Origin of the sequence: Edaphobacter dinghuensis (assembly GCF_014640335.1) — a bacterium.
Taxonomy (GTDB): Bacteria; Acidobacteriota; Terriglobia; order Terriglobales; family Acidobacteriaceae; genus Edaphobacter; species Edaphobacter dinghuensis.
On record NZ_BMGT01000002.1, the window covers coordinates 576,715 to 634,385 of the forward strand.

43 protein-coding genes and 1 pseudogene (1 of these 44 running past the window's edge) are annotated in these 57,671 nt (G+C 59.2%); 16 read left to right on the top strand and 28 right to left on the bottom strand.

Annotated elements, in window-relative coordinates; genetic code table 11:
- Nucleotides 1-2,349, top strand: the 3' portion of a protein-coding gene (locus IEW09_RS08055; RefSeq protein ID WP_188553656.1) for a hypothetical protein. The gene continues 399 nt to the left of window position 1, outside the view; the window shows 2,349 of its 2,748 coding nt (coding positions 400-2,748); the start codon falls outside the window, past its left edge; its stop codon occupies nucleotides 2,347-2,349.
- A 31-nt stretch (nucleotides 2,350-2,380) separates the two neighbouring features.
- On the opposite strand, the pseudogene IEW09_RS18865 reads toward IEW09_RS08055, so the two are convergent.
- The 7 genes and pseudogenes from IEW09_RS18865 to IEW09_RS08085 all read right to left on the bottom strand — a co-directional run.
- Nucleotides 2,381-3,079 (bottom strand): annotated as a pseudogene (locus IEW09_RS18865) (class I SAM-dependent methyltransferase); the annotation flags it as partial.
- Nucleotides 3,080-3,302: 223 nt separating this feature from the next.
- The gene (locus tag IEW09_RS08060; RefSeq protein WP_188553657.1) at nucleotides 3,303-4,913 is read right to left on the bottom strand and encodes an amino acid permease; all 1,611 of its coding nucleotides are present in this window, start codon (nucleotides 4,911-4,913) and stop codon (nucleotides 3,303-3,305) included.
- Nucleotides 4,914-4,936: 23 nt separating this feature from the next.
- A complete protein-coding gene (locus IEW09_RS08065; protein WP_188554368.1) occupies nucleotides 4,937-6,436 on the bottom strand; it encodes an APC family permease in 1,500 nt (499 codons plus the stop codon).
- 72 nt (nucleotides 6,437-6,508) lie between these two features.
- Nucleotides 6,509-7,135: a thiamine phosphate synthase gene (gene thiE, locus IEW09_RS08070; protein WP_229739184.1), complete on the bottom strand. Its 627-nt coding sequence runs from the start codon at nucleotides 7,133-7,135 to the stop codon at nucleotides 6,509-6,511.
- 2 nt (nucleotides 7,136-7,137) lie between these two features.
- On the bottom strand, nucleotides 7,138-8,502 hold the full coding sequence (accC, locus tag IEW09_RS08075) for an acetyl-CoA carboxylase biotin carboxylase subunit (protein WP_188553659.1): 1,365 nt from the start codon (nucleotides 8,500-8,502) through the stop codon (nucleotides 7,138-7,140).
- 89 nt (nucleotides 8,503-8,591) lie between these two features.
- On the bottom strand, nucleotides 8,592-9,095 hold the full coding sequence (gene accB, locus IEW09_RS08080) for an acetyl-CoA carboxylase biotin carboxyl carrier protein (protein WP_188554369.1): 504 nt from the start codon (nucleotides 9,093-9,095) through the stop codon (nucleotides 8,592-8,594).
- A 35-nt stretch (nucleotides 9,096-9,130) separates the two neighbouring features.
- Nucleotides 9,131-10,204 (bottom strand): M24 family metallopeptidase, encoded by a 1,074-nt coding sequence (locus IEW09_RS08085; protein ID WP_308420540.1) that lies wholly within the window; start codon nucleotides 10,202-10,204, stop codon nucleotides 9,131-9,133.
- A gap of 80 nt (nucleotides 10,205-10,284) precedes the next feature.
- Here IEW09_RS08085 and IEW09_RS08090 point away from each other — a divergent pair, with 80 nt between their 5' ends.
- Nucleotides 10,285-11,166 carry a metallophosphoesterase gene (locus IEW09_RS08090; RefSeq protein ID WP_188553661.1) on the top strand — a complete coding sequence of 294 codons (882 nt, stop codon included), beginning with the start codon at nucleotides 10,285-10,287 and terminating at the stop codon, nucleotides 11,164-11,166.
- A 1-nt stretch (nucleotide 11,167) separates the two neighbouring features.
- Here the strand turns inward: IEW09_RS08090 and IEW09_RS08095 are convergent, their stop codons facing one another.
- From IEW09_RS08095 to IEW09_RS18790, 9 genes are all read right to left on the bottom strand, one after another.
- Nucleotides 11,168-11,545, bottom strand: coding sequence for a DUF779 domain-containing protein (locus IEW09_RS08095; protein WP_188553662.1), 378 nt, complete (start codon nucleotides 11,543-11,545; stop codon nucleotides 11,168-11,170).
- Between the two features lie 6 nt (nucleotides 11,546-11,551).
- Complete coding sequence (adh, locus tag IEW09_RS08100) at nucleotides 11,552-13,093, bottom strand: aldehyde dehydrogenase (RefSeq protein WP_188553663.1); 1,542 nt, start codon at nucleotides 13,091-13,093, stop codon at nucleotides 11,552-11,554.
- 152 nt (nucleotides 13,094-13,245) lie between these two features.
- Nucleotides 13,246-13,839, bottom strand: a complete 594-nt coding sequence (locus tag IEW09_RS08105; protein ID WP_188553664.1) for a YceI family protein — start codon at nucleotides 13,837-13,839, stop codon at nucleotides 13,246-13,248.
- 56 nt (nucleotides 13,840-13,895) lie between these two features.
- Nucleotides 13,896-14,150 (bottom strand): helix-turn-helix domain-containing protein, encoded by a 255-nt coding sequence (locus IEW09_RS08110; RefSeq protein WP_229739185.1) that lies wholly within the window; start codon nucleotides 14,148-14,150, stop codon nucleotides 13,896-13,898.
- A gap of 200 nt (nucleotides 14,151-14,350) precedes the next feature.
- Nucleotides 14,351-15,394, bottom strand: coding sequence for a 6-phosphofructokinase (locus IEW09_RS08115; RefSeq protein ID WP_188553665.1), 1,044 nt, complete (start codon nucleotides 15,392-15,394; stop codon nucleotides 14,351-14,353).
- Between the two features lie 63 nt (nucleotides 15,395-15,457).
- Nucleotides 15,458-18,739 carry a carbamoyl-phosphate synthase large subunit gene (gene carB, locus IEW09_RS08120; protein WP_188553666.1) on the bottom strand — a complete coding sequence of 1,094 codons (3,282 nt, stop codon included), beginning with the start codon at nucleotides 18,737-18,739 and terminating at the stop codon, nucleotides 15,458-15,460.
- Between the two features lie 69 nt (nucleotides 18,740-18,808).
- Entirely contained in the window at nucleotides 18,809-19,948 is a 1,140-nt protein-coding gene (carA, locus tag IEW09_RS08125) for a glutamine-hydrolyzing carbamoyl-phosphate synthase small subunit (protein WP_188553667.1), read from the bottom strand.
- A 201-nt stretch (nucleotides 19,949-20,149) separates the two neighbouring features.
- The gene (locus IEW09_RS08130; protein WP_188553668.1) at nucleotides 20,150-20,587 is read right to left on the bottom strand and encodes a VOC family protein; all 438 of its coding nucleotides are present in this window, start codon (nucleotides 20,585-20,587) and stop codon (nucleotides 20,150-20,152) included.
- Nucleotides 20,588-20,655: 68 nt separating this feature from the next.
- Nucleotides 20,656-20,778, bottom strand: coding sequence for a hypothetical protein (locus tag IEW09_RS18790; protein ID WP_263369102.1), 123 nt, complete (start codon nucleotides 20,776-20,778; stop codon nucleotides 20,656-20,658).
- 192 nt (nucleotides 20,779-20,970) lie between these two features.
- On the opposite strand from IEW09_RS18790, the gene larE reads away from it, so the two are divergent.
- Genes larE through IEW09_RS08150 form a run of 4 tightly spaced genes read left to right on the top strand, consistent with a single transcriptional unit; the run spans nucleotide 20,971 to nucleotide 24,994 of the window.
- Nucleotides 20,971-21,804, top strand: a complete 834-nt coding sequence (gene larE / locus IEW09_RS08135; protein ID WP_188553669.1) for an ATP-dependent sacrificial sulfur transferase LarE — start codon at nucleotides 20,971-20,973, stop codon at nucleotides 21,802-21,804.
- A gap of 31 nt (nucleotides 21,805-21,835) precedes the next feature.
- Nucleotides 21,836-23,161 (top strand): nickel pincer cofactor biosynthesis protein LarC, encoded by a 1,326-nt coding sequence (larC, locus tag IEW09_RS08140; protein ID WP_188553670.1) that lies wholly within the window; start codon nucleotides 21,836-21,838, stop codon nucleotides 23,159-23,161.
- Complete coding sequence (gene larB, locus IEW09_RS08145; RefSeq protein WP_188553671.1) at nucleotides 23,158-23,913, top strand: nickel pincer cofactor biosynthesis protein LarB; 756 nt, start codon at nucleotides 23,158-23,160, stop codon at nucleotides 23,911-23,913. Before larC ends, larB begins: the two co-directional genes overlap by 4 nt.
- Nucleotides 23,914-23,968: 55 nt before the next feature.
- On the top strand, nucleotides 23,969-24,994 hold the full coding sequence (locus IEW09_RS08150) for an aldo/keto reductase (protein ID WP_188553672.1): 1,026 nt from the start codon (nucleotides 23,969-23,971) through the stop codon (nucleotides 24,992-24,994).
- Between the two features lie 58 nt (nucleotides 24,995-25,052).
- Here the strand turns inward: IEW09_RS08150 and IEW09_RS08155 are convergent, their stop codons facing one another.
- The 4 genes from IEW09_RS08155 to IEW09_RS08170 all read right to left on the bottom strand — a co-directional run bounded on the left by IEW09_RS08155 (nucleotide 25,053) and on the right by IEW09_RS08170 (nucleotide 29,779).
- The gene (locus tag IEW09_RS08155; RefSeq protein WP_188553673.1) at nucleotides 25,053-25,829 is read right to left on the bottom strand and encodes an SDR family NAD(P)-dependent oxidoreductase; all 777 of its coding nucleotides are present in this window, start codon (nucleotides 25,827-25,829) and stop codon (nucleotides 25,053-25,055) included.
- Nucleotides 25,830-25,958: 129 nt separating this feature from the next.
- A complete protein-coding gene (locus tag IEW09_RS08160; RefSeq protein ID WP_188553674.1) occupies nucleotides 25,959-27,041 on the bottom strand; it encodes a sugar kinase in 1,083 nt (360 codons plus the stop codon).
- A gap of 111 nt (nucleotides 27,042-27,152) precedes the next feature.
- The gene (locus IEW09_RS08165) at nucleotides 27,153-28,415 is read right to left on the bottom strand and encodes a tagaturonate epimerase family protein (RefSeq protein ID WP_188553675.1); all 1,263 of its coding nucleotides are present in this window, start codon (nucleotides 28,413-28,415) and stop codon (nucleotides 27,153-27,155) included.
- An 89-nt stretch (nucleotides 28,416-28,504) separates the two neighbouring features.
- The gene (locus tag IEW09_RS08170) at nucleotides 28,505-29,779 is read right to left on the bottom strand and encodes a nickel-dependent putative hexonate epimerase (protein ID WP_188553676.1); all 1,275 of its coding nucleotides are present in this window, start codon (nucleotides 29,777-29,779) and stop codon (nucleotides 28,505-28,507) included.
- Nucleotides 29,780-29,836: 57 nt separating this feature from the next.
- Here IEW09_RS08170 and IEW09_RS08175 point away from each other — a divergent pair, with 57 nt between their 5' ends.
- A complete protein-coding gene (locus IEW09_RS08175) occupies nucleotides 29,837-30,580 on the top strand; it encodes a dienelactone hydrolase family protein (RefSeq protein ID WP_188553677.1) in 744 nt (247 codons plus the stop codon).
- Between the two features lie 99 nt (nucleotides 30,581-30,679).
- Here the strand turns inward: IEW09_RS08175 and uxaC are convergent, their stop codons facing one another.
- Nucleotides 30,680-32,077, bottom strand: a complete 1,398-nt coding sequence (gene uxaC / locus IEW09_RS08180) for a glucuronate isomerase (protein WP_188553678.1) — start codon at nucleotides 32,075-32,077, stop codon at nucleotides 30,680-30,682.
- 244 nt (nucleotides 32,078-32,321) lie between these two features.
- Complete coding sequence (locus IEW09_RS08185) at nucleotides 32,322-34,127, bottom strand: hypothetical protein (RefSeq protein WP_229739186.1); 1,806 nt, start codon at nucleotides 34,125-34,127, stop codon at nucleotides 32,322-32,324.
- A gap of 235 nt (nucleotides 34,128-34,362) precedes the next feature.
- Between IEW09_RS08185 and IEW09_RS08190 the strand changes: the two genes are divergently transcribed.
- The 3 genes from IEW09_RS08190 to IEW09_RS08200 all read left to right on the top strand — a co-directional run bounded on the left by IEW09_RS08190 (nucleotide 34,363) and on the right by IEW09_RS08200 (nucleotide 39,074).
- Nucleotides 34,363-36,522: a glycoside hydrolase family 20 zincin-like fold domain-containing protein gene (locus IEW09_RS08190; protein ID WP_188553679.1), complete on the top strand. Its 2,160-nt coding sequence runs from the start codon at nucleotides 34,363-34,365 to the stop codon at nucleotides 36,520-36,522.
- A 22-nt stretch (nucleotides 36,523-36,544) separates the two neighbouring features.
- The gene (gene nagA, locus IEW09_RS08195; RefSeq protein ID WP_188553680.1) at nucleotides 36,545-37,678 is read left to right on the top strand and encodes an N-acetylglucosamine-6-phosphate deacetylase; all 1,134 of its coding nucleotides are present in this window, start codon (nucleotides 36,545-36,547) and stop codon (nucleotides 37,676-37,678) included.
- 82 nt (nucleotides 37,679-37,760) lie between these two features.
- A complete protein-coding gene (locus tag IEW09_RS08200; protein ID WP_188553681.1) occupies nucleotides 37,761-39,074 on the top strand; it encodes an Hsp70 family protein in 1,314 nt (437 codons plus the stop codon).
- 9 nt (nucleotides 39,075-39,083) lie between these two features.
- Here IEW09_RS08200 and IEW09_RS08205 read toward each other — a convergent pair whose 3' ends face one another.
- A complete protein-coding gene (locus IEW09_RS08205; RefSeq protein WP_188553682.1) occupies nucleotides 39,084-40,001 on the bottom strand; it encodes an N-acetylglucosamine kinase in 918 nt (305 codons plus the stop codon).
- Nucleotides 40,002-40,104: 103 nt separating this feature from the next.
- Between IEW09_RS08205 and IEW09_RS08210 the strand changes: the two genes are divergently transcribed.
- Together IEW09_RS08210 and phoU are read left to right on the top strand one after the other, a co-directional pair.
- A complete protein-coding gene (locus tag IEW09_RS08210) occupies nucleotides 40,105-44,301 on the top strand; it encodes a sodium:solute symporter family transporter (RefSeq protein ID WP_229739187.1) in 4,197 nt (1,398 codons plus the stop codon).
- A gap of 109 nt (nucleotides 44,302-44,410) precedes the next feature.
- Nucleotides 44,411-45,085, top strand: a complete 675-nt coding sequence (phoU, locus tag IEW09_RS08215; protein ID WP_188553684.1) for a phosphate signaling complex protein PhoU — start codon at nucleotides 44,411-44,413, stop codon at nucleotides 45,083-45,085.
- Nucleotides 45,086-45,088: 3 nt separating this feature from the next.
- Here phoU and IEW09_RS08220 read toward each other — a convergent pair whose 3' ends face one another.
- The 3 genes from IEW09_RS08220 to IEW09_RS08230 are packed head-to-tail and all read right to left on the bottom strand — an operon-like array spanning nucleotide 45,089 to nucleotide 49,192.
- Nucleotides 45,089-46,681, bottom strand: a complete 1,593-nt coding sequence (locus IEW09_RS08220) for an aldehyde dehydrogenase (NADP(+)) (protein WP_229739188.1) — start codon at nucleotides 46,679-46,681, stop codon at nucleotides 45,089-45,091.
- A gap of 51 nt (nucleotides 46,682-46,732) precedes the next feature.
- Nucleotides 46,733-47,728, bottom strand: a complete 996-nt coding sequence (locus tag IEW09_RS08225; protein WP_229739189.1) for a formylglycine-generating enzyme family protein — start codon at nucleotides 47,726-47,728, stop codon at nucleotides 46,733-46,735.
- Between the two features lie 15 nt (nucleotides 47,729-47,743).
- Nucleotides 47,744-49,192, bottom strand: a complete 1,449-nt coding sequence (locus IEW09_RS08230; RefSeq protein ID WP_188553685.1) for a sulfatase family protein — start codon at nucleotides 49,190-49,192, stop codon at nucleotides 47,744-47,746.
- A gap of 383 nt (nucleotides 49,193-49,575) precedes the next feature.
- Here IEW09_RS08230 and IEW09_RS08235 point away from each other — a divergent pair, with 383 nt between their 5' ends.
- Nucleotides 49,576-50,940, top strand: coding sequence for a glycoside hydrolase family 28 protein (locus IEW09_RS08235; RefSeq protein WP_229739190.1), 1,365 nt, complete (start codon nucleotides 49,576-49,578; stop codon nucleotides 50,938-50,940).
- Nucleotides 50,941-50,946: 6 nt separating this feature from the next.
- Here IEW09_RS08235 and IEW09_RS08240 read toward each other — a convergent pair whose 3' ends face one another.
- Both IEW09_RS08240 and IEW09_RS08245 read right to left on the bottom strand, forming a co-directional pair.
- Nucleotides 50,947-53,076, bottom strand: a complete 2,130-nt coding sequence (locus IEW09_RS08240) for an alpha/beta hydrolase family protein (protein WP_188553687.1) — start codon at nucleotides 53,074-53,076, stop codon at nucleotides 50,947-50,949.
- A gap of 71 nt (nucleotides 53,077-53,147) precedes the next feature.
- Nucleotides 53,148-54,575 carry a glycoside hydrolase family 28 protein gene (locus tag IEW09_RS08245; protein ID WP_188553688.1) on the bottom strand — a complete coding sequence of 476 codons (1,428 nt, stop codon included), beginning with the start codon at nucleotides 54,573-54,575 and terminating at the stop codon, nucleotides 53,148-53,150.
- Between the two features lie 146 nt (nucleotides 54,576-54,721).
- Here IEW09_RS08245 and mtnA point away from each other — a divergent pair, with 146 nt between their 5' ends.
- The 3 genes from mtnA (at nucleotide 54,722) to IEW09_RS08260 (ending at nucleotide 57,671) form a co-directional block, all read left to right on the top strand.
- Nucleotides 54,722-55,789, top strand: a complete 1,068-nt coding sequence (gene mtnA, locus IEW09_RS08250) for an S-methyl-5-thioribose-1-phosphate isomerase (protein WP_188553689.1) — start codon at nucleotides 54,722-54,724, stop codon at nucleotides 55,787-55,789.
- Between the two features lie 184 nt (nucleotides 55,790-55,973).
- Nucleotides 55,974-56,282, top strand: coding sequence for a permease (locus tag IEW09_RS08255; RefSeq protein ID WP_188553690.1), 309 nt, complete (start codon nucleotides 55,974-55,976; stop codon nucleotides 56,280-56,282).
- 78 nt (nucleotides 56,283-56,360) lie between these two features.
- Complete coding sequence (locus IEW09_RS08260; RefSeq protein WP_188553691.1) at nucleotides 56,361-57,671, top strand: rhamnogalacturonan acetylesterase; 1,311 nt, start codon at nucleotides 56,361-56,363, stop codon at nucleotides 57,669-57,671.

The following is a 57,671-nucleotide window of genomic DNA, read 5'->3' on the forward strand; positions in this document are numbered from 1 at the left end:
ACCACGCTTCGCTCCGCGGTCCGTGGCCGTCCGGGCATCTTTGTGCGCGCCTCGCAGGACCTTGCAGAGGCCGGATTCGAGCAGGCGCGTATCGAAAAGTACCTCGCTGATATGCGGCTGGTCCCTCCCTCCGATCCCAAGGCGCTGCTCGAACACTCGAACCTCATCGCCCGCACCCTGAACCTGAAGCCCAATGAGGACTGCTTCAATCGCCCGGTCGACCAGCAGTACACCTGCCTGACTCAAAGCGGAAACCAGACGCTGCTTAACGATGGCCATGGAGAGACGGTCGTCTCCAGCCTGACCAACGGCGATGCCTCGAACTTGATCAACCAGGCCAGCTATACCGGATTGGGCGGTGGCGGCGCCTATAGCGCCTATGTCGGCGCCGTCGTCGATCTCGTGCATATTATGGGCAACCTTCACACTGCCCAGTACCAGTACATTCCCGCGATTGCGTTTCCCGAGGGAGAGAGCCTCAATCTTCGGCTGAATACGCCCCCTTCGTTTCATAATCCGAAGTCAGTGATCGTCATCGGCCTGCCCGCAGTTCAGGCCTCGGTTCCTCCTCCGTTGCGTCCTGCAGACCCAAAGCATGTGACCTGCCTGGTGCAACCATCGGTCGCGCTCCCCGTCGAAGGTGCTCCGCTCGTCTTCTCGACCTCCTTCGCGCATAATCTTGTCCTTCACGTCAACGACGGGGGAGCAACGAAAGATATTCCCCTGGTGCCGGACGCGTACCGCGGCGGTCTTACCCTCGCTCCGGACACCGGCGAGCGCAAGTTGCTGACCACCGCCACCACCGATGCGCCTCAACCTGCTCCTGTGTCTCCGACCAAGGTCTCGGCCAAACCGGACGCCTCAGGCAAGGTCACGGGCACCATCACCGGCTATTGGGGATTCGATCCCTTCACCGGCCCCACCATGCAGTTGCAAACCGTTCCCGGCAAAGGCTGGAAGCTGGCGGCCGATGATGTCCTGATCGCAGGACGGGAGAACAATCTATCGCTCTCCTCGAGCGGAACGGCGTGCGTCCAGTCCATCACGCTCGATACCTCGGCGGGCAAGCAGGACAAGACTGACTGGAAGGAAGCTGACAAACCGAACCTGATTGACGTCAAGGTCTCCCTCAAGTCGGTCGACCCCGGCGCTCTGCATCTCACTGTCCATCAGTATGGCGAGCCCAAGCCCGATATCGTCTCCACCGAGACGTTCTCCGAACCGGCAACGCTCTCTTCGCTGAAGTTCTACGCGGGTGATACTTCGGCGGTGCTGAACGGCACCAACCTAAACCAAGTCGCGCATCTCGATATGAAGGGGCTGATCTTCACTCCGGCTCCTTTGCCGTCGAGCAATACAGATGGCTTCACGGAGCCGCAGACATCGGGCACAACCTCGCTTCGGCTGGCGCTCCCAGCCAACACCGGCACTCCCAAGCTGAAAGAGGGTGAGAAGCTCACAGCGCACGTCACGTTGAAAGACGGTCGCACGCTTACGCTTCCGGTCGAGGTTGCTCCGGGACGTCCCTCGGTTACGCTCATCAACAAGCGCATCGCGCAATCCGCTGACAATTCCATCCATCTGGCAGACACGGACGACCTGCCTGTCACCCAGCAGCTTACGTTTTCGCTTAAGTCGGAGGGCTCGTTCCCACGTACCGGCGAGATTGAGATCGCCAACGCCGACAACTCGCTGCACACCACGCTCAGCGTCGCAGCCGGCACGCTGATCATGCAGAATCACCACACGCTGGTGGGCATGCTCGATCCACTGAAGGCATTCGGCACCTCGGCCTTCGGTCCATTGCGTCTGCGCGCCGTCGATCCCAACGGCACCGCCGGTGATTGGATTCCGCTGATTACGCTGGTCCGCCTGCCTGCGCTCGACGATGTGCACTGCCCGTCGGATTCTGCACAGCCATGCACCGTTACCGGGTCAAGCCTCTATCTCGTTGACTCTATCGCCACCGATGCAGGCTTCACCAACCCTACGGACGTTCCCGAAGGCTTTATCGGCACCACGCTCTCGCTGCCACGGCCCAGCAAGAGCGGCTTTTATCTGAAGTTGCGCGACGATCCCACGGCCGCCAATATCGTTACCATTCCCGTCTCAATCCAGAGGCCACCGCAGAGCCAGCGGGCCCAGAAGGTCGCTCCTCCGGTTAAGCCTGAGACAACGACCCCTGCTGCCACGCCGGATGAGACGCCTGCAGAGACTCCCCCAACCAAGGACGCATCGCCTGCTGCACCTGCGGATCCCGGACATCCAGTCGCATGCACGCAAGGGACGTGTCCTCCACCCGAACAACCGGCAGCCCAGCCTGGATCATCTCCACCAGCCAAGTCGTAACTCCGAGGTGATAGCAGTCGCAGTCATGCCACAAGAAGGTACACTCGCCCTGGGCCTCCTGGGCGAGGACGAAACAGTGCAACGTATCGCTGCGGGCATAGTCGTACGTATGAGATCCATCGACCAAAAACACCGTCACCGGATCATGAATCACGCTGTAGTCATACGTCGCGGTATCTCCCTGGTGCTGCACAATCCTTTGTTCGATTGCCGTCCCGCGGAATGACCTTCCCAGCTTTCTCCCGGATATCAGGTGCAGGTCATCGACTGGTTGCCCCTCGATCAAAGCGGCGGCCTCCGCATTATCTTCCGGCAGATCGATGGTGTGTATGATCGCGGACGGAAGATTGAGCGCCAGGTTTGCCGTCGTCGATCCTAAATAGGTTCCAAGCTCCAGAGCGGCGCTGGGCTTTTGATTCTTTGCCAGGGACAAGATTGCAATCAGATCGCGAAATGGTGTGGCCCCATCAACATCGACGTACCGCATGTCTAGAGTGACCTGTTCCGGCATTGCTCCAAGCGATTCGAGCGAGACCTCCGGGATGAGGGCGAGCATCTTACGCCCTGCGCCTTCTTTTAGCGGAGAGAAAGGGGAGACAGCCCTGTAGGTGTCATGAAGGCTCTCGCGTCCTTCCTTGAGCCCTCCGAGCGACGCACGGATCAAACTTGCGAGACTGAGCGATAGGATGTCTTTCCCCACCCTGCTTACGTAACTTTCCGAAACTGCCATGCTTCCTCCATCGCCAACCGGCACAGTCTTTGCTCCACGACCAGGAGACAGGCGAGAAAAACATACACAGAGAACAACAATCTGACAGAACGCGCTCAAACTCTTTTATGCGGTAGTAAGAATATCCTTTTGGGTAGCGCGGTTGCTTGAATCAAGGTCAATTTCTCGACAAAGTTCAACCTTCCTATTTTCAGCAGTATGGGTCTGCCGCGTTGTTACAGTATTAGGTCTCGATCCGCTCAGGAAGACCCTGTTCCCTCAGCCTGACCCGGCTGTGCTTCACACTGTAGGAGAAGTAGACGATCAAGCCGATTACAAGCCAGATAATGAGTCGCGCCCAATTCAGCCAGCCTAGCTTGATCATCATGTATCCGTTGAACACAATGCCGAGAATGGGAACCAGCGGGACCCAGGGAGTACGAAAAGGACGCTGCCTGTCGGGATCAGTTCTACGCAGGACCATGACCGCGATACAGACGATCACGAACGCCAGCAGCGTTCCGATATTCACCATCTTGCCAATGTCATCGATTGGGGTCAACGCGCCCACGACACCAGCCAGCGTTCCCACAAGGAACGTGTTTTTGAAGGGCGTGCGGAAGCGTGGATGTACTTCGGCGAAGAACTTCTTCGGCAACAGACCATCGCTTGCCATCGCATAAAGAACACGAGTCTGCCCCAGCAGCATCACCAGCATCACCGAAGTCAGCCCAGCCAATGCGCCCAGCGTGATGATATCGCTCGCCCAATTGAGATTTCGGTCGGCAAAGGCCCGCGCGATCGGTGCCTCGATGTTCACCGCCTGCCATGGCACCATGCCTGTCAGCACACCGGACACCGCAATGTAGAGCAGCGTGCATACGGCCAGCGAAGCGATGATTCCGATCGGCAAATCGCGCTGCGGGTTCTTCGCTTCCTGCGCCGTCGTCGATACTGCGTCGAAGCCGATATAGGCGAAGAAGACATAGGCAGCAGCCGCGCCGATTCCGCCAAAGCCAAACGGTGCAAACGTGTGCCAATCCTGCCCCCAGTTGCCGGGATGGACATACTTGGCGCCGAGAAAGATAACGAACAGAACGATAGCGACTTTGACCGCTACGATTCCGGTGTTGAACTTCGCTGACTCCTTGATACCGATCGCCAACACTGTCGTCACAATCAGCGCGATGAGGAATGCAGGCAGGTTGAATCCAATCTCATGCCCAAATAGAATCGGCGCTCCCAGTACCTGATGCGCGCGCACCATCATGTCAGCAGTGGGATGCATCTTCAAAACTTCAAGCTGCTCGAGATAAAGCTGTGAACCCGGTAGAAGCGAAGGATAATTTACTGCCATTACCTGGCGGCTGACTGTCTCGACAGCTTTTCCCAACGCCGTCCAATGGTCATAGGCGAGCCACAACGGAAACTTCAAATGAACGATGTCCAGTACCTGGACGAAGTAATTCGACCAGCCCGAACTGACTGTGCTGGCGCCCATCGCATACTCCAGCGTCAGGTCCCATCCGATGATCCAAGCGATCAGCTCGCCCAGCGTCGCATAAGCATAGGTGTAGGCCGATCCGGCCAGTGGGATCAGTGCGGCGAACTCCGCGTAGCAGAGCCCCGCAAACGCGCATCCCAGCCCGCTCAATACAAAGGAGAGCATCAGGCCAGGTCCGGCATAGTGCGCTCCAAGGCCCGCCATGACAAAGATGCCTGCGCCGATCACCGCGCCCACGCCCAGCGCGGTCAACTGAAATGGACCAAGGCAGCGTTCGAGCGTCTGATCGCCTTCTGCCCGGCTCTCTTCCAGCAGCACTTCCATCGATTTTTTTGCAAACAACATCGACATCTTTTATCAACTCTCCTTTACATCTACGTCCGGGCTGTCTCAACAGCCGTTCCCCGCCTCTTCCAAATCAAATAAACCGGTACTCCCAAAAGCACGATCACCAGTCCCGGCCAAGTATATTGCGGCTTGTAGCGCAACAGCACGATGCAGATCCATGCCGCCATCACGATGTACAGCGCCGGCAACACAGGATATCCGAAGGCACGATAGGGCCGCACCGCATCGGGCCGCGTCTGGCGCAGGACGAACAATCCTGCAATGGTCAGAATATAGAAGATGAGCACAGCGAAGATCACGTAGTCCAACAACTGGCCGTAACTGCCGGAGAGGCAGAGCAGGCAGGTCCAAGCCCACTGCACCCAGAGCGAATTCACCGGCGTCTTCGAGCGTTCGCTTAGCTTGCCGACGGATTTGAAGAACAAGCCGTCGCGACTCATCGCATAGTAGACGCGTGCGCCGGCGAGGAGCATTCCGTTAACGCAGCCGAAGGTCGAGATAAGGATCGCTGCGGCCATCAGCTTTGCACCGTACCCGGCGAAGGCGCTTTGCATGACTGCTGTCGCTACCCGGTCTTCAGAGGCAAATTGAATTCCCCGCCCCATCAGTGTGCTTGCGGCAGGATCGCCCATCATCGGCAGCACGCTTAGGTAAACGAAGTTGCAGAGCACATACAGCAGCAGCACAACGCCGGTGCCAATCGCTAGGGACAGCGGCAGGTTGCGCTTCGGGTTCCTGATCTCTCCTGCGGTAAAGGTCACGTTGTTCCAGGCGTCGGCGCTGAAGAGCGAGCCTACTTGCACAACCGCAACGATGGTCAGCAGTCCGACATAAGCCGTTGGGCCACCCACGCCGACAACGACCGCATGACTCGTATGCCAGCCTGCGCCTGCCCAGAAGTGGTGCCAGCCTGCGCCGAAGTTAGCTGCCAGCGCAATTGCGTCCTTGGCGAAAATACCGACGAGAACTACTGCGGCCAGCGCCAGCACCTTCGCCGAGGTAAAGATGTTCTGTACCGCCGCGCCCATCTTTACGCCCAGCGTGTTGAGCAGGGTCAGCAGCGTGATGACCACGATGGCGGAAAGGTTGACGGTGTTCAGCCCGATCTCCATGTTGCCCAGCACCATGGGCCCCACGTGCCAGGCGGGAACATGACCGATGTGCCAGAGCCAGTGCTGTGCGCTCACCGACGGAAAGAAGACACCGAGAAACTTTCCGAAGGCTACGCCTACCGCTGCAATTGTTCCGGTTTGAATGACGAGGAACAACGTCCAGCCGTAAAGAAATCCCCATAACGGCCCGAGGGCTTCGCGCAGATAGACATACTGGCCGCCTGCCTTGGGCATCATCGCAGCCAGCTCGCCGTAGCTCAGCGCGCCGATTACGGTCATTACTGCTGTCACCAGCCATGCCGCGATTAGAAGCGCGGGCGAGCCGAGAGCACGAGACATATCGGCTGAGACGATAAAGATGCCCGAACCGATCATCGAGCCCATTACGATTGCGGTCGCCGAAAACAGCCCCATCCCCTGCACAAACTGAGGAGAGGAGACGGCTTCGTTTTGGATTTTTACCGAACTATTCACGTTGCGTCAGTTCTACCCCAAAATCTCGAGAAAGTCCCGCGCCACTTTCTCAACTGACTCACCTTCAACAAATAAGGCACTGATCAGGGCCACAGAATCGGCCCCGGCTTCGATTACACTTCGAGCATTTGCCCGCGTAATTCCGCCGATGGCCACTATCGGCTTGCTAGTCAAAGCGCGCGCCCGGCGAACCCCGTCGAGGCCGATCACGGGCTCCGCATCGAGTTTTGTCCCGGTAGCAAAAACCGGGCCCACGGCGATGTAATCGGCGCAGCTGGTGTCTGCGAGCCGTACCTGCTCATCATTGTGCGTGGAAACCCCAACCCAGCGCGACGCGCCCACTACTCGCGCCGCATCGTCAGGAGACAGATCGCCTTGTCCGACGTGCACCCCGCCCCAATCGGCCAGCACGGCCAGATCGGCACGGTCATTCAGGATGAGCCTGCAATTGGTTCCGGCGAATACTTCGCGAACAATGGCTGCATTTTGCAGGATCGACTGCGGCGAGCCTGTTTTGTCCCGATACTGAAGCAGTTCTGCCCCGCCTGCTTGCATCTGCTCGGCGGCCCAGCGCACCTCATGTCCACGAGCCGCCAGCAACCCCGCATCCAGAATCGGATATAACTTCGGCAAGCCCACGGCTACTCCGCCTTGATGTCCTTCTGCCGTTCGAAGAAACGCTCCATGAACTTAGTATCGAACTTGCCGGAACGGAACTCCGCATCGGCAAAGATCTTCTGATGCATCGGAATCGTCGTATGGATTCCCTGCACCACGAACTGTGAGAGCGCGCGCTGCATCTTGTTCATGGCCTCTTCGCGGTCCTTGCCGTGGCAGATGAGCTTCGCGATCAGCGAGTCGTAGTACGGCGGCACCACACCCTCGGCATATTGCGCTGTGTCTACTCGAACGCCGTTGCCGCCGGGAAGATTGAATGCGGTAATCTTGCCCGCGCTGGGCGTGAACTTCTCCGGGTGCTCCGCATTGATGCGGCATTCGATCGCGTGGCCGCGAATGGTGACTGGTTCGGTCACAATCGAGTTCAGCTTCTCGCCTGCAGCGATGCGCAACTGCGCCTTCACCAGATCGACTCCTGTAACCATCTCGGTTACACAATGCTCTACCTGGATGCGGGTGTTCATCTCGATGAAGTAGATCTTGCCGTCTTCATCCATCAAAAATTCAATGGTTCCGGCGTTCCAGTAGCCGATGTTTTCGAGCGATTTTCTGATGGTCTTGCCGAGCTCTTCGCGCAGCTTGGGAGTGACCATCAGGCTTGGGGCCTCTTCGATCAGCTTTTGATGGCGACGCTGGATCGAGCACTCGCGCTCGCCCATGCTCATCACATTGCCATGCTCGTCGGCGAGCACCTGGAACTCGATATGGCGTGGCTGCTCGATGAACTTCTCCATGTAGAGGTCGCCGTTGCCAAAGGCATTGGCGGCCTCAATCGAGGCCTGCTGATACAGTCCGGGCAGTTCTTCCTTGTTGCGGCAGATACGCATGCCGCGGCCACCGCCACCGGCGACCGCCTTCAAAATTACCGGATAGCCCACGCTGCGCGCCCATTCGAGCGCTTCACCTTCGCTTGCGATCACACCATCAGACCCCGGCAGGATTGGCACCTTCGCCTTCTTCATCGTCTGCCGTGCGGTGGACTTCTCGCCCATCATCCGCGTCACTTCAGGGGGAGGCCCGATGAATTTGATGTTTGAAGCACGGCACACCTCGGCGAAGTTTGCATTTTCGCTGAGCAGGCCGTAGCCAGGATGAATTGCGTCCACATCGGCAATCTCCGCCGCCGAGATGACCGCAGGAACATTGAGATAGCTCTCGGACGAGCGTGGCGGCCCGATGCAGATGGCTTCATCCGCAAAGCGCACATGCAGGCTGTTGCGATCGGCCTCGCTGTACACCGCTACCGTGCGGATTCCCATCTCCTTGCACGCGTTGATGACGCGCAGCGCAATCTCTCCGCGATTTGCAATCAATACCTTACGAAACATGCGTTACCTGTTCTCTTCCCGTTGAATCTGCTTCCTGTTATTCCTGCCGTCACGATGCAAAGTTCTCCGCGCCCACCTACCTGCAATCGCTATCGTGGTTTGATCGCAAACAGCGGCTGGCCATACTCCACGGGCTGTCCGCTCGCGGCGATACGCTTCACCACTTCGCCGGCGACGTCGGACTCGATCTCGTTCATCAGCTTCATCGCTTCGACGATGCAGAGCACCTGACCTACTTCCACCTGATCGCCTACGTTCACAAAGGGCGGCGTGCCGGGTGAGGGCGACTCGTAAAACGTTCCCACGATCGGCGACTTCACCTCGTGCAGAGCTTCCTCCGGTGCAGCCGCGGGCGCACTGGGCGCAGACGCAACAGGAGCCGCAGCCGCCGGAGCTGCGGCGGGGGCAGCCGAGGCCATCAACCGGCTCAGGTGCGCGTAGTCCACATCGCCAGCCGGAGCCGCTGGTGCAGGCTCGCCCGCAAACTTGATGCGGACCTTCAGGTCATCCTGTTCCATGTCGAACTCGGCGATCTCGTTCGCCTTGAGAAATTCGACCAACTCGCGAAGCTCTTGCAACTTATTTCCGTCCATCATGTCTCCTGTGCCTGTTGCGACACTCTTTGTAATTACAACTCAATCCATGCCTTTACGCTTGGCGTCAGAACTTCGCCTCCCGCTGCGGTGACGAGAACCATGTCCTCGATCCGCACACCGAACTTGCCCGGCATATAAACTCCGGGCTCAACCGTGACGACCATTCCCTCTTCTAAAACCTGCGTCTGCTTTGCCGCAAGCCTCGGTCCTTCATGAATCTCCAACCCAACGCCGTGCCCGGTCGAGTGGCTGAAATACTTGTCCAGCCCCGCCCGTCGCAGCACGCTTCTTGCCGCTTCATCGACCTCGGCACAGGTCACGCCCGGAGCCACCTTCGCAACGCCGGCCTCCTGCGCTTCCAGAACCGCATCATACACTTCCCGCTCACCCGGCAGCGCCTTGCCCATGTGCACGGTGCGCGTCATGTCGCTGCAATATCCATTTACTATGACGCCAAAATCGAGTGTGACAAAGCCGCGGCGCGGCAATTTAACTTGAGTCGCACGACCGTGCGGCAGCGCGCTTCGCTCTCCGCTGGCGACGATTGTTTCAAACGACATTGCCTCCGCGCCAGCCAGCCGAGCTGCATGTTCCAGCTCTGCCGCCACCGCAACCTCAGTCAGGCCAAGCTGTATAAAGCTCAACATGCCATCGAAGAGACGGCAGCCCAGCGATGCAGCCTTACGCATTACGGCAATCTCTTCGACGTCTTTCACCTCGCGCAGCCCGGCCACCAGCGGCTTGACCGGCTGAAAGATCCCACGACGCAGCTTAGCCGAAACTGCCTTGCGCATCGCTTCCAGGGCAGCCACCGTTGTTTGCGTGGCATCAAAACCACACCGCTTTACTCCGGCAGCATCTATCCACTCACACGCGGCTGCAACGGCGGGTTTCTTCGCGATCACAACCCGCGTTCCCACCGCCTCGGCCTTGGCCTGCGCCGTGTAGCGTCCGTCGGTAAACAGCACGGCTCGGCCACCAGCCAGAACCAGCGCCGCGTTCGACCCGGTAAATCCGCTCAGATAGCGCACATCCGGCAGATGCGTCACCAGCAGGCAATCCACTCCGGCAGCCTTCGCCGCAGCTACAGCTCTCTTCTTACGCACGCTTAAACTCATCCTTATGATTCTACCGAACTTGTGACGCAAAACTGGCTCAACTCCGACACAACCCGGTATCATGGCCTATGTCCGGCGTTAATCCCGATTTCTCCCCACGCATCACCCGCCGCCATTTCCTCGTCGGCGCAGGAGCTACCGCCGCTGGTCTCGCCCTTTACTCCGGCGAAATCTCTCGTCACGAGCTTGATCTCGTTCCGCGCACCCTCGCCATCTCGAACCTTCCCAACGCCTTTAACGGCTTCCGTATCGCACAGATCAGCGATATCCATCTCGATGAGTTCACTGAGCCATTCTTTCTCGAGCGCGTCGTCCACCACGTCAACGCTCTTGCCGCGGACATGGTCGTGCTCACGGGCGACTTCGTGACTCATGGCTCTCTCACCTTTCTCAACGGCCGATCTGCCGCGTACCACTGCGCCGAGATTCTCAGTACCCTCACTTGTCCGCTGCGCTTTGCCTGCCTGGGCAACCATGACGTCGCAGTGAGCTCTTCCCTGGTCACCCATGCACTGACCTCGAAGGGCATTCCTGTGCTCGTCGACGAGCACGTCCCCATCGAACGCAATGGCTCCCGCTTCTGGCTTGCGGGAGTGAACGATCCCGGCACGACCAATCCGCGCCTCGAACTCGCCGTGCCACCGCAGCCGGACGGCCCTGTCATCCTGATGGCGCACGAGCCCGACTACGCCGACACAGTTCGCAAGCATCCGCGTGGGCAGCTCGTCGATGTCATGCTCTCCGGGCACACCCACGGCGGCCAGATTCGCCTACCCTTCCTCGGGCCGCTCGTGCTTCCGCCTATGGGAAAGATTTACGCCGAGGGACTCTTCCGTCTCGGCAACATGCAGCTCTATGTCAACCGTGGCATCGGCGCAGTCGGCATCCCTTTCCGCCTCAACTGCCCGCCGGAGATCACTATCTTTACGCTGCAATCGGCACAGGGTTGAACTAAATTCTCCCTGCTCCATGCAGCGCTGCTATCTCGTCGTCGGTAAACACGCGCGAGCGAATCAGGAAACGCACGCCTTCAGGATTCTCCAGCGAGAACATGCCACCTCTGCCCGGCACGACATCCAGAATCAGCTGCGTGTGCTTCCAGTATTCAAACTGGCTGCGGCTCATATAGAAGGGAGTGTCGCCCAGTGTGCCAATCAGCACATCACTGTCGCCCACAAGGAACTCGCCACGCGGATAGCACATCGGCGAGCTGCCATCGCAACAGCCACCGGATTGGTGGAACATCAGGTCACCGTGCTTTCCATGCAGTCTCGCCATCAATTCGATAGCTGCATCCGTGGCGATGACCTGATCGGGAGTACGCGGCATAGGCTCCTAGAAGAACCCCATGGCGTTGGGACTGTAGCTGACGAGCTGGTTCTTGGTCTGCTGATAGTGATCGAGCATCATCTTATGATTCTCGCGGCCAATGCCCGACTGCTTGTACCCACCGAACGCCGAGTGCGCGGGATACAGGTGATAGCAGTTCGTCCAGACACGCCCTGCCTGAATGTTCCGGCCAAAGTGGTAGGCACGGTTCAGATCGCGTGTCCAGATACCGGCTCCCAGACCATAGAGTGTGTCGTTGGCAATCGCCAGCGCCTCTTCATCGTCCTTGAACTTCGTAACCGAGACCACCGGCCCGAAGATCTCTTCCTGGAAGATGCGCATCTTGTTGTTGCCCTCAAACACGGTCGGCTCGATGTAGAAGCCATTGGTTAGCTCGCCACCGTTGTCGGCGCGTTTGCCTCCGGTCAGCGCCTTCGCGCCCTCCTGCTTGCCGATGTCGAAATACGAAAGAATCTTCTCCATCTGCTCGGTCGAGGCCTGCGCTCCGATCATCGTGTCGCGATCGAGCGGATTGCCGCGCTTAATCGCCTTCACCCGCGCCAGTGCGCGTTCCATGAAGCGGTCATAGATGGATGCCTGCACCAGTGCACGCGATGGGCAGGTGCAGACCTCGCCCTGATTCAGCGCGAACATGGTGAAGCCCTCCAATGCCTTATCGAAGAAGGCATCGTCCTCGCGCATCACGTCTTCGAAGAAGATATTCGGGCTCTTGCCGCCAAGCTCGAGCGTCACCGGAATAATGTTCTGCGAGGCGTACTGCATGATCAAGCGGCCAGTGGTGGTCTCACCCGTGAAGGCCACCTTGTTGACGCGTGTGCTCGAGGCCAGAGGCTTGCCTGCTTCGAGTCCGAATCCGTTCACGACATTCAGAACACCCGGAGGTAGCAGATCGCCAATTAGCTCAAGCAAAACCAGTATCGACAGCGGAGTCTGTTCCGCAGGCTTCAACACAACGCAATTGCCCGCGGCCAGCGCTGGTGCCAGCTTCCACGTTGCCATTAGGATGGGAAAATTCCACGGAATGATCATTCCAACCACGCCCAACGGCTCGTGATAGTGATAGGAGATGGTGTCGGCATCGATCTCCGAGATGCCACCCTCCTGCGCGCGAATACATCCGCCGAAGTAGCGGAAGTGGTCGATGCTCAGCGGCAGATCCGCGGCCATCGTCTCGCGGATGGGCTTGCCGTTGTCCCAGGTCTCGACCGTGGCCAGCATCTCCAGGTTATCTTCCATGCGCTGCGCGATCTGCTCGAGGATGTGGCCGCGCTGTGCCGGAGAGGTGCGTCCCCATGCAGCCTTCGCAGCATGAGCAGCATCGAGCGCGCGGTTCACATCGTCAGCGGTTGAGCGCGGGATCTCGCATAGAACTTCGCCGGTTACCGGTGTGACATTTTCAAAATAAGCGCCCGATGCAGGAGCGACCCACTCGCCGCCAATGTAGTTTCCATACTGCTTGCGGAAGGAGACCGGAAATCCATAGCTTCCCGGTGCGACTTTGCTGGTTGCTGCGGTCATCGTAGACATGGCACGTTGCTCCTTCAGAGATGAGCTGGTCTTCACAGGCGCAGAGAATCTCTTTCAAGAGGCCACGCGCCTAAGCGTAGCAACACTACACCCGCACTGCTGACCGTTGCAACAGGTCAAAGTATCTCTCGATGCTTCAATAACGTGCTATCTCACTGCACAGTCGCCTGCGCATCCACGCTTACCCGCACGTCTTTGCCTACACGCAGCATCAGCGTGCTCGGATCTTTCATTCCCCATGCAACGTAGGGCACAACAAAGTCCGTCTTCGCCATCAGCTTGCCTGCATTCAATGAAGCCTCTACTTGAAGAAACAGAGGATGATCGGCCCCGTGAATTGTGAACGTGCCTTCCACCGTTACCGTCTGCGTCTGCCCGTCGTGGACGACGCCCGTGACCTTTTCCGGATGAAATATCGCTTCGGGGTACTTTGTGCTCTCGAGAACATCTTTTCTCATCCGCTCGTCGCGGGCATTGTTGCCACTTTCAGCCGAGGCGGTTTCGACGATGATCTCTCCATCCGCTGTTCCCGTATCTTCGTCGAAGACAATGAGGCCGCTCTTCAACTGGAACGTCCCATGAACAGTGTGCAGAATATCCTTCAGCGTCCAGTTGATCTTTGTCGTCGCCGGATCGAAACGAAGCGTCATCTTCGTAGGCAAGCTTTGAGCGCCGGCAGAGGCCGCCAGCAGCGTAAGAACAGCCACCGCAAGCGCACATCGCAGAGTGGGACTAGTCTTTCTCATTCTGATAAGGATAGTACCGCCGCAAGGAGGCCGAGTTGCGCCTTAATGTCGTAGAGTTACCTGGCTCGCCCCGCGGGCTTTTTCTGCTTCGGCATCACCGTAACGGGAGCCAACGGCTTCACACCCGACTTCTCATCCATCCAGGCATCCAGCAGGCTTTTCTTGAACCGCCAGCGGTTTCCCAGTTTAAAGGCAGGAATAAACCCCTCCGACGCGTAGCGGTACAGCGTATCTCCACTGATGCCCAGATACTCCGACGCCTGCCGGATATCCATCACCTCGCGAGTTGCAACCTGCGCCAAAGCAGCCATCAGAGAACCCTCCAAAATACCGAAACAAACCGGATAAACCCTGTTCTACCCGGCACACTCTTTGTACCGCTTTCCACACCCCGGCACAACCGGAAACCTCTGCTATTAACTAAATAGGCGATAACGGGTCAGCGCCAATCAAATAAACAGAAAAGCCCCAGCGAATTTGCTGGGGCTTTTCTCTATTTATTGGCTAGTAACTAAACAGCGTCCTTCAACGGCTGCAGGCTCTTCAGGACATCGAGCAGGTCCTGTCCAACCGTCCTCGTCTTGGCGATTGCATCGGCAATCGGAATGCTCGAGATCTGCGTACCGCGCAAGACGACCAGCTGGCCGAACTTGCCCGCGTGGACGAGGTCAATCGCCGCCACGCCGTAGCGGGTTGCCAGCATACGGTCGTAGGCCGTCGGTGTGCCTCCACGCTGTGTATGGCCCAGGTTCACGCTGCGCGTCTCGTAGCCCGTGCGCTTTTCGATCTCTTCGGCCAGCGTCTGGCCAATACCACTCAAACGCGGATGGCCAAACGAATCCAGCGACTCGTCATGCGTAGCCACGGTGCCTTCAGGGAACTTCGCACCCTCAGCCACAACCACGATCGAGAACTTCTTGCCATGCTCGCGACGGTACTTGATCAGGCGGCAGGTTTCTTCGATATCGATCGGCACCTCGGGCACCAGAACCACATCAGCGCCGCCAGCAATGCCGGAGGTAATCGCAATCCAGCCCGCATCGCGCCCCATCACTTCACAGACCAGCACGCGATTGTGCGACTCGGCGGTCGAATGCAGGCGATCCACAGCTTCGGTGGCAATCATCACGGCAGTATCGAAGCCGAAGCAGGCATCGGTTCCACTCAAATCGTTATCAATCGTCTTGGGCACGCCAACGCACTTCACGCCACGCTCACTCAAAGCAAGGCTGATCGACTGCGTATCGTCGCCGCCGAGGGCAATCAGAGCGTCGAGCTTGTTGCGCTTGATCGTCTCAAGGCACTTCTCGAATCCGCCTTCGACCTTCTTCACGTTCGTGCGCGAAGACCGCAGGATCGTTCCACCCTTCTGCAGAATGCCGGAGGTCGTCTCGAGCGTCAGCGGCATCGTCACATCGTCGATAACCCCGCGCCAGCCTTCCATAAAGCCAATAAACTCGTCGCCATGATGCTGGATTCCCTTGCGTACTGCCGCGCGAATCACAGCGTTCAACCCAGGACAATCCCCACCACCGGTCAACATTCCAATACGCATCAACAATTCTCCTTTTTAGACAACAGAAAAATCATACGCCGAGCCGCCGAGCTCAGACAGGACCTATACAGCCGCCTCAATCCGGTTCGCATGGAGCGTCTGCAAGGCGACCACACTCAGTGTTCCCTGCTGCAACGCCGAGATGCCTTCGGCCGCCGCCCGTGCCGCTGCGAGCGTCGTAATCGTCGGAATTCGCGCCAGTACTGCTGCTCGACGAATTGCCTGCTCATCGAAGAACGTGTCCTGTCCGCGCGGTGTATTCACGATCAATTGAATGCGGTCGCCCTTGATGAGATCGACAACGTTGGGACGGCCTTCCTTGACCTTGTAGACGCGCTCCGGCTGCAATCCAGCCTTCTCCAGCACTGCTGCGGTTCCATGCGTCGCCACCAGGTGGAAGCCCATCTCGACAAACTGCTTCGCCAGCGAAACTACGCCATCCTTATCGTGATCATTCACGCTCAGGAAGATCGTTCCCTGCAACGGAAGCACCTGTCCGGCAGCGATCTGCGCCTTGGCAAACGCCTCGCCAAAGTTGTCGGCCACGCCCATCACCTCTCCGGTCGACTTCATCTCTGGGCCAAGCACGGTGTCGACTCCCGGGAACTTGCCCCACGGAAATACCGGCGACTTCACGAAGTAATGCGAGCCAGTTCCGAGGTCCTTGCCGCTCGCAACTGCATCCGGCAGCAATTCCTTCAGCTTGCGTCCGACCATGATGCGCGAAGCGATCTTCGCCAGCGGAATGCCCGTCGCCTTCGAGACATAAGGCACCGTGCGCGAAGCGCGTGGATTGACCTCGATCACGTAGACCTTGCCGCGCTGAATTGCGAACTGGATATTGACCAGGCCACGCACGTTCAGCGACATCGCCAGCTTGCGTGTGTACTCGCGAATCGTCTTCAGCACATCGTCGCTGAGATCGACCGAAGGCAACACGCACGAAGAGTCGCCGGAGTGAATGCCGGCCTCTTCGATATGCTGCATGATCCCGGCGATCACCACATCGTCGCCGTCGCACAGCGCGTCGACGTCGCACTCAGTCGCCTCTTCCAGGAAGTGATCGATCAGCACCGGCCGCTCCTGCGAGTACTCAATCGCGGTGCTCATGTAGCGAACGACTGCCTCATCGTCATAGGCGATGACCATCGCTCGTCCGCCCAGCACATAGGAAGGCCGCACCAGCACCGGATAACCTACGCGATTCGCACCTTCGACAGCCTCGGCTACGCTGGTCGCCATCGCGCCCTGCGGCTGCGGAATCTGCAACTCCTCGATCAGCTTGCCAAACCGCTTGCGATCTTCCGCCAGGTCAATCGACTCGGGCGATGTGCCAATGATCGGCACGCCCGCCTTCTTGAGCGGAAGGCTCAGGTTCAGCGGAGTCTGTCCGCCGAACTGCACAATCATGCCAATATCGGCACCCGATGCGGCCTCGTGCTCATAGACTGCGAGCACGTCTTCCAAGGTCAGCGGTTCGAAGTACAGACGGTCGCTGGTGTCGTAGTCGGTCGAGACCGTCTCAGGATTGCAATTGACCATGATGGTCTCGTAGCCGTCTTCACGCAGAGCAAACGCCGCATGGCAGCAGCAGTAATCGAACTCGATTCCCTGCCCGATACGGTTCGGCCCACTGCCGAGAATCAGGATCTTCTTGCGCGCCGTCGGTGCTGCTTCATCCTCTTCGTCGTAGCTGCTGTAGAGATACGGGGTATAGCTCTCGAACTCTCCGGCACAGGTGTCCACCATCTTGTAGACCGGCAGTACGTTGAGCTTCTTTCGCAGCGCACGAACCGCCGCCGTTCCCTCCGCGCCCTTCAGGCCCCAGCTCGCGGCGAGCCGCTCGTCGGAGATGCCCATGCGCTTGGCAGTGCGAAGCTGTTCCGCCGTCACTTCGTTCATTGACACGCCGCCGATGGCCTTGATCTCATCCGTAATCTGCTTGATCTGATGCAGGAACCACGGGTCCATCGAGGTCATGCGAGCAACTTCACGAACGGTCATGCCGCGCTCGAACGCATAGCGAACATAAGCCAGCCGGTCAGGATGCGGCGTCACCAACCGCTGCGTCAGCCTGCGCGGCTCGATGTCGTCGGCCGTGGCCTTCTTGCCCGTCTCCAGCGACCGTACCGCCTTCATCATCGCTTCCTTAAAGGTACGGCCAATCGCCATTACTTCGCCGACAGACTTCATCTGCGGCCCCAGACCCTCATCGGCACCGGGAAACTTCTCGAACTGCCACTTCGGAATCTTTACGACAACATAGTCAATCGTCGGCTCAAAGCAGGCAGGAGTCGCCTTGGTAATGTCATTCTGAATCTCATCGAGCGTGTAGCCCACGGCAAGTCGCGCCGCAATCTTCGCAATCGGAAATCCAGTTGCCTTCGAGGCCAGCGCCGACGACCGCGATACACGCGGATTCATCTCGATCACCGTCATGCGGCCGTTCTGCGGATTCACCGCGAACTGCACGTTGCTGCCGCCCGTCTCCACGCCAATCTCGCGGATCACGCGAATCGCCGCATCGCGCATGGACTGGTACTCGCGGTCGGTCAGCGTCTGTGCCGGGGCCACCGTGATCGAGTCGCCCGTATGCACGCCCATCGGGTCGAAGTTCTCAATCGAGCAGATGATGATGACGTTGTCATTCAGATCGCGGACAACCTCAAGCTCGTACTCCTTCCAGCCGAGCACGCTCTCTTCGAGCAGGCACTCATGCACCGGCGAAAGGTCAAGGCCACGCGAGAGAATCTCCATCAGCTCTTCGCGGTTATAGGCGATGCCGCCACCCGAGCCGCCCAACGTAAACGAAGGACGAATCACCACGGGGAAGCCGATCTTTCCGGCAAACTCCAGCCCATCGCGAATGTTGTTGATCAGCGCCGATCGCGGCATGTCCAACCCGATCTTGGTCATCGCGTCCTTGAAGAGAAGACGATCCTCTGCCTTCTTGATGGCCTCCAGCTTCGCGCCAATCAGTTCGATGCCCAGCTTCTCGAGAACGCCAGAGTCGGCGAGATCGACCGCAAGGTTCAGCGCCGTCTGTCCACCAACGGTGGGCAACACGGCAAACTTGCCCGAGCCAGCCGTCATCATCTCCGCTTCCACGCGAAGAATCTCTTCCAAATAAGCTGTATTCAAAGGCTCGATGTACGTGCGGTCCGCAACCTCAGGGTCCGTCATGATCGACGCCGGGTTCGAGTTCACCAGCACCACTTCATAGCCTTCGGCCTTCAGCGCCTTACAAGCCTGCGTGCCGGAGTAGTCGAACTCCGCCGACTGTCCAATCACAATCGGCCCAGAGCCGATCACCAGAATCTTTGCGATGTCATTCCTGCGTGGCATCTATTTCTCTTTCTCAACTGAATTTCTTTGTGTCGAAAAAATGCGCGGCCAAAGCCGCGCCATGAGCTTCTACTTCTTCCACTCTTCCATCATCTTCCTGAAATCGCGGAAGAGATAATGCGAGTCGTGCGGCCCCGGACTTGCTTCGGGGTGGTACTGCACGCTGAACATCGGATCGGTCTTATGCTTCAATCCGGCCAGCGTGTGGTCGTTCAAATTGGTATGCGTCCGCTCCACATTCGCCGGAAGCGAATCGGGATCGACGTTGAAGTTGTGGTTCTGCGCCGTGATCTCGACCTTGCCAGTCTGGTGGTTCATGATCGGATGGTTGCCGCCATGATGCCCAAACTTCAGCTTGTAGGTCTTGCCGCCCAGCGCCAGCCCAAAGATCTGGTGTCCCAGGCAGATGCCAAAGATCGGCTTCTTGCCCTGCAACTTTCTTGCATTCTCAATCGCATACTCGAGCGGCTCCGGGTCGCCGGGACCGTTCGAGAAGAAGACGCCGTCTGGATTCATCGCCAGGACTTCTTCTGCCGGAGTCGTCGCCGGAACTACGGTCACGCTGCAGTTCTCGCGCGTCAACATCCGCAGAATATTTTCCTTGATGCCGAAGTCGTAAGCGACCACATGCATCTGCTTGCCGTCTGCGTTCTCCGCAGGCGTCAGCAACGTGTCGCCAGTCTGGTTCTTCGGCTCATTGGCATCCCACTTGTACGTCGTCTTCGTGGTCACGACGCTGGCAAGGTCAGTGCCGTCCATCTTGCGGATCGACCGCGCCTTCGCCACCAGCGCATCTGCATCCAAATTCTCACCGCTCGCAAGGACGCCGCGCATCACGCCGTTGGCCCGCAGATGCCGCACCACGGCACGCGTATCGATGTCCGAGATCACCGGCACGCCATAGCGCTCCAGATACTCGTCGGCAACCTGGGTTGAGCGCCAGTTTGAGCTGATCGGCGAGAACTCGCGCGTCACCAGACCTTCGATGTAGGGGCGCGTAGCCTCCGCATCGTGCGGTGTCGTGCCATAGTTTCCAATGTGCGGATTGGTCAAAACCACAATCTGGCCTGCATAGGAAGGATCGGTAAAGATCTCCTGATAGCCGGTTAGTGATGTATTGAAGACCACCTCGCCAGACCGTTCCGTCTGCGCGCCAAAACTCTTACCACGAAAGATGCGCCCGTCTTCCAGCGCCAGTATTGCCTGCATTGCCTCTCCAGAGGAGTGGATTTTATAGATTCTAACAGCTTTGGCGGGCATAATCTGCCCCATCGCAGCAGCTTCCGGCTAAATCATTCTCTGGACACGAAAAAAGACCCGGAACAAGGCGTCCGAGCCTCTTTCTCACAGCAAAAAAATAATTGACCGCATCATTCAATCGGCCACCAAAACAACTGAAGCCGCCTTCAGCTAGACGAACATATCAGGACCGGGATGCCATCCACCATCAGCGGTTCCGTAAGGGCTGGCAACCACGACGGTATAGCCATCAGGATCGCGCATCCAGCACTCCCAGTGGTTCGGTCCGCCACTGCCGTCAGGAGGGTTGCGATGGCGGGGCATCACGATCTCGACACTCATCTCGGCAACCCGCTGCATCACCGCGTCGAAGTCTTCCACCTCGAACCAAAGCAGCACGCCATTACCGTAGGGTCTGTCGTTGCGATTGCCGATGGGGCCGTGATGATGTTCGACGTCAAAACTGTGCAGTTGCAGAATGAGTTGGCCGTCCTTCACCAACTGCTCGTATTGCGTGCCCCCGTGCGCTCCACGGCAGCCCAGCAGACGTTGATACCACCGGCTGCTGGCTTCTACATCCGTCACACAAATAAGAGGCTGGGGACGCATGGCCCCCAGCCTAACAGAACTTCCTGAATTTGGCGTGCAAATATCAACAAACTTCTTGAAACACCAAACTAGCGTCTGCGGTGATGACGATGACGACGGTGACGATGATGCACAGCAGCATTCGCCGGAGCAACAGTTCCGGCCAACATAACAAATGCGATGGCACCAAGGATCAGATTGCGAATCTTCATAGATATTGCCTCCCCCTCCGCTATTTCATCTTCAGAAATAGTCAGTTAGTAAGCGAAGCTTACTCTCTCAACTGCCTTACTTCCAACGCTCCAGCGTAAAACTTCAGAGAAGTTACCTGACTTATCATCTGCTGCACGCAACTCGACGGCATCTCTCCTACAATAGCTATCAAGAGGTATCAGGGCGTCCGAATGAACCTGCCGCAAAAGTCCGCTCTACTCGAGGCCACGCTCCGCGACCTCGGCAGCCTCCTCGTCGCCTACTCGGGCGGAACCGACTCCGCCTACCTCGCCTACGCCGCTCATCAAGCCCTCGGCGACAACATGCTCGCCGTCATCGCCGACTCTGCCTCTCTTCCCCGCGCAGAATTGGCCGCCGCTCTCGACTTCGCCTCCCGTCACAGCATCCCGGTCCAGATTCTGCATACCGAAGAACTCGAAAACCCCGACTACCAGCGCAACGACAGCAAACGCTGTTTCCACTGCAAGGACGAGCTGTTCACCCGCATGGAATCCGAGCGTGAGTCCCGCGGGTTCCAACACATCGCCTACGGTATGAACCTCGACGACCGCGGTGAGTTTCGCCCTGGCCAACAGGCCGCCACTGAGCATCACGCCGTTGCTCCCCTCGTCACCGCTGAGCTCACCAAAGCTGAAATTCGCCAGCTCGCTCACGAAGCCGGTCTGGAGCTATGGGACAAGCCCGCTTCTGCCTGTCTTGCCTCGCGCATCGAGTACGGCCGCCCCGTTACCCGCGAAAATCTCTCGCAGGTCGAGCAAGCCGAAGAGGCCCTCCACGCTCTGGGCTTCCAGCAGGTCCGCGTACGCCACCATGGCGACCTCGCCCGCATTGAGATTTCACGTACAGAACTACCTCGCGCCCTCTCGCTCGAGACCCTCGACCACATCACCGCTGCTCTGCGCCCGCTGGGCTTCCTCTACGTCACCCTCGACACGCAGGGCTATCGCTCCGGCAGCATGAACGATATCCTGCCCGCCACCGCCATCGCCCCTGCCGCAAAGTAAATTTCACCGCAAGCCGTGAAACAATAAGCCCATGCGTATCGCCTATCTCGACTGTTTTGCCGGCATCAGCGGAGACATGTTCCTCGGCGTTCTCCTCGACGCAGGACTCGCTCCCCAAGTCCTCCACGATGCCATCGCCTCCCTCAATCTCGGAGCCTCCCTCAATCTCGAAAGGGTCGACCGCAGCGGCATCTCCTCCACCCGCGTCCTCGTCTTCGATGGAACAGAGCCTGCCGAAAAAAGCACCCAGCCCGAGCTACACGGCTCTCACGACCACACGCGTACGCATACGTACGATCACACGCACAGTCACGATCATGCAGAAACGCACACCCACGAGAAGAAGCCCGAAGAGAAACCTCACCACCATGGACGCCATCTCAGCTCCATTCGCAAGATTATTAACGCCAGCACATTAGCCGACGAAGTGAAGCAGACCGCGATCCGCGCCTTCGAACTTCTTGGAGCCTCCGAAGCCAAGATCCACAACGTAGACGTCGAAAAAATTCACTTCCACGAAGTAGGCGCCATCGACGCTATCGTCGACATCGTGGCCGCCTCCGCAGGCATCCACGCCCTCGCCGTCGACAAATGGTTCTGCTCCCCGCTCAACGTCGGCGGCGGCTCCGTCGACTGCGCCCACGGACACTTCCCCGTTCCTGCCCCGGCCACCGCAGACCTTCTGCGAGGCCTGCCTACCTACACCGACTCCGCTGGCCCGCAGATGGAGCTGGTCACCCCGACCGGCGCAGCCATCCTCCGCGCCCTCTCGCCCACCTTCACCCAGCCGCCCGTCATGCGCGTCCATCGCATCGGCTACGGAGCAGGAGGACGCAACCCCAAGGGCTTCCCCAACGTCCTGCGCCTCAACATCGGCGAGTCGGCACAGGCCGCCAGCACAAATACCGTCACCGTCCTCGAAACCGCGCTCGACGACCTCACCCCGCAGATCATAGCCCACGTCGCCGAACAGGCTCTCCAGCAAGGCGCACTCGACGTCATGCTCACCCCGGTCGTCATGAAGAAGGGCCGTCCCGGCACGCTTCTCACCGTCCTCTGCGATCCGGAAAAAGCATCCGCCCTCGAGCACCTGCTGCTGCGCGAGACCAGCACCCTCGGCATCAGAATCCACCAGCAGCAGCGCTCCTGCCTCGACCGCAGCCATCAAACCGTCTCCACAGACTACGGAGAGATCCGCATCAAGGTAGGCTCACTCGGCCAGGATGCATTCAAGGAAGAGCTCAACGCCAATCCCGAGTTCGAGGACTGCCGCGCCGCCGCAGCAGCCCACAACGTCCCCGTCAAACAGGTCGTTCAATCGGCCATCGCCGCATATCACTCCGGCAAATCAAAATGAATAAAACATCCCTTCTCGAACTTCTGGCCGAAGTCCAGCGCGGCACCCTTACCCCGGAGCAAGCCTCCGGCCGCCTCGCCAACCTTCCCTTCGAAGACCTCGACTACGCCAAGATCGACCATCATCGCTCCCTTCGTAACGGTCTGCCAGAAGTCATCTACGCCGCAGGCAAATCGCCCGAGCACACCTCTGAGATCTTCGCCCGCATGGCCGCCACCGGCATCGACGTCCTCGCCACCCGCGCCGACGAGGCTACCGCAGCAGCCGTCCTCGCCGCCACTCCCACAGCGAAGTATCACCAACAGGCACGCGCCATCACCCTTCGCCAATCTCCCCCAGCCGCGCCGCACGGTCACGTCGCCGTCCTCTGCGCCGGAACCAGCGACCTTCCCGCCGCCGAAGAGGCAGCCATCACCGCCGAGCTATTCGGCGCAAAGGTCACACGCCTCTACGACGTCGGCGTCGCGGGCATCCATCGCCTGCTCGCCCAACGCGACATCCTCGCCACCGCCAACGCCGTCATCGTCTGCGCTGGCATGGAAGGCGCTCTGCCCAGCGTCGTCGGGGGCCTCGTCGCCGTTCCCGTCATTGCTGTCCCTACCTCCGTCGGCTACGGAGCCTCCTTCTCCGGAGCCGCCGCGCTTTTAGGCATGCTCAACTCCTGCTCGCCCAACGTCTGCGTCGTCAACATCGACAACGGCTTCGGAGCAGCCTACACCGCAACCATGATCGCCCGCGCCTCCCACAGGTAGCCTCTCCGCCCTCGGTTCGCATCCAAACCTGTACGCAAGCACACAGGAGAACCGCATGGAACGCAGGAGCTTCCTGAAGTCAGCCACCGCCGTCGGAATCGCCGCAGCCACCGGCAGCATGACCAGTCAGCCCGCAGCCGCCGCAAAGACTTCTGCTGCAACCACAAGACCTGAATCACCCGACATGATCTACCGCGAGCTTGGGCAAACCGGAGAGCGCGTCTCGGCCATCGGCCTCGGCGGCTTCCACGTCGGCAAGCAGCAGGACGCCAACGAGAGCATCCGTCTCATCCGCCAGTCCATCGACCGCGGTATTACCTTCATGGACAACTGCTGGGACTACAACAACGGCATCAGTGAAGTCCGCATGGGCCAGGCGCTGCGCGACGGCTATCGCAGCAAGGTCTTCCTGATGACCAAGATGGATGGCCGCACTAAAGAGGAGTACAACAGGCAGCTCGAAGAGTCCCTCGGCCGTCTCCAGACCGACGTCATCGATCTCGTCCAGTTCCACGAGATTATCCGCATGGAAGACCCCGACCGCGTCTTCGCTCCGGGCGGTGCTCTCGAGGCAGCCGTCGCCGCAAAGCAGGCGGGAAAGATTCGCTACATCGGCTTTACCGGGCACAAAGACCCAGCCGTCCATCTGCGCATGTTCGAGTTCGCGCAGAAGCACAGCTTCCGCTTCGACACCGTGCAGATGCCGGTCAACGTCATGGACGCTCACTTCCGTTCTTTTACGAAGGAGGTTATCCCGGTCGCGCTTAAGCAAGGCACCGGCATCCTCGCCATGAAGACCTTCGGCGACAACTACATTCTGCGCAGCAAGACGGTCGAGCCTATCGAAGCCCTGCACTACGGCCTCACCCAGCCCGTCTCGGTCGTCATCACAGGCATCGACTCAACTGCCGTTCTCGATCAGGCCATCCAGGCGACAAAGACCTTCAAGCCGCTCACCGAAACCCAGATTGCAACTCTGCTTGACCGCACCCGCGAAGCTGCCAGCGAAGGTAAGTTCGAGCTATTCAAGACCACCAATCACTTCGACGGAACCGCCGCCAACCCTAAGTGGCTGGGTTAAATGCAAAGGCCGGATGTCAGAGGACATCCGGCCTGAACTCTAAAACGTCTGCGTTTGACTACTGATTCACGCCGCTGGCAAGGAATCCGCCATCGACCACCAGGATCTCCCCGGTAACAAACGTAGCCGCATCGCTCGCGAGAAAGACAGCCGATCCAACCAGCTCTTCCGTCTTGCCGAACCTTCCCATAGGCGTCCTCAGCAGCAACTCTTTGCCGCGGTCGCTCTCGTCGAGCAGCTTCTGGTTCAGCGCGGTACGAAAGACTCCTGGCGCGATGGCATTCACGGTCACGCCCTGCGAGCTCCACTCGACGGCCAGCGATTTGGTCAACGCGCCAACCGCAGCCTTGCTCGCCGCGTAGGCCGTCACCTCTTTCAAGGAAACGAACGTATTGAGCGAAGCGATATTGATGATGCGGCCATAGCCGCGCTCCAGCATATGCTTGCCGAAGATCTGGCAGGCGCGCAGCGTTCCGGTGACGTTCGTGTCCATAATGTCGTCCCAGGTCTCTTCGGGAACGGTCAGCGTGGGCTCGCGCTTGATCTTGCCTGCGCAGTTAATCAGAATGTCGACCTTGCCAAACGCCTTCAGCGTTCCATCCAGCAACGCCTCGAGCGATGCACGATCTCCTACATCCGAAGTCAGCCGAAGCGCCTTGCGGCCCTTGGCCTCAATCGCCTTTGCAGCGTCCTCAACCTGTTCGGCGCGCCGCGAGCTCGCCACTACATCGGCGCCTGCCTCGGCCAGCCCAATCGCCATCGCCAGGCCGATGCCCGACGTTCCGCCAACTACCACAGCCGATTTGCCGCTCAGGTCAAACAACGGATGTCCCATCCACTCTCCTCTTTCTTTCAGTAATTCAGTCCAGACCCGCGTTCCCGCCTTTCATTGATCAAAGACGGGAACGCGGTCTGTTGTAGCTATAGACGGATATCTATCAGACAAAGCTCTAGCTGACAGATTTTATCGCTGGATTCGCGCCGATCCGCCGCTGGCAAACGCCTTGACCTGATCAAGAGTCGCCATCGTGGTATCGCCAGGGAAGGTGGTCATCAGCGCGCCGTGGGCCCATCCCAGCTTGATCGCCTCTTCGGGCTCCTGTCCGCTGAGCAGGCCATAGATGAATCCGGCTGCAAAACCATCTCCGCCGCCCACGCGATCGAGCACCTTCAGCTCAGCCGTAGGAGCATTGACCGTCTTGCCGTTCACCCACGCCACTGCGCTCCAGCTGTGGTGGTTCGTGTTATGAACCTCGCGCAGCGTTGTCGCAACGATCTTGATGTTGGGATAGCGCTTCACCACCTGATCGATCATGCCCAGGAAGACGCTCGGGTCGAGCTTGGAGCTGGCGCCAACTTCCGGGCCTTCAAAGCCGAGCCCCTTCTGCAGGTCCTCTTCGTTGCCGACCAGAACATCGACGTTCTCGACGATCTTGCCCAGCACTTCATGAGCGCGCTTGGCTCCGCCAACAGTCTTCCAGAGCTTCTCGCGATAGTTCAGGTCGAACGAGCAGATGACACCGGCAGCACGAGCCGCCTTGAGAGCTTCAATCAGCGTCTCCGCGGTCGATTCCGAGAGAGCGGAGAAGATTCCGCCGCTGTGGAACCAGCGAACGCCCTGACCGAAGATGGCCTTCCAGTCAAAGTCGCCCGGCTTGAGCAACGCCGCAGCTTCGTTGCAGCGGTTGTAGAACACCACCGGAGCGCGGACACCGAAGCCCTGATCGCTGTACACGGTCGCAATATTCGGTCCACGGGTTCCGTCGTGCTCGAAGTGCTTGTAGATCGGCTTGACGCCCATCGCACGCACACGCTCGGCAACCAGATCTCCAATCGGATAGTCCACCATCGCGGACGCAACGCCGGTGTTCAGCTTGAAGCAGTCCGACAGGTTCGCCGCGACATTGAACTCACCGCCGCTCACATGGATCGCAACCTCTGTCGCCTTGCGAAACGGGATAATGCCGGGATCGAGCCGGGTAACGAGTGCCCCGAGGGACAGAAAATCCAATGTGCCTTTTTCAGGAATTTTGAAGCCAAGATTCATTGCGCCATTCTCCTCAATTTTCGATGCCCCAGCCGGGGCATGACTCTATCCATAATAGCGATTCAACGATCAACTCCAAACAAATGCCGGAGTTTTCCTCAAAGAATGCCGCTACTGTCCAAGGAATACCGGACGAATGTGCCGCTCAAATAAATTCGTGGTCACATTCTTCGCTACGACGTCCTCATTTGCCTCAAGCGCCTTCAGATAACGATCGCCCAGCTTGGCCGCAACCTTGAAGCCGACGTGCAGCAACTGCCGGAAGCTCTGGTTATACGCCTTGTTGCCCTGATCATGGCGCAAAGCCGAGGTGTACTGCTCACTGGTCCACCCATTTACGACTTCGGGCTTCGGCAGCTTGGTCGGATCGATGTCGATGACGGTCGCGTAGGGAGCGCAAAGTTCTTCGCTATGGGCATAGGCTTCGGCATAGACCTCTTTGGCAATCTCGAGGCCGTTTCCACCGGCTTCGGCCAATCCGATCAGTTCTTCCAGCCAGGTCGTTCCAGCCGTCTTCATATGGACACCGGCGTCAAACTTCTTCACCGCGTCGTGAACTGCCTTATAGATCGAGAACTTATCCGAGCCGGAGTGAATGCTGAGCTTGAGATTGTCAGGCAAACCGTAGGTCTTGATGGCAAAAGCGATAGTTGCCAGATCTTCGTTGAACTCTTTGGTGAACTGGGCGACATCGCCGACGTAATCGACACCCTTATTGAAGCGGCCGGTGAACTTGGGCGCAATCGTCTGGATGGGAATCTTCTCGTCGGAGATTGCAGCAAGAATAATCAGCAACTCCACCGGAGTCTGAGGATAGTCGGTCTCGTCCATCGAGACCTCGGGGATAAACTTGCCCTCCCCCTTCTTCTCCACCAGAAAGCGGTAGATGCGACCGGCATCCTGCACCGCGGCGAGAAACTTGTTCGCAACGCCTGTAACAAAGGCCACATCGGTCTTGAAGGGCTCATCGATGTGCGGAATCGTCACCGTGCCTACCAGTTCGGGATGGCGCTTCACAAACGCTTCCACATCCTTCGGATCAGCAGGCTGGCCGATCAGGTCGGCAACGTCGAGGGTGAAGAAGTCGCAAGGCTCCAGGAACCGTCCCACCGTCTTCAGATTGATGTGGTCGGCGTCCAGAAAGTATGGGTTGGTCCAGCCAAGTTCCTTCACGGCAGCATCAGCGGCAGCGCGAGTCTGGCTCGGCTCCGACCCGATAATCATGTGCTCGCGGTTGGACTTGTTCCACACCGGAACTACCACAACCCCGGCATCGGCAGCCAGAATACATGCCGCAAGCTGCGCCTTGGCCTGATGCGCAAACCGGTCACCCACGCCCAGTGAAAACTTCGGAAGCTTCAATCCCTCGCTCATAGAAAACCCTTCTCTTCTCAGATCTAATTGGTCTAACCAATTTCCAGTTACACCAGAATACTCACTAATCCGGCTCTGCGGCAAATTGATTATTTTTTGAAGCGGCCTTCATAGGCCCAGAGGCCGAGTCCGGGGTTGGAGATGTAGAAGATTTCTTCCCCATCGACCGTGTTCCAGCCATCTTGGAGCGTTTCTGGGTTGTACTTCTTCAGGGCTTCGGACAGATCGCCGTACTCGTAGTGGACGCTCTCGATCTCCTCGCGAGTCAGATGGCCGGGACAGTAGCGAATGGTGAATCGCCCTTCACTGGAGCCGTGGATAAGATGGGCAGCCGCGCTCAGGTTTCCTGCCAGCTGAGGGTCTTCCTTCACTGCTTCGAGTGTCTTCGGAGTTCCGCAGTAGCCGTATTTGCGGATGAGCTTATCGATGGCCGCATCTTCACCAAACTCATGGACACCGGGGGCGAGGACGATCAGTTCGGCGTTGTCGGCCAGAGCCATGCGGGTGCGATAGACGCTCTTGTTGCCCAGCCAGGTGCTGCGAAACTCGTGCGGATCGAGGAAGACGACCGCTTTTTTGATCTCGCGGTCCATCATCTTGAAGTTCACTTTAAGGCTAAGCTCGGCTGCGAGTTCAAAGCACTCGATATCGTCGCCGATGTACATACCGCGAATGACCAGTTCACCCGCGTCATTCTTGCTCACGACGGTCTGCACGTACACGATTGGCAGATTCTGGGCGAAGTGGTCGCTGGCGTAGTTCAGTACACGGCGCACCGGAGTATCGGCGCGGCCCATCATGCGCTCCATGCCGTAGACGGCGCCGAGAAAGTGGCTCCGATGAATGCCCATCGAGCCGCCGGTACCCACAAAGATGTTCTTGTTGTAGTTCGCCATGCCCACAACCTCGTGGGGAACCACCTGTCCGATGGACAGAATCAGGTCGTGGCCACCGTCGCGGAGCAGCTTGTTCACCTGTGCCGGCCAGGTGTAGTCCAGCTTGCCCTCGCTGACCTCGTACATGAACTCGCTCGGGACCTCACCGAGCGTGACGATGTCGTTGCGCCAGTCGTGGACGCGGAACAGACCCCGTGGAGTCTTGCCAAACATGATGGAGATCTCTTCGTCGGTCATCCCCTTATGGGTTCCGAGAGCGGGCAGCACGTCAACCAGATTTTCGCCGTAGTAGTCCCAGGCCATCTCGGTCAGGACGCCGCTTTGCGAGTGCATTCGCGTGAAATCGGGGGGAACCGCCAGAACTTTCTTCCGTTTTCCCAGCTTGTCGAGGGCGCTGAACAACCCTGCCCGTACATCACTCGGTGACATCTCCGTCGTCGCACTTCCAGCAGCAAAAAAGAGGCTCATGTTCCTCATCTTACTCTGTAGCGACGAGTGTTATACAGTCCAACAGAGGAGTTCCCCATGACTGAGCAAGACCTGACCATCCCCATGCCGGACGGCACAGCCGACGCCGTTCTCTTCTCGCCTGACTCCTCTACTCCGCTGCCGGGAGTGATCCATCTGCCGGACATCGGCGGCATTCGCGAGGCACATCGCAGCATGGCTCGACGCCTCTCGCATGAAGGCTATACCGTGCTTCTGGTCAATCCGTTCTACCGCACCAGCCGTTCCCCGGTCTTCGACTTTCCGCGCGTCTCTGGAGAGCCACGCACCATGCAGCGCATGGCCGAGTTGATGGGGCCGCTTACAGCGCATGCACAGGAGCGTGATGTTGCCGCCTATGTTGATTTTCTGGAAGCACACCCGGCTTTTCGCCCGGGCCAGATGGGCGTTGTAGGCTATTGCTTCAGCGGAGCGATGGCGCTGCGAGCAGCGGCGGTGCGGTCATCGCTGATCGCGGCAGCAGCTTCGTTCCACGGCGGAGGGTTGTACAAGGCCGGAGATCCGACGAGTCCGCATCTGGTTCTGCCTCAGGTTGTCGCCCGGCTCTACTTCGGCCATGCCGACCAGGACAAGAGCATGGACGCCACAGCGATCCAGGGTCTGAATCAGGCTCTGGCAGATTGGGGCGAAGAGTATGAGAGCGAGATATACGTCGGAGCGCGCCACGGCTGGACCGTGCCCGACAATCCGGTGTTCAATCCCGAACAGGCCGATCGCGCCTTTGAAAAGCTGACAACGCTATTGGCTCAGACCATTGCCTAAGAAGCCTTCGGGAAATTGATCTTACAATTTCGAAAATAAAAGCGGCTCTCGGTGTCACCGAGAGCCGCTTTTTAATCGCACCGTGGTTGGTGTGACGCTCTACAGCTTGTAGGCCTTTCTCACCAGGTTGACGGTCAGGTCTTCGATCACCTCAAAGGCCTCGTCTTCATCGAGACGCCCCTCTGCCACCAACCTGCCGAGGAAGGCGCAGTCGATGCGACGGGCCACGTCGTGACGTGCCGGGATCGACAGGAAGGCGCGGGTGTCGTCGTTGAAGCCGACCGTGTTGTAGAAGCCGGCGGTCTCCGTCGCCTGCTCTCGGAAACGCATCATGCCCTCGGGCGAGTCGTGGAACCACCACGGCGGGCCAAGGCGCAACGCGGGATAGTGACCGGCCAACGGAGCCAGCTCGCGGGAGAAAGTGGTCTCGTCGAGCGTAAAGAGAATAAAGGTCAGCCGCGTATCGTTGCCGTACTTATCGAGCAGCGGACGCAGAGCGCGAACATACTCTGTAGGAGAGGGCATGTCGGCTCCCTTGTCGCGCCCGAACTTCTCGTAGACGAGCTTGTTGTGGTTGCGCACAGAACCAGGGTGCAACTGCATGGTGAAGCCATCCTCGACGCTCATGCCTGCCATCTCGGTCAGCATCTGCGCCTGGAAGAGTTGCTGGTCCTCGGGCGAAGACTTGCCGGAGAGAATGCGCTGGTAGAGTGCTTCCGCCGCGCCAGCGTCAAGGTCTGCCGTCAGCGCGGTGAGGTGACCATGGTCGGTTGCGGTGGCTCCCATGGACTTGAAGAAGGCGCGGCGGTTGCGCAGGGCGTTGAGATAGCCCTTGAAGGTGCCAATGTGCTCGCCGCTGATCGCGCCCAGCTTCTCGATGTTCTGGATGAAGCCTGCATACTCGGCGTCGATGACGGAGTCAGGACGGAAGGTGGGCAGAATGCGGGCCTTCCACCCGGACTCTTTGATGGCCTTATGGAACTCCAACGTGTCGAGCGGCGTGTCGGTCGTCGAGAGCACTTCAATGTTGAACTGCTTATACAGCGCACGAGGACGGAACGCGGGCGTCTGTAACGCCTTGTCGATGATGTCGTAGTAAGCGTCGGCATTGTCCGGGCTAAGACGGTCCTTCAAACCGAACTGCTTTTCGAAGGCATAGTCGAGCCACAGCCGGGTCGGCGTTCCGCGAAAGAGATAGTAGTGCTTGGCGAAGATACGCCAAACCTCGCGGGGATCAGAGGACTCCTTACCATCGACCTGGGGAACCCCAAGTGACTCCAGCGAGACGCCCTGCGAGTAGAGCATGCGAAAGACGTAGTGATCGGGAGTGATGAACAGTGCAGACGGATTGGGAAAGGCCTTGTCTTCAGCAAACCAGCGCGGATCGGTGTGGCCATGCGGCGAAATGATGGGAAGCTTCCGCGCCGTCTCGTACAGCTTCGCGGCCACCGAACGGGCCGCACTATCCGAAGGAAATAACCTGTTTTCATCAAGCATCGTCTTTTGTCACCTCTCCAAAAAGCAATTGCGCATGAATACGCTGCCCTTTGAAGCCTATCAAAATTGGTCGCACCACGAACAATACCTGCTCAATCCACGCCGCAATAGCGGAAAAAGCGGATGATTCCTTGATTTCGCAACGATAAGCGCGCGATTAGGAAGCAGGACTTTCCATCACAGTGACGTGACGAAACGAAAAAAGGACGCTCCGAGGAGCGTCCTTTTTCGAAAGTACAGATATTTACGGGATGTAGTAACGCATGCTCGTGAACACCATGTTGTTGGTGGCCTTCGGCGCTCCGCCTACGCCAGCCCAAGCGTTGCGCGTCAGGTAGCTGTACTCCATGGCGTACTGCAACCGGCCGTACTTGGGGCTGCTGTAGAAGCGGTAGGTGAAGCCTGCGGTGCCCTCAATCACTGCGCGGGTTGCCCCCGTGCAGTTTGCCGGAACACCGGGATTGTAACCAGTGCTTCCTGAGGGGACAGTTTCCGTGCCGCAGCCAGTGTTCGAGGCTGTGATCGGCGCATAGCCGGTCAGCTTGCCTGCATTAGGTCCGGTCAGGTTCAGGAAGGTCGTGCGCTGCGCATACTCGCCACCGGCGTAGCCGAAGAGATCGAGCTTCTTGGCGGGGTGCAGTTCGAGCGAGAACAGGCCCTGGTCGGCTTTGATGGTCGCCAGCGTTCCGTCCGGGTGAACCGTGGTGTCAGGCAGCGTCGAGGTGCCATACCGGCCCACGCCTGTACCAGTCAGGATATGAACGCCTACGTCAGCAAAGTGCGTTACCGGAACACGAGCGTTGAAGAAGAAGCCGCCGCCGGTCTTGGTGTCGTTGGCCGCACCGGCTGTTCCGGTCGTAGGAACAGTGGTGACGCCGGGGTAGTAGCGATCGCGGAAGAAGCGGGCGAGACCGCCGATCTCGTAGTGGCCAATCTTCGGGTCGAAGGCAGCCTTCACGATCACATCGGGCGCTACGTTATTGGAGTAGTTCGCGGTGGAGTTATACAAGCCGCCGCCGGTTCCTGCATTGCCGAAGAAAAAGTTCGAGTTCGCATTGGTCGCCGAGAAGATGTTCTGTGCATTCTCAAGCGCTATGGCCACGGTCGTCATACCGAGCTTCTGCTGGATGCGGACGCCTGGCTGACGTGCCCAGCTGAAACCGACATGGTACTGAGCGTCGATAACCATCGGCAGGTTCTCAGTGCGGTTGTCAGTTCCCTTCTTGGTCTCGGTAACAAGCGACCACATCTGGCCGCCGGTGATAGCGAAACCACGCTGCGTCGCGATCTGTCCCCAGATCTGGCGCTGGCGCAGGGTGTAGCTGTTGCTCTGATTGTCGTTGCTGGTGACGCCTGCGGAGAGGAAGTCGGCCTCGACGTAACCGGAGAGCTTGAATGCTCTGGTGTTGCCTTCGAACAAGCCACCGATACGGCTCTGGCGTCCGGAGAAGTTGAACTCGCTGGTGTGGGCCTGAGCTGCTCCCGGGTAGGGGGTGGAGTTGAAAGGCGTGTTCACGTCCGAGTTCAGCGAGCGCTGACGGTAAACGGATTCAGCCGCGAAGAAGGCAACCGGCGTGATCTTGATTCCACGGTAATGAAGCGCCATGGGCTCATCGATCTCCTTCATCACGTCCTTCTTGGTATCGCTGATCGTCTGCGCGAGTGTCTCGTTCTTCGCTTTGAGATCGGTCACGTTGGTGTTCAGCGTGTTGACGGCATCAGTGTTGGCCTGAACGCTCGAGCTGACTCCCGCTGCCTGAGACTGCGCCTGAGCAGCCGCGGCATTAGCTGCCTGGGCATCCTGCGTGGCAGTCGCCAGCTTCGCATCCTTGTCGGCGTTCTGCTGCTTCAGGCTGTCGATCTGTACCTGCTGGCTCTGCATCTGTTCGCGCAGTTCGCGAATCTCGCGCTCTGTCGCGCTCTCCGCCTTCTTTTTGACAACTTTCTTATGGGTTGCTTTCTTTGGCTGCGTGGTGCTGGTCTGCGCTTGCATCGATACCGTACATAAAACCAGCATCGCTGTCATCGCTGCTCGTACTTGCTTCGTCATTGGACCCCTCAGGTTGAACAGGACATCCGCGCGCGAGATTAGCGGGGCTTCTCTTAAGGCCAAAAACCACGCGCAGCGTCGTTCCTTTGAGGGCATGGTTGCAAAGAAATGTGAATAGAACGAGAATTTCTCTTTCTATTCACATTCTTTTGACGCAACATTCAAAAACTGCCGCCGAGACAGCCTCACTAAAGGCACTGCACAAAACGGCTGCCGGGCTGATATATCGTTACGTATGCTATTTTTTCGCAGCGGGCTCCTTCTTCTCTCACTGACGACCCTCGCCTCCGCGCAGTCTTCCATCAAGCTGATCCCGATGCCGCGGGAGATCCACGCGACTGCCGACGTACCGATCCCGAATGGCGTCCGCATCGTCTGCGACGCGCCCTGCTCAGAAGAAGACCACTTTGCTGCCACCGATCTGGGGACGAGCCTGCAGGAGCGCAATATCTCCTCGGTGTCGCCATCAGGATTCGTCGTCGAGCTGACCCGGCTCGCCAACCACCCGGTTGCGGACTTTACCGCCGAGATGAAGCCCGAGGGCTATGTCATCTCCTCCGGCCACAACACGCTCACCGTCACCGCCTCCACCGCCGAAGGCCTCTTCTACGGAGCGCAGACGGTCAAGCAGTTGATCGTGGGCGACGGCCCTCGAGCCATCCTGCGCGGTGCGAACATTCGCGACTGGCCGGCGATGAAGTATCGCGGCCTCGACGACGATCTCTCACGCGGGCCAGTACCTACGCTCGACTTTCAGAAGAAGCAGATTCGTACCATCGCCGCCTACAAGATCAATATCTACTCGCCTTACTTTGAGCACACCCAGCAGTATGCCTCCAATCCTTTAATGGCGCCTCCGGGCGGCAGCATCAGTGCCGCCGATGCAAAGACGCTGGTGGCATATGCGAAGGCCTACCACGTAACGATCATTCCCGAACAGGAGGCCTTCGGCCATCTCCATCACAATCTGACTTGGGAGCAGTATGCTCAGCTTGCTGAAAATCCCCATGGAGCTGTGCTCGCACCCGGCCAGCCCGGATCGATTCCCCTGATCCAGCAGATGTTCGGCGAGCTTGCCGCGCTCTATCCGGGACCGTTTCTACATATCGGCGCAGATGAGACTCAGGATCTCGGCACCGGACAGACCAAGGCCGACGTCGACGCGCGCGGCCTTGGCGCGGTCTACCTCGACTTCATGCAGCGCATCGTCACTGCATTGCAGCCGCTGCATCGCAAGCTCCTCTTCTGGGGCGATATCGCGCAGGACTCGCCCGATCTGCTCAAGAAGATGCCGCAGTCGTTCAAAGATTCGACTATCGCCGTTGCCTGGACCTATAACCCTGAGCCGCGCGGCTTCGACCGTTACCTCACACCGTTCACCAACGCCGGCTTTGAGACCTGGGTTGCTCCCGGCGTCAACAACTGGTCACGCGTCTATCCCAATAACAACCTCGCGCTGCTGAACATTCAGGGCTTCATTCGCGATGGCCAGCGGCTCGGCTCGACCGGAGCGCTGAATACGATCTGGAACGACGACGGCGAAGGCCTTGAAAACATGAACTGGTACGGCATCCTCTTTGGTGCCGCTGCCTCGTGGCAAAAGGGCGAATCGTCGATTCCGCAATTTCAAGACTCCTACGCCCAGGTCTTTCACGGCGATATGACCGGCGATCTTAACGAAGCGCAGAAGGAGATGATGCTGGCCCACGCTCTCCTGAAGCAGCAGGCCAAGACCGGCGACGGCTCCGATGGCCTCTTCTGGCTCGATCCCTTTAGCAAGGACGGCCAGACCTATGCAGACAAGATTCGGCCCTACACTCACGAGCTTCGCCTGCACGCGGAGCGGGCACTCACGCTCATCGCTCAGGCGCGCGCCGCTGCACCTGCTCCGCCAAAGCCGTTTACCGCTACTGCGGCACCTTACAACCCTGCCGATGCCTATCCCTCCAATCCCACCAGCCTGCGCGAGACAGATGCGATTGACGCACTTGAGTTGGGTGCGCGGCGCATGGACTTCATCGGTCTCAAGTTTCAGCTCGCCGATGAGATTACGCAGGGGTATCAACGCGCCTATGACATGCGCATGACCACTGACCGTAAACAACGCCAGGCCGTCGCCCGCGAGCTCTCCGACATCAACGGCACCAACGGGCGCATCGCCGACATACGCGACACCTACTCCCTGATCCGCGATCTCTATCAGCAGGCGTGGCTCCGGTCGAACCGACCCTACGCTCTGCGGCCCGTGCTCGAACACTACGACTACACCATCGGCCAGTGGCTCGCGCTTAGTGACAAGGTTCGCGTCGCGCAGCGGCAGTGGTCCGACAGCCACACGCTGCCAACCGCGGCAGAGGTTGGCATTCCGGCCCCGCCACCTGCAACGGCCCGCTAGGAAACGCACTAAACTAATCTCGATGCCAACCACTCTCACCGCGCGCCAGCTTCATATCCCACAGGGCACCATCGACCATCCTGTCATCGTCATCGATGACGACGGTCTGATTGCCAGCATCCACTCTGACCCGACCAACAAGTCGGAAGACGTGTTGACCACAACCTTTCTCGATATCCACACGCACGGCGCGGCCAACTACGACGTCATGCATGCCAGCGCCGCAGAGCTTGGCGTTGTGAACAGGTTCCTTGCTACCCGTGGCGTCGGCCATTATCTACCGACCACCGTCACCGCTCCGATCGATCAGACGCTGCGCTCGCTTGAATCCTTGGCCAACGCCGTCGAGTCGCGGACTCCCGCCAATGAAGCGAGACCCGTCGGCATCCATCTCGAAGGCCCCTTCATCTCGCACGCCAAAAAGGGCGTTCATCCTCCTGCCGACATTCTGCCGCCGGATATCGCTCTCTTTGATCGCTTTCAGCAGGCCGCTCGCGGACATATCCGCCTCATCACCATTGCGCCCGAGATTCCCGGCGCGCTCGCCCTCATCAAGCACGCTGCAACTCATGGCGTAAGGGTCAGCATCGGCCACACCGACGCTACATCGGAACAGGCCCTGGCCGCAATCGACGCTGGAGCCCGCAGCGCAACACACACCTTCAACGCCATGCGTGCGCTCGACCATCGCGCCCCCGGCGTCATCGCCACCGTGCTCGACGACGATCGCCTCTTTGCCGAGCTGATCTGCGACGGCGTCCACGTCGATCCATCCATGGTTCGTCTCTGGCTCAAAGCCAAGGGAGCAGACAAGGCCATCCTCGTAACCGATAGTATGTCTGCCGCAGGCATGCCAGATGGAACCTACACGCTCGGCACGTTTCAGGTCGAGGTCGCCGATGGCCGCGCTATGGCGAATGGAAGCCTCGCAGGAAGCGTTCTAACCATGGACCGCGCCGTCGCCAATCTACAGCGCTTCACCGGCTCGCCTCTTGGTACAGCGGTGCGGCTGGCATCGCACAACCCTGCGAAGCTGTTGGGAATGGAAGACGTAATTGCCAATCCCATCGCCGGCCAGCCCGCAGACTTCAACGTCTTCAACGCCACGGGCGAACACAAGGCCACCATCCTGAACGGAGCTCGCATTCAACTCTAGGTTTACCCACACACGGAACAAGGCAAAACGCCGCTACACGGCGCTGGCTTCCCTGCCCCAAAGTCTGGCATTCTGAAAGACCATGCCTTTTCCGTCCAAACCCGTCCCTTCTATCGGCATCGACTTCGGAACGACTAACAGTTCTATCGCCCTTGCCACGCCCGAGGGCGCCGTCGAACTGGTCTCGTTTCCCACGGCAACGGCGAGCATCGAATCCTTTCGCTCCATCCTTTATCTGGAACAGCATAAACACGCCGGTCGCACGCAGATCAAAAGCTACACCGGACCATCCGGCATCGAGCACTACCTTCAAGCGGAACACAAGGGCAGGCTCATCCAGTCGTTGAAGTCCTATCTCACCAGCCGCACGCTTACCGGGACCGAGGTCTTTGGCCGCCGCTACAGCATCGAAGACCTCATCTCGCGCATCCTCACCGACCTGCGCCTGCGAGCAGAGCAGCAGTTCGGCCAGCCCATCCGTCACGCCACCGTGGGCCGCCCTGTTCGCTTCGTCGGCGCAGACTCAGTCGACGACGACACCTTCGCGCAGGAGCGTCTGCGCGAGGCCTTCACCCACGCAGGCTTCACCTCCATCGATTTTGAGATGGAACCCATCGCCGCGGCCTACTCCTACGAGTCCACGCTCGACCACGACGAGCTCATCCTCATCGGCGACTTCGGAGGAGGAACAAGCGATTTCTCTCTACTGCATGTCGGCCCCGGTGTTCGCAAGCGTGGCCGCACCGCGCAGGACCTGCTCGGCAACAGCGGCCTGGGTCTGGCAGGCGATGCCTTCGACGCGCGCATCGTGCGCAAGCTGGTCTCGCCAGCCCTCGGCGCAGACTCGCTTGCACGCTCGCTCGGCAAATTACTGCCCGCTGTGCCTGCATGGATCTACGCCAATCTCGAACGCTGGCACTACCTGTCGTTCCTCAAAACGCGCAACGTCAGTCAGATTCTCAAAAGTGCTCGCGCCAATGCCCTGGAGCCGGAGAAGATCGAAGCTCTCATTACGCTGATCGACGAAGACCTGGGCTACCAGTTGCATCAGGCCGTGCAGCGGCTCAAGATTGCGCTCTCGCGCAACGAATCCGCACAGTTCTCCTTCCGCGACGGCAGCATGGACATCCGCGCCGAGGTCGCTCGCAGCGACTTCGAATCATGGATCGACGAAGACCTGCAATCCATCGAACAATGTGTCGATGGCCTATTAGCAACGACGGGCATCTCCGCCAAAACGGTGGATCGCGTCTTCCTTACCGGAGGAACCAGCTTTGTGCCCTCCGTACGCCGCATCTTCGAAAGCCGCTTCACTGCCGAACGCCTGCGTACCGGCAACGAGTTCACCTCGGTCGCTCGCGGCCTCGCACTGAAGGCCCGCGAAAGCGCCCAATAGCTCTCCCTGTCAGCCCGCGGCTGTACGAGCTCGCCACAACGCGCCTTCCAGCGCATTGACTGCGCCTTCAAGCACGTAAGTCTGCGGCGCAGATTCTTTCAGCGCAGCGATCATCGTCTCCCGCACGATCGTTACGTGCTCCAGAATGCTGCCCACATAAGCAACCCCAATGGGGTCCTTGCTATCGCCTGAGGTCTCCATCATCTTGACCGCCACCAGCGTGATCAGCTCGGCCAGGTCAGCGCCCGCCCGCTGCAACACGGCCCGCGCCATCTCATCGCCGCCCTCGGCGCACCGCACTACCAGCGGAACCAGCGCCGCAAAGTCCGGCCCCGGACGGTCGTTTCCCTTCTCGACGACCTCGCCCAGAGAACCCAGCCCCCATGCCGCCTGAACCTCCGCCAGCAGGTTCGTCTTGATCCCGCGGTCCTTCGCCCAGAACCCAGCGCGCACCGCTTCCACACCGATCCACCAACCCGATCCCTCATCTGCCAGCACCGGCCCCCAGCCGCCTACGGGATACATCGTGCCATCCGCGCTGCGGCCAAGAAAGATCGATCCTGTTCCCGATACCGCCAGAATCCCCGGGCCGCCGCGGAATGCGCCATCAAGAGCAATCTCCTCGTCGCCGCATACCTCGACCGCGCCGCTCACCATGGCTCGCATCTCTGTGTCGCACCACTCACGCACCGCTGGAATCGAAACTCCGCCGATGCCCACGCAGCTTCCCGTCACCTGCTGCAGGCTCACTCCCGCCATCGTCGCAGTCTCTTCTAGAAGCCGACGCAACCGCGCCGTGGCCTCGACCTCGCCTACGCGCATCAGCTTGATGCTTCCGCAATCCGTTCGTCCAAGAATTTTGGTTTCATCTGCCAGAACACATCTGGTCTTGGTTCCGCCCGCATCAATGCCGATAAAATAAGCCAAGTTTTCCAGTCTCCCATCGTCGCGCAAGCCATTGCAGCGCCCTCACCGTTATCATAATGTGCGCAAGGGAATGCCGTCAGGCAGCCTTCAAAGGAGAGTCGCATTGACCGGTTGTTTCGAAGCCCTGGCGCTGGCGGTGCCAACACGTCTCCACCCCGTCGATCTCGCTCTCATCGCCCTCTATCTCATCGGTATCACGCTCTTCGGGCTGCGCTTCCGGTCCAGAAAAACCACCGATGGACGCTCGCTCAAAAGCTACTTTCTCGCCGATCGCTCCATCCCTTGGTGGGCCATCGCTCTCTCTATCGTCTCGGCTGAAACCAGCACGCTCACCATCATCTCTATTCCCGGCCTCGCCTTTGGCGGGGACTTCGGCTTTCTGCAAGTTGTCTTCGGCTACCTGGTCGGGCGCATCGTCGTCGCCGCCATCTTCCTTCCCAAGTACTTCCAGGGAGAGATGCTCACTGCCTACCAACTCATCGACAAGCGCTTCGGTCCCACACTGCACAAGGTCACCGCTCTCCTCTTCCTGCTCACGCGCGCAGCAGCAGAAGGCGTGCGCGTCTTTGCCGTCTCTATCGTAGTAGGCATCGCCATCGGGACACGCGATGTGCTGTCCATCGCCATCATCTCCGCACTCACCCTGCTCTACACCTTCGAGGGCGGAATGGCCGCCGTCATTTGGACGGACGTTGTGCAGATGATCATCTATATCGGCGGAACGCTCGTCGCCATGGCCACCCTCGGAACGCACGTACCCGGCGGATGGTCGCAGATCCACACCGTCGCTGCCGCAGCAGGCAAGTTCCACCTCTTCCACTTCGCGCTCAACCTCACCGAGACCTACACCTTCTGGGCCGGGCTGATCGGCGGTACCTTCCTCACCATGGCATCGCACGGCACAGATCAACTGATGGTGCAGCGCATGCTCGCTGCCCGCAACCTGCGCCAGTCCATCGTCGCACTGCTATCGAGCGGCGTCATCATTCTCTTCCAGTTCACGCTCTTCCTGCTCATCGGCGCGGGTCTCTTCGTCTTCTACGGCATGCATCCCACAGCCTTCGCCTCCGCCGATAGAATCTTTCCCACCTTCATCGTTCGCGAGATGCCGATCGGCGTCGCCGGTCTTCTCGTCGCAGCGATCCTTGCCGCAGCCATGTCCAACCTCAGCGCCGCACTCAACTCGCTCTCAAGCACAACCGTCGTAGACTTCTATATGCACTGGCGACCCACAGCAGATGACCGCGAACGCATGATGATCTCCCGCTCCTCCACCATAGTCTGGGCATTCGTGCTCTTCGCCATCGCCGTCTACAGCGTCCACGCCGGAGGCAAAGGCCACGTCGTCGAAATCGGCCTCTCCATCGCCTCGGTCGCCTATGGTGCGCTGCTCGGTGTCTTCCTTCTCGGCACACTTACGCGCTATGCCACCCAGACTGGAGCAATACTCGGGATGATCGCCGGCTTTGCGCTCAACATTCTGCTCTGGCTCCATACCGATCCCATCACGCTCGGTCCCATAACGATCCCGCACATCGCCTGGACCTGGTACGTCTTTATCGGCGCGCTTACAACCTTCGGAATCGGCACTGTTGCCAGCTTCATCTTTCGCAGCAAGCACAAAGCCAAAATCCTGACTACCGCACTGTTGGCCATCCTTGCCTTCCACGCAAAACCTGCCGAAGCGCAAGTACGAGCGCCTCACCTGCAGCACAGTTTCTCCGTTACCAAAGAAGACTCCACCGCATCCCCGAACTTCGCAGCGATCAGCAACCTCGTCAACGATGCCGTCGCGCAAAAGAAGCTCCCCGGCGCAGTCGTGCTCATCGGTCACGACAATAAAATTGTCTTCGAGCAAGCCTATGGCCACCGTTCGCTCGAACCCAACGTAGAGCCGATGACCGAAGACACCATCTTCGACATGGCCTCCCTCAGCAAGTGCCTCTCTACCGCAGTTGCCGTCATGCAGCTCTACGAAGAGCACAAGCTCAACTTCGACGATCCTGTAGCAAAGTATTTTCCCGCTTTCGCCGCAAACGGCAAAGAAAATGTAACCATCCGTGAGCTGCTGACGCACTACTCCGGCCTGCCTCCCGACATCAACCTCAAAGACACTCCCTGGGGTCTGTCAGCGCCAGACAAAGCCGAAGGCATCCGCCGCGCTCTCAACTCACCACTCGTCACTGCGCCCGGCACTCACTTCGAATACTCCGACATCAACTTCATCACGCTCGGCGCACTCGTCGAAAAACTTAGCGGTGAATCGCTCGACGTCTACGCGCAGCAGCACATCTTCACACCGCTTCACATGACCCACACACGCTATCTGCCATTTGCAGAGGCCTGTGGCCCTCACGAAACTCTCGGCGCTGCCATCGCACTTTCAACACCACCGCGCCTGCTCCAATCCGGGGAGTCCTCAACCGCAGTCTTCAAGGATTACTCCTGCCCTCCGCCTCACTGGATCACCTCCGCGATCATTCCCCATATCGCTCCCACAACCTACGATGACGAAGGCACCTCCGCCACCAATCCCGACTTCGGCCACATGCTTCGCGGCACCGTCAACGACCCCACCACCCGCCGCATGGGCGGAGTAGCCGGACACGCAGGCGTCTTCAGTACGGCCTCCGACGTGGCACTCTTCGCACAAGCCTTACTCGATAAGCTCACAAAAAATACCGGCCCCTTCCCGCTGAAACAATCCACGCTTGAACTGATGACAAAACCCGAACAGCCGTCATCCGCAGAAACCAGGGCCACCATCTTCATCCCCGACGGCAAAACCACCAAAGGCGTTGCCACACGAGGCTTCGGGTGGGACATCAACTCCGCCTTCTCGCGCCCGCGCGGTGGCGTCTTCCCCATAGGCTCCTTCGGACACACCGGCTTCACCGGTACCTCGTTGTGGATGGACCCTGCCAGCAACAGCTACGTCATCCTTCTCAGCAATGCAGTCCATCCTCGCGGCAATCCGCCAATCTCTGTCCTGCGAGGCGAGATCGCTACCGCAGCAGGCGAGGCGCTACACCTCAACGAAGGCATCGCCGCCACTACGACCGAAAGCAGCGCTCCGACCCTCACCGGCATCGATGTCCTTGAATCAACCAACTACGCCGCACTTGCCGAAGCTGCTAAACGCCATAACAACCACCTGCGCCTCGGCCTGCTCACCAACCAGTCCGGCCTCGACAGCAAGGGACGCCGCACCGTCGATCTCCTCGCCACCGACGCTCCCAAATTCGTTCCCGGCCTTACGCTCACGACGCTCTTTTCACCGGAGCACGGTATCTTCGGCAAACAGGACACCACCAAGATCGCAGCCGAGACCGATCCCGACACGCATCTCCCCGTCATCAGCCTCTACGGTCCCAAAGACTCCGACAAGCGCCCCAAGCCCGAAGACCTCGCTAAACTCGACGCCGTAGTCATCGACCTCCAAGATGCAGGCGTGCGCTTCTACACCTATGAGACCGTCGTCGGCTACTTCCTCGAAGCCGCCGCACAGGCGCACATCGAAGTCATCCTCCTCGACCGCCCCAACCCTATCGGCGGAGAGCAAGTACAAGGACCAGTCTCCGATGCCGGCCTCGAATCCTACACCGACTACATGCCACTGCCGATCCGTCACGGCCTCACCCTCGGCGAACTGGCTCGTTACATCAACGGAGAGCGCCGCCTGCCCACCGCCGCATCTGCCGACGTTCAGGTGCCTATCAACGCTCGTCTCACAGTAGTTCCCATGCAGAACTGGACGCGCAGCGAATACTTCGACCAGACCCGCCTGCCCTGGATCAACCCCAGCCCGAACCTACGCAGTCTCACCGCTGCCATTCTCTACCCCGGCGTGGCTCTGCTCGAAACCACCAACATCTCCGTGGGTCGCGGCACAGCTACGCCATTTGAGCACTTCGGCGCACCATACATCGACGCGCCCCAACTCGCCTCCTATCTCTCTGCCCGCAAGATTCCCGGCGTCACCTTCACGCCCACCAGCTTCTCTGTAGCCGACACCGCAAATCGCTACCCCTACCATGGCCAGACGATCCCAGGAATCCACATCACCATCACCGACCGCAACGCGCTCGACGCGCCCGAGCTTGGCATCGAACTTCTCGCCGCCCTCCACCGCTTCTATCCCAAACAGTTCGACCTCGCCAAGGCGGAGCGGCTCACGGCCAGCGTCAACACCATGCTCGACCTCAGCAACAACACGGACCCGCGCAATATCGCGGACTCCTGGGCCAGCGATATTGCGGCGTTCAAAACACGTCGCGAGCCCTATCTGCTCTATCGCTAGCTAACGATTCCGGCAGGTATTCATCTCACTACTGGTAGCAAAATTCATCTTCTCTTCGCCATCTTTACGTCACAATAGAGAGATAGGCATTTTGCAGAGAGGGAAGTACATGCCCCGCATTCATTTTCAACAACAACTCGTCGCCCTGAAAGACAAACTGCTCGCCATGGCCGCGCTTTCGCAACAGGCCCTCAGCCTCTCCATCGACGCCTACCTCGGCAGCGACGCCATCCTCTGCGACCACATCAAGGAGATTGAGGAAGCCATCAACGCAGCCGAGCGCGACGTCGACGAGATGGCGTACGATCTGCTCGCCAAAGAGCAGCCCATGGCCATCGACCTCCGCTTCATCCTCTCCGTCATCAAGATCAACGGCGACCTCGAGCGCATCGGAGATCAGGCGACCAACATCTCGCAACGGGTCCAGATTCTCCAAAACGGCCCTTCCATCTCCCTGCCTGTCGATATCTCCGAGATGGGAGAGAAGGTCGGCGTTATGATCCGCACCGCCATTCAGGCCCTGCTCGAAGCCGATGCCAAACTCGCCGACACCGTTCTCGCCATGGACGACGAGATCGACGATATGAACCGCACCGTCCAGACCGAACTGATCGACCTGATGCAGCACCATCCTGAGTTCAGCAGCCAGGCGTTAAATGCCATCATCGTCTCGCGCAACCTCGAGCGCTCCGCCGACCACGCCACCAACATCGCCGAAGACGTCATCTTCTGGGTACGAGGCTCCGATGTGCGTCACCTCTTTTCGCTTGCCCACGCTGAATAGGCATTAGGGCTGCTGCAGCTTGCCGTCGACCAGCCTCCACAGATGAAGCGGGTTGCCGTTCTGCAGCGGCTCCGGCAGCAGCGCTGTCGGCAGGTCCTGATAACAGACCGGACGCAGCCAGCGCTCAATCGCCGTCGCTCCCACAGAGGTCACACGGCTGTCAGAGGTCGCCGGAAACGGTCCGCCATGCACCATGGCATAAGAGACCTCAACGCCCGTCGGAAAGCCGTTCGCCAGGATGCGTCCCGCCTTCCGCTCCAGAACCGGCAGCAGTCGCCGAGCGATCTCCACATCCCCATCGACAAGGTGCAGCGTCGCCGTAAGCTGACCGGAGAGATGCTCCGCCACGGCAATCATCTCTTCAACGTCCTTGCACGCGATCAACAACGTCGTAGGCCCAAAGACCTCTTCCATCAACACCGGCGTCGTCAAAAAATGCTGGGCCTTCGTCGCAAAAAGCGTAGGCTGTCCCGCACAGGCCAACGGAGCCGCGGCTTGACCACTCGCCAGCTTGTTGACCTTGCCCTCTCCATCCCACTGCGCGACGCCGTGCTCATACGCGCGATGAATGCCCGAGTTCAGCATGGTCGTCGCAGTCTTGGCCTCGATGGCAGTCTTCGCGGCCTGTTCAAAGCGCTCAAACTCCGCGCCCTCAATACCGATCACGATGCCCGGCTTGGTGCAGAACTGTCCCGTCCCCAGCGTGGCCGAATCGGCCAGCCCCTGCGCAATTGCCTCTGCGCGCTGGCTTAGAGCGCCCGGCAGCAGAAAGACAGGATTGATGCTGCTCATCTCAGCAAAGACAGGGATGGGCACATCCCGCCCGGCAGCAATCGCCACCAGCGCCCGCCCTCCACGGCGCGATCCGGTAAAGCCCACTGCCTGAATCGCAGGGTGCGCCACCAGCGCTTCACCCACCGCATTGCCCTCGCCGACGACAAGCGAAAACACGCCCTCGGGCAATCCGCAGTCGCTCACCGCCTTCTGAATCACGCGGCCAACCAGCTCAGAGGTTCCCAGGTGCGACGGATGCGACTTCGCCACCACAGGACAACCCGCCGCCAGCGCCGACGCAGTATCTCCGCCCGCAACCGAGAAGGCCAAAGGAAAGTTGCTCGCTCCGAACACAGCCACCGGCCCCAGCGGAATCTTCTGCATGCGCAGATCAGGACGCGGTGCAGGCTTGCGCTCCGGCAACGCGCTATCCAGCGTGACATCGAGCCAGCGGCCTTCTCTTACCAGCGAAGCAAATAATTTGAGCTGTCCCACCGTTCGCCCGCGCTCACCTTCGACGCGGCCACGTGGCAGCCCCGACTCGCTCATCACGCGCTCCACCAAAGCATCTCCCAGGTCGAGGATTCCTTGTGCAATCGCCTCCAGAAATCCCGCGCGCTGCTCAAGGCCTGTCGCCCTGTAAGCGTCAAAGGCCAGCATCGCCAGCGTGCAGGCTTCATCAACATCCTTCGCCGAGCCGCCACCAAACGCCGGAGCCATCGTCTCTCCGGTCGCCGGGTTGATCGCATGCACCACACCCTGCGCTCCACGAACGCTTCGCGCTCCCACCAACATCTCGCCTGTAATCTCAATCGCCGTCACGCAACCTCCTACGGTTATCTACACACTTTACTATTAGGCACACGCGAAGATTCAGACAGCTCTCGCGCAGCGAAACCCAATGTTCGAAGCCGAGCTGTCAGGCGTGTTCGACGTCCGCGCAGCAACACGGTAGCGGTTGCAATAAGACGCATGACAGAGGAACGATCCACCCTTCATCACCTTGCCCTGCCCACTAGCCGGCCCCGTCGGGTCCTTTGCCGGCTCTGCGCGAAACGAGTTGTGAAACCAGTCCGCGCACCACTCCCACACATTGCCGGTAGCCGAATAGATCCCAAATCCATTGGGCGGAAAGCTATCCACCGGGCAGCTCCCCGCATAGCCATCCTCAGCCGTATCTTCAACCGGAAACCGCCCCTGCCACACATTGCAGCGATGCTCTCCGTTAGGGGTCAGCTCATCACCCCACGGATAGAGCTTCTGCTCTAACCCGCCGCGTGCCGCAAACTCCCACTGCGCCTCCGTTGGCAATGACTTCGAAGCCCATGCCGCATACGCCTGCGCGTCGTTCCACGACACATGCACCACGGGATACCTGCCCCGTTCGCGCACATTCGAGCCCGGCCCCTCCGGCTGCCTCCAGAACGCGCCCGGAACCTTGCACCACCACTGCGCCGCTGCGACCGTATCTTCCACCAGCTCTTCAAACCGCTCAGCCGGAATGTGAGCCCAGAAGACGAACGACCAGCCGAAGACCTCCGCCTCCGTGCGATATCCCGTCGCATCGGCAAACGCCGCGAACTCTTCGTTTGTCACCGGGAACCGATCGATCTCAAACGGTGAAACCGTAACCGGGCGCACCGGCCCTTCGCCATCCAGCGGAAATCCATGCGGATAATCGGTGCCCATTAAAAAAGTTCCACCCGGCAGCGAGACCATATCGCCGCCTGCACCGTGGCTCTCAGCGGCTACAAGCCTCGCCTCATCCGTCTTCACTGCCCCCACATCGCGCATCGCAGAAGGTGAGCAGCAGGAAGGCTTCTGCTTCCCGCCATGCTCACCCAGGCTCTGCTCTACTTCGCCCATCATGGTCACCCTTCCGAACTATGGATACAATTTCGCCTCAACGATCTCCGGCTCCGGCTCTCCCGAGGCGACGATAAGCTTCTTCAGCTCCTCGCGAAGCTCAGCCGCCTTGGCCCGATACTCTTTTCGCCCGGCAAGGTTCATCAGTTCATGCGGATCGTTGCGCTGATCGTACATCTGGTACTCATGATAATTGTTACTCGTAGCCGCCCTCAGCCCCGTCGGATCGGCAACGCAATACGTCCACTCCTTCGTGCGGATCGTTCTTCCCGTCATCGACTCGCTGATCTGGATCAGCTCCTTGTTCGGCCACGCCTCTCGCGCCTTGGCATCGTTCAGCAGCGGCAAAATGCTCTTGCCCTTCATCGACTCCGGCACCTTCACACCCACCGCGTCCAGCAGTGTCGGCGCAACATTGATAATGCCGAACAGCTCCGGTATCTGCTGCGCGCCCTCAAAACCCGGCCCCTGAATAATCAGCGGAATGCGAACCGAGCTATTGTGCGTGCTGCGCTTGTACTCCTCATTGCGCGTCATAAAGTGGCATCCATGGTCGCTGATGAAGGCAAAGATCGTGTTGTCCGCCATGCCCTCTTCCTCCAGCACCTTCCTCAGCCTGCCCACTGAAGCGTCAATGCTCTCGCACGCGCCATAGTAGTCCGGAAGCTGCTGATGCCAGTCACCCGGCTGCTCGCGCAGATCGGCAGGTACCGCCGCATTGATAAACCGCTCCGCCGAACCCTTCGGTCCAACCATGCGCTTCCAGTCATTCTGCTGATGCGGCTCAAGCTGCGAGACAAACAGGAAGAACGGCTTCTCTTGCTTCTGCCTTAAAAATCGCTCGGCACGATCGGTGATGAAGTCGACGCGATACTGGTCCTTGAAGGTGATCGCCTTGCCATCGCCGTCGTAGATCGTCCCCTCATAAGGATGGGTCGTATGCTCCAACGCGTTCGCACCCTCCCACAGATCGAGAAAGCCGCCGCGATACTCCGGCTTCACATATCCAGGCCCACCGCCATCCGACTCCTTCGCAGGAGCAAGATGCCATTTGCCAATCAGGTTTGAGGTATAACCCGCCTTGCGCAGCTCTCCGGCAAGCGTCGGTAGTTCGGTAGTCAATGCCGGACCATTGTGCCAGACATTCGTCTCCGTAGCATATCGGCCAGTCATCAACACCGAACGCGCCGGAGCGCACACCGGCTGGTTGGTCACCGCATGCGTGAAGTTCTTTCCATGCGCCGCCAGCGCATCCAGGTTCGGCGTATTCGTAGAGCCGTTCAGTCCATTCGCGCCGACAAAGTCCCAGCGAAACTGGTCAGAGAGGTACAGAATAATGTTCGGCTTACGCTTCCCTGCCTGCTCTGCGCCCTCAGACTTCGCACCGACCGGCAGAGCCGCGGCCACACCTGCCTGTGCCGCTGCCGCCGCCGTCCCCAACAGAAAGTTCCTTCGATTGACTGCCACGCTTTACTCCTCTCAACTTACCGAACCATGTTAGTTTCTTATCAGAAATAGTGTTTAACTATCAAAACAGGCTCTCCACGAACTTAAAAGTGGATCGCAACTGAACCTGAAGTGGACTTCGAATGAAGTTGAAGGTGCTCACTGTGCAACTTGCTTTGCACTGCCATCGTATCCCTATCAGGCTTCAACAGAACCGCACAGTGATTGAGGCTCGAAGGGCCCCGCCTACCGGGGTTCCATCCAGACACAACAACTCGTACGCGGACAACAACCGCGGAGCCGTATCGTCTTGTCGGAAGAAGCTGTCATCGAGCAGTCATTCCGGCTTCGGAATAGCTTGTACCGTAACACAATCTTCGCGAGTAAAAACAGGAGTCGGCAGCGTGCAACGAATCTTTTCCCTCTTCGGTATCGTCCTCCTCACCTTTGCCTCCGTCGCTATTGCCCAGGACACCCGCACCGTTGTCGAGCCAGCCATACCTCCTGCCTGCATCACGCTCCATGCGCATCTCATCACCAACTCCGGAACGATCGCCTCTGCCGATGAATTGAAGCTCGACACCGACCGTATTCAACAAGCCATCGACCACTGCGGCAAAGGCCACGCCGTAACCCTACGCGTCGACGGTACCCGCAATGCCTTCCTCAGCGGCCCCCTGCAACTCCGCGACGGCGTCACCCTGCTCGTCGACAAGGGAGTCACATTCTTCGCCTCGCGCGATCCCGCGCTCTACCAGACCGCCCCCGGAAGTTGCGGCATCGTCAACCAATCCGGCCACGGCTGCAAACCGCTGATCTCCGTGCAGAACGTCTCCGGAGCAGGCATCATGGGCGACGGCGTCATCGACGGACGTGGTGGCGCAAAACTTTTGAACAAGGATGTCACCTGGTGGCAACTCGCCGAACAGGCCCGTCCTAACGGTCGCCAACAAGTTCCTCGCATCCTCGTCGCCGACCACGCAGATAACTTCACGCTCTACCGCATCACGCTTAAAAATTCGCCCAACTTCCACGTCGTCTACAACAACGGCAACGGCTTCACTGTGTGGGGTCTCAAGATCGACGCACCCCGACGCGGCGCGCGCAACACCGACGGCGTCGATCCCGGCAACGGCTCAAAAAACATTACCATCACGCACAGCTTCATCAGCACCGGCGACGACGACATAGCCATCAAGGGAGGCACCGGAGGCGTCACCAACATGACCGTCAGCCACAACCACTTTTATGCCGGGCACGGCATGTCCATTGGCAGCGAGACCAACGGTGGCGTCAACAAAATTCGCGTCACCGATCTCTCGCTCGACGGCCCCGACAACGGCATCCGCATCAAATCGAACGCCTCGCGCGGCGGCCTCGTTCACGACGTCGTCTATGACGACATCTGCATCCGCAACTCACCCAATCCCATCACCTTCGACACCGGTTACACAGCAGCTGGAACGCTACAAGGCAATTCCCTCCCAACCTATCGCGACATCACCCTGCACAACATCCGCATCTCCGGCGGAGGCAAGATCTCCTTCAACGGCTACTCACAAGATCATCGCGTCGGCGCCACACTCGATAACGTCTTACTCACCGACAAAGCAAATTACACATACTCTCTAAGACACGCAGACATCACAATCGACCCCGGCCCAGTCAATCTCAACTTAACCGGAGGCACCGACTCCACCCTCTCCGGCATAGCCGCCAAGGGATCACCCGCATCATGTACAGATAAGTTCGTCCCATTTCCCCGCTGACCTATCTCAACGGCTACCTGCCTGCAATGTGCTTATAGATAGATCATCCGTACCATTCAGCGGATGAGTCAACGTCAACCGCGATTTCATCGCATGTTGCAGCTCAGGCAAATCGTAGTGACGAACAACTCCGGGAAGAATGTCTTCCGGCGCACCAACAGGCATAGGAGCCTCAATGAGGCTCTTGTAACTACTCAACGCATGATCGACCGAAATATGCGCAAGCCGCGAATCCAGCACAGCAGCATGCAGCAACACCAAACCGTAGTGTCCTGATGCCAACGCCGAAATCCGCTTCGCATCTACATCCGAACGCGAAGCAAGATAATCGACAGCACGAATCGTATCGTCGATCCGCATCCCCATGATCGTCTTCCCCGTCAGCTCCGCCCGCAGCTCGGTCAGATAAAACGGCCCTAGAATCGGTGACTTCGTCTCCTCTGTCCCCGGAGGCGAAGGTCGCGGCGTCAGGGCTAACACAACATTCCCGGCCTCAGCCATACGCTCCATCGCCCCTTCAAGTTCTCGCTGCGCCGAGCTATCCGCAGGCATCGAAGCTGCATTCGTCAGCAGCAACACAGCAGGATGAACACCTGCGCCATGATGAGCAGTAATCACTCCCTGCAAATCAATCCCCGGCTCCGAGTGAAGCGTGACACGCTTAGAGTAGACATCGCCCTTCGCGGCAGAGACCGTGAGATCACCCTCCTCCACCAAACCAGAAGTCTTACTTCCATGCGCCGCAGGACGCGCCGCCGATTTAGTCACCTCTCGAATCGCCGCGCGCAATGCCTCGCCGCTCAAGGCCTTCGGCGGCGGCATCGACTCATACCGCTTCAGATTCAACCGATGCACAGCCTCAACATGAGGATACGAAGTAGCAACCTGCCCCGTAGGCGTGTCCTGAAAAGCATCCTTTGTGATTCCCGGCGGCAGCGCAAACGGACTTACTCCCGGCGCTCCCGGTGGAGGCAAGACAGGATGCGCAGCGTCCGCACCCGGCTGCAGATGCTTCAAGAAGAAGCTCACAATACGCGCCTGAATCGGCCCAAGATTGCCATGATGCCCCGGCCCGGTGAGAAACTCCAAGTCCGCATCCGCGCCAAAGAACCCATAGAAGCGTCTCGCCTCGGCCTCGGTCTTCTGCACTCCCGCAAATGGAAACATATCTTCGGTAGTAGCGATAATGGCGTAAGGACGAGGCGCAGCCAGCTCTACCCAATCAGGAAAATCCAATCCACTCGCAATAAAATTCGGCGTCGACTGCTCTGCATCCTGCGCTCCAATCGCAGGCAACAGCGTATCGAACGAGGTAATGTAGCAAGCCGTTCCCGTCGCCTTAATTCTTGTATCGAGCGCTCCCAGCAAAGCCGTCATCGCGCCGCCGCCCGAGCATCCAAACGCTCCAATGCGGTTCGCATCGATCTCCGAACGCGACTCCAGATAGTCCACAGCCCGCATCCCATCCCACGCAAAATAACGCGCTACCGCATCGCCAATCAGTGTCGGCTGCAACCCTGCCTCGCCATGCTCGCCTGTTGGCCGCGTCGCCAGCGAAGTCCCCGGCTTAGCCGGGTCGGGATACTGCAATCTCTCCCCCTGACCAATCGGGTCATACGAGAGCACCGCAAAACCATTACGAGCGAACGTCGATGCAAAACCAAAATCGGAAGCCTTCCCCGTCGGCCCATGCCCCGGAGCCACTACGATCGCAGGCAGCTTCTCCGCCTTCGCGCCTGGCTTCGCGTCTGGCAAATAGAGCAGCGCCGTTACCGGAAACCCCGGCTGCGAATCATAGATCACCTTCTCGATGCGGAACCCCTGCGCCTGCGTCACGCCAACGAGCTTCGCATGCAGCGGAGTCTTCTCCGGCAATCCTCCAATCAACGCAAGAATCTTTTTGCGCACCGCAGCCTGCCGTGCCTCTGCTTGCGTGCGCGTTGCAATGGCAGCCACAGCAGTTCTGCGCGCCGCCGTCTGCTCCGCCGCAATATGGTCGAGATACTCCGTAACCTGCTTGCGTCCGGCGTTGGCCGCAGAGTCAGCGGCAGTCGCACTTTGCGCCTGCACAGCAAGCGTAGAAAGAACCAGAAAAGTAGCAGCCAAAGAAGTGCGCGTCACACCAGCGTTAAACATGGCAAACCTTGTCGACCAAAGATAAAAACACAAAGAGGCCAGACCACCTTAGCGACCTGCCTCTTCTCTTCTCAATGCAAACGGTAGGGCTGCTCCGGAGTCGGAACCGGCTCTCCCTCCGCAGGCGATGCAATCGTCGTCGCTCCGGCTAACCCTCTTCCGGTCACGTTGCTGATGTTCAGCAGCGGCCCGGCAAAGCCAGTGACGTCCACATTGCGAATCACAGCATCCTTCACATTGGCCAGGTAAATTCCCTTGTCGCAAGTTCCCGTCACATTCACAAACGAGAAACCCTCGAGCGGCTTGTGCGGATGAATCCCCGTCCCCTCCACCAGAATCGGGCACTCCTTCACGCGAATATTCGAGAACCGAAAGTTCCTGATCGTCGGAATCCCCTCATCGCCCGGCACCTGGAACTCATCGCGAATGCCGCTGTTGAGAATGTTGAACCGCAGAAACCCGCCCGTCATATCCGAAGCATCCAGATCATCGGCAACAATATTTTCGATAAACGCTCCGCGCCCCGGCCTGCTCTTGATGTAAATCGCAAACGTCTTCGCCCGTGTGAATTTGCAATGCTCAATCCTCACATCGCGAATGCCGCCGGACGTCTCGCTGCCAATGCCGATGCATGCAAAGATCGAGTCCGCAAACGTGCAGTTCCGAATCACCACATCTTCCGTCGTCCGCAGCAGCGTGTAGCCCTCAGCCCCGCGCCCCGACTTTAACGAAATACAGTCATCGCCGGTAGCGATATCGCAGCCATCGATGACGACATGCTTGCTCGAATCAATATCGATCCCATCGCCATTGCCGCCCGTGCTGCGAATCGTCAACCCCTTGATAAAGATGTTCTCGCAGTTCGTCGGATGAATCGACCACATTAGATGATTGCTGGTCGAGAAATCCTCCAGCCGAATATCCTTGCACTCGATAAATTCGATCAACGCCGGATGCCGCAGCGGAGTCTCCTTGCGCGGCCGCCCGCCCAACACTGGATTACCCACAATCTTCCCCGGCCCCACAATTCCGATGCGGTTCGCGTCAATTGCATAGATCAGCGCAATATGCCCCTGTATCCAGCGCCCCTCCCATCGCACCTGCGTCACCGGATAGTCATCAAAATCGGGCGTGCCCAACAACGTCGCATCTTTCTCCAACCGCAGCACGATATCGCTCCGCAAAGCCAGCGCACCGGTAACGTAGTTCCCCGCAGGCACCACCACTTCGCCGCCACCGAACACCGCGCAGCGATCGATCGTCTCCTGCAACGCCACTCGATCATTCGTCTTACCGTCACCGGTCGCACCATAATCACGAACATTCAACGTGATCTTCGGCGTATACGCAAAGGGCTTGCCATCCCATCCCTGCGCCTTGCCGCCATGCTTGCCCGGCAACTCCGCAACCGCACCCATCGCAGAAAGCGCAGGAACTGCAAGCAAACTCTGTCCTGCCTTCTTCAAAAAACTCCGCCGCTCAAACAAATGACTCGTCATCAAAACTCCTCAGCATGCAAACAAAGTGATAGCGCGTTTCAGGTAAATTGGTCAGTCCAATATTGGATCGGCTGAAATTCTCGTTTGACCAGACAGCTTCTGTCAAGAACATCCAGCTTGCCCCTCTCAGATAAACTAGAAAAGACATGATTCCTACCCTCGAATGGCTCCCTTCCGGCGTTAACTTCCTCGATCAGACCAAGCTCCCCCTCGAAGAGACCCATGTTCTCGCGACGGACTATAAGCAGGTCGCCACCGTCATCCGCGACATGATCGTCCGCGGAGCACCCGCCATCGGCGTCTCAGCCGCTATGGGCGTAGCCATCGGCGTCGAACGCAGCACCGCCACCACATTGCCTGCGCTCACCGAAGAGGTCGCCGTCATCGCAAAAACCCTCGCCGAGACCCGCCCCACAGCCGTCAATCTCTTCTGGGCCATCGAGCGCATGCGCGACAAGTACAACGCCCTCGCCGCCGCCAACACCCCCATCCCCGAGATCAAGGCCGCCCTCATCGCCGAGGCCCAACTCATGTACGACGAAGACATCGCCGCCTGCAAGCAGATGGGAGCCCACGGCGCAGCGCTTCTCCCCCAGCAAGGCACCGTCCTCACCCACTGCAACGCCGGAGCCCTCGCCACCTGCGGCTACGGCACCGCCCTCGGCGTCATCCGCGCCGCCGTCGAGCGCGGCCACAAGATCGACGTCTTCGCCGACGAGACCCGCCCTTACCTGCAGGGCGCGCGCCTCACCGCATGGGAGCTGCTCCACGACAACATCCCCACCACCATCCTCTGCGACAACATGGCCGGCGCGCTCATGCGCCAGGGACGCATCCAGGCCGTCATCGTCGGTGCCGACCGCATCGCCGCCAACGGCGACACCGCCAACAAGATCGGCACCTACTCCGTCGCCGTCCTCGCCAAAGAGCACAACATCCCCTTCTACGTCGCTGCTCCTCTCTCCACCATCGACCGCGCCACCGCGCACGGCGATCAGATCCCCATCGAGCAGCGCGCCGCCACCGAAGTCACCCACTCCAACGGTAAGCAGATGACGCCCAACGGAGCCGCCATCCAAAACCCGGCCTTCGACGTCACCCCGGCCAAATACATCACCGCCATCATCACCGAGCATGGCGTCCTGCGCGCTCCCTACAACGACTCCATCGAACAGATGTTCGCTGAGGCCAACGCTCAACTCACCACCGCCTAAACATTCGCAGGCAACTAACGCTCGAGTGCCCCATCCATCGCAGCCTCATTGCGATGGATGGGAACGTCCTTACCCCTGCGCCATTCTGGCGTCCCTCCTACCGGCACCGCATTTCATCTCATCCATTAAGCCAATCCATCCACGCATGGCCTATCCTTGCCTGTAGCTTTTCTTCGGCCACAGCGTGATATCCCGAATTCTCAATCCGCATAACCGTTCTCTCCTTCGAGGTAACACGCTCGTACTTGTAAGCTTCGGCGTAGCCTATCTCCTCTCCGGATTCCCCAACGACCGCGCAAACCCATTCCTCGTCATTCCCGCCTGCATCGCCATCATCGGCAGCGCCGACACCTTCCGTTGCATGCGCCGCCAGCGGTGGGACCTCTTCCAGGCCGGAGTGCTGCTCTGTCTCTACATGGACCTCCTCGCCATCTGCCTTATCCTCTTCCTTCTGCTCTACCCCTACATGCTGTGGCTCACAGGCGAGCACTAGATGAGCCGCGCTTCCCTGTGTTTTGATCAAAATGCTAATATTCTCCTTTTGAAATAGTTTCCAAATAAGGGAGCAAGCATGACCCGCACCACCCTCGCCGCATCAGCTCTGGCCCTCGCCACCCTTCTTCCCACCGCCCACGCCCAGAAGTTCATCTGCGGAACCAAATCGGGCTACACCTCCCTCACCACCGCATCCGCCTACACCGAAGCCACCCCCGGCTTCGATCTGTCCACCACCCCGGCCGTCTCGCAAGGCTCCTGCTCCAGCGACAAGCCCTTTTTCTTCTCCGCCACCGTTCCCGAAGGCAGCTACCGCGTCACCGTGGTCCTCGGCTCCGACCAAGCCTCCATCACCACCGTCTGGGCCGAAGCCCGCCGTCTCATGCTCGAAAAAATCTCCACCCAGCCCAACGCTTCCGCGAAGCATACCTTCGACGTCAACGTCCGCTATCCCGAGTTCACCGACGCCGTAGGCACCGTCCAGCACGTCCATCTCAAGCCCCGCGAGCGCAACGGCAACATGGACTGGGACCACAAGCTCACCCTCGAGTTCAACGGCGACAACCCCAGCGTCCGCAGCATCACCATCGAGCCCATCAAAAAAGAGCCGACTATCTACATCGCCGGAGACTCCACCGTCGTCGATCAGGACGTAGAGCCCTGGACCGCCTGGGGCCAGATCCTTCCCCGCTTCCTTCGTCCCGGCGTCGTCGTCGCCAACCACGCCGAGTCCGGCGAGACCATCAAGAGCTTCGTCAGCGAGCGCCGCTTCGACAAGATCTTCACCCAGATCAAGTCCGGCGACTATCTCTTCATGCAGTTCAATCACAACGACCAGAAGATCAATCCTAAAACCGGCCAACCCGTCGTCCCCATCGACGAGTACAAATCACTTCTCACCGAATACATCGCCAAAGCCCGCGCCGCCGGGGCCACGCCCGTCCTCGTCACCAGCATGAACCGCCGCACCTTCGACGCCAGCGGCCACATCACCAACTCGCTCGCCGGTTACCCCGACGCCATGCGCGAGGTCGCCCGCGAACAGCACGCCGCCCTCATCGACCTCAACGCCATGAGCAAGACGCTCTTCGAAGCCATGGGTCCCGAAGGCTCCAAGAAGGCCTTCATGCACTTCCCCGCAAACGCCTACCCCAACCAAACTCAGGCCATCAGCGACGACACCCACTTCAACAGCTACGGAGCCTACGAGCTCGCGCGCTGCATCGTCGACGGCATCCGCCAGAACAACCTGCCGCTCAAAAAATATCTCACCAAAGACGCCGTCGCCTTCAACCCTGCGCACCCCGACTCGCAGCCCGACTTCCACCTGCCCGCAACCCCCATCCCAGCCACAACCCATGACGTCATGAAGGTTCCCCAAACCTAG

Coding starts and splice junctions, on each gene's coding strand:
- IEW09_RS18790 (WP_263369102.1), bottom strand. CDS start 20,778: ATGAAGATTCGCAATCTGATCCTTGGTGCCATCGCATTTGTTATGTTG.
- IEW09_RS08185 (WP_229739186.1), bottom strand. CDS start 34,127: ATGACGAAGCAAGTACGAGCAGCGATGACAGCGATGCTGGTTTTATGT.
- mtnA (WP_188553689.1), top strand. CDS start 54,722: ATGATTCCTACCCTCGAATGGCTCCCTTCCGGCGTTAACTTCCTCGAT.
- adh (WP_188553663.1), bottom strand. CDS start 13,093: ATGTCTACGATGACCGCAGCAACCAGCAAAGTCGCACCGGGAAGCTAT.
- nagA (WP_188553680.1), top strand. CDS start 36,545: ATGCCAACCACTCTCACCGCGCGCCAGCTTCATATCCCACAGGGCACC.
- IEW09_RS08225 (WP_229739189.1), bottom strand. CDS start 47,728: ATGATGGGCGAAGTAGAGCAGAGCCTGGGTGAGCATGGCGGGAAGCAG.
- phoU (WP_188553684.1), top strand. CDS start 44,411: ATGCCCCGCATTCATTTTCAACAACAACTCGTCGCCCTGAAAGACAAA.
- IEW09_RS08095 (WP_188553662.1), bottom strand. CDS start 11,545: ATGCCGCGTACTCCCGATCAGGTCATCGCCACGGATGCAGCTATCGAA.
- IEW09_RS08240 (WP_188553687.1), bottom strand. CDS start 53,076: ATGTTTAACGCTGGTGTGACGCGCACTTCTTTGGCTGCTACTTTTCTG.
- IEW09_RS08260 (WP_188553691.1), top strand. CDS start 56,361: ATGACCCGCACCACCCTCGCCGCATCAGCTCTGGCCCTCGCCACCCTT.
- uxaC (WP_188553678.1), bottom strand. CDS start 32,077: ATGCTTGATGAAAACAGGTTATTTCCTTCGGATAGTGCGGCCCGTTCG.
- IEW09_RS08190 (WP_188553679.1), top strand. CDS start 34,363: ATGCTATTTTTTCGCAGCGGGCTCCTTCTTCTCTCACTGACGACCCTC.
- larE (WP_188553669.1), top strand. CDS start 20,971: ATGAACCTGCCGCAAAAGTCCGCTCTACTCGAGGCCACGCTCCGCGAC.
- IEW09_RS08245 (WP_188553688.1), bottom strand. CDS start 54,575: ATGACGAGTCATTTGTTTGAGCGGCGGAGTTTTTTGAAGAAGGCAGGA.
- IEW09_RS08115 (WP_188553665.1), bottom strand. CDS start 15,394: ATGCGTATTGGAATGTTGACCGGTGGTGGGGATTGTCCTGGGTTGAAC.
- larB (WP_188553671.1), top strand. CDS start 23,158: ATGAATAAAACATCCCTTCTCGAACTTCTGGCCGAAGTCCAGCGCGGC.
- IEW09_RS08090 (WP_188553661.1), top strand. CDS start 10,285: ATGTCCGGCGTTAATCCCGATTTCTCCCCACGCATCACCCGCCGCCAT.
- larC (WP_188553670.1), top strand. CDS start 21,836: ATGCGTATCGCCTATCTCGACTGTTTTGCCGGCATCAGCGGAGACATG.
- IEW09_RS08130 (WP_188553668.1), bottom strand. CDS start 20,587: ATGCGTCCCCAGCCTCTTATTTGTGTGACGGATGTAGAAGCCAGCAGC.
- IEW09_RS08150 (WP_188553672.1), top strand. CDS start 23,969: ATGGAACGCAGGAGCTTCCTGAAGTCAGCCACCGCCGTCGGAATCGCC.
- IEW09_RS08160 (WP_188553674.1), bottom strand. CDS start 27,041: ATGAATCTTGGCTTCAAAATTCCTGAAAAAGGCACATTGGATTTTCTG.
- accB (WP_188554369.1), bottom strand. CDS start 9,095: ATGGACGGAAATAAGTTGCAAGAGCTTCGCGAGTTGGTCGAATTTCTC.
- carA (WP_188553667.1), bottom strand. CDS start 19,948: ATGCAGGCAATACTGGCGCTGGAAGACGGGCGCATCTTTCGTGGTAAG.
- accC (WP_188553659.1), bottom strand. CDS start 8,502: ATGTTTCGTAAGGTATTGATTGCAAATCGCGGAGAGATTGCGCTGCGC.
- carB (WP_188553666.1), bottom strand. CDS start 18,739: ATGCCACGCAGGAATGACATCGCAAAGATTCTGGTGATCGGCTCTGGG.
- IEW09_RS08110 (WP_229739185.1), bottom strand. CDS start 14,150: ATGGCTGCTTTGGCGCAGGTTGCAACTCGCGAGGTGATGGATATCCGG.
- IEW09_RS08060 (WP_188553657.1), bottom strand. CDS start 4,913: ATGTCGATGTTGTTTGCAAAAAAATCGATGGAAGTGCTGCTGGAAGAG.
- IEW09_RS08105 (WP_188553664.1), bottom strand. CDS start 13,839: ATGAGAAAGACTAGTCCCACTCTGCGATGTGCGCTTGCGGTGGCTGTT.
- IEW09_RS08165 (WP_188553675.1), bottom strand. CDS start 28,415: ATGAGCGAGGGATTGAAGCTTCCGAAGTTTTCACTGGGCGTGGGTGAC.
- IEW09_RS08170 (WP_188553676.1), bottom strand. CDS start 29,779: ATGAGCCTCTTTTTTGCTGCTGGAAGTGCGACGACGGAGATGTCACCG.
- IEW09_RS08065 (WP_188554368.1), bottom strand. CDS start 6,436: ATGGGGCTGTTTTCGGCGACCGCAATCGTAATGGGCTCGATGATCGGT.
- IEW09_RS08175 (WP_188553677.1), top strand. CDS start 29,837: ATGACTGAGCAAGACCTGACCATCCCCATGCCGGACGGCACAGCCGAC.
- IEW09_RS08155 (WP_188553673.1), bottom strand. CDS start 25,829: ATGGGACATCCGTTGTTTGACCTGAGCGGCAAATCGGCTGTGGTAGTT.
- IEW09_RS08200 (WP_188553681.1), top strand. CDS start 37,761: ATGCCTTTTCCGTCCAAACCCGTCCCTTCTATCGGCATCGACTTCGGA.